Below are 57,671 nucleotides of genomic sequence, written 5' to 3'. Positions count from 1 at the left end.
CCTATTTGGTTTCCATATGAGCTATATCCATGTGCTGCTCCTAAAGTTATAGTTCTTTGAGGAAGTTTTCCTTTTAATGTTTCTTCTATATTAACAGTTGGATCTGCAGCTCCTGTAACCCTCATTGCTTGATATACATAAGTTCTTCCTGATAATGGATCCCTAATTGCTCCACCAAGACATGTAGCTGCTCCTCCAAAAGGTTCTATTTCAGTTGGATGGTTATGTGTTTCATTTTTAAACATTACTAAATATTCTTCTATTCCATTATTAGTTTCTATATTCACATTTATTGAACAAGCATTTATTTCATCAGATACATCTAAATCTTCTAATAGACCTTTCTTTCTCATTTCCTTCATTGTTATAACTGCAATATCCATTAATGTTTCATCTCTATCAGTTTCACCATAAACAAAATTTCTTGACTTTAAATATGCTTCATAAGATTTAATTATTGGTTTTGTATAAAGTCCTTCTTCAATAACAACATTTTCAATAGCTGTTGAAAATGTTGTATGTCTGCAATGATCTGACCAATATGTATCTATAACTTTTATCTCTGTAATGCTTGGATCTCTATTTTCTTCTTTAAAATAATCTCTTATAAGTTTTATATCATCTAGGCTCATAGCAAGTCCCATATTACTATGTAAAGCCTCTATTTCTTTATCATTTTTATCAGTAAATCCACTTAATACTTTCACATCTTTTGGCTCTGGAAGTTTTGATGATAATTCTAAGTTATCTATATTTACTTCCCTGGAATCAACTGGATTTATATAATAATTTTTAATTTTTTCTACCTCAATATTTGATAATGCACCTTTTAATACCACTATTTTTGTCCATTTAACTTCTATTTTTTCCCCTGAAGTCAATAATTGATAGCACTCTGAAGCCGAATCTGCTCTTTGATCATATTGACCTGGTAGATATTCAACGCCAAAGGCTAATTCATTATTTTTCACTTCAAAATTATTTTCATAAACATTATCTACAGTTCTTTCCGAAAATATTGTATAAAGAGCTTTTTTATAATCCTCTTCTTTCATTTCTCCTAGAGTATATTTATTTACAACTCTAACTTCCTCTAGAGAAGTAATTCCTAAATTATTTTTAAAATCTTCAAGCAAACTTTTTCCTTCAATATTAAAGTCATTTTTTTTCTCTACAAATATACACCTAACACTCAACCTTCATACCTCCCAAGCTAACTAATTCCAAATTATATGCGAATATTTATTTAATATTCCAAAAAATATTTCGTCTTTATATTAGCAGACTACCACTTTGTTACAATAATGTCAACTTTAAATGTTATATTTAAATTATAATTCGTAATATAACGAATTATATCGCATATTTCCCTTTTTATATTCCGCATATATTTATAAATTAGTTTATATCTGTTTTTTTCCAATTTATCTATTATTTATTTCTAATTATTTTTTAATATTTGTTATTTAAATATCATTTTTACACAAACTAATATGGATATAATTTAAGGTGGTGTTAATATGAAGCATAATGCAAAAGAAAATTTAATAATAGCTTTAGATGAGCTTTCCTCATGTCAAAATCATCTAAACACTGCTTATTTACATGCAGAAGAAAATCATAATAGAAATGAAATTCATACTGCCCTTGAAGCTATAGGTAGTGCTGTAGATTCTGCACAAACTGCTTTAAAAAATTATAAAGATTAGGAGGAGGTATTTAACATGGGACATAAGGCAAATGCAAAAGATGAATTAAAATGTGCTCTTTCTGATGTTACGCATGCTCAGCAATTATTGCATGATGCTATTAAATCTGTAGAACAAGATGATAATAAGCAACTTATCCAAGATACTTTAGCAAATGTTAATGAAGCATTACATGCAACAAGAACTTCAACTTATGGATTTAAAGATTAGCAAAATAAAAAGACTGTAGGGAAATCCTACAGTCTTCAGTTAACTATCTTCTGTTGTTTTGAGCTTTTCTTGCTCTTCTGCAATCGATGCATCTTACTGGTTCGTTATCGAATCCTTTTTCTTTGTAGAATTCTTGTTCTCCTACTGTGAATACGAATTCTTTACCGCAATCTTTACAAATTATTTTCTTATCTTCCATTTTAAATCCTCCATTCTAAAGACCAATATAATCAACAAATCTCTACAATGGAGAAAGCTAATTTCTATTCAATCTTTAAACAAATATTTCGAAGTCTTATGACCTACTATGATATTTTATCATATATATATATTTTTTGCTAGTAGTTTTTAATATATTAATTAATAATTTAATATTTATATGTTAATATATATTAACATTTGTCAACATAATATGTCTATTTTGTATAGTTTAAAAATCAAAGCAAAAATAAAAGCTATAGGAAACCTATAGCTTAAATTAGTCATAACTATCTTCTGTTGTTTTGAGCTTTTCTTGCTCTTCTACAATCAGCACATCTTACTGGTTCGTTGTCAAATCCTTTTTCTTTGTAGAATTCTTGTTCTCCTACTGTGAATACGAATTCTGAACCACAATCTTTACATACTAATTTCTTATCTTCCATTTTAAATCCTCCATTCTAAAGACTATTCAAGTAACTACTAATCTCTATAACGGAGAATATCATTATCTTTCAAAATCTTTAAACAAAATATTATTAGTCTTATCGACTACTCATTAATAATAACATACTTAAATATAAAAAGCTACTACTTTTTTATTTATTTTACAAAAAAATACCGGTAGCTTTAACTACCGGCAAAGAAACCTACGTAACCCTATCGGGTCATTTTTTATTCTTATCATATTTATATATTTATATTCTTTGTTTTATAAGAATTTTATTTTACATATAAATATCTTTTATTTTCGATATATACTATTTTTTACTATAACCCTTGTCTGTCACATAATCTTTCTAATAGTTCTTTTGGAGTTTTATCTCTAGAATTTATATAAAACTCTACTTCTTCTATTCTACTTTCCATTTTTTTAATAAATTCATCTGTTTCTTTGCTATTATTTTCTTCATTATCAAATCTAGTATCTTCTAAGCTTAACTTAATTATATCTATGGCTTCAATTAATTCTTTTCTATAATCTTCATCTGTTTGATTATCTTTTATGGTGTCTGTACTATCATAATTTAATTCAATTGATGTTCTTCCACTATCATCTTTTATCTTATATACATAAAAGTTATAATCATTTGGCTTTCCCATCAAATAGTATCTAAGGTTTCCATTCCTTCTAAAGTTCTCCATAGAATTAGAATGTTGACAAAAATATATAGTTTGATTTTTATCTATTAAATCAGTAATTGCTTGTGAATGAAACGTAATATTATTAGGTCTAGAATACTGAACTATGTCTCCTGGTAATAAACTTAGATAAATTTCATTCCAATTTACTAATGCATCTATTATTTTATATTCTTTATATGAATGAGCTCTTTTATATTCTTTTCCAAAATGTAAATGAAATGGCTGTGCTGCTGTCCATGTTGAACTTCTATTAGGTAAATTAGGCGAATAGTAAAACCACGATTTTATACTTGTTGCAGTTGATTTAGATCCAACAAATTCTATTCCTCCAGCTCTTAAAACTTGAGATACAAAATTAGTGCAATCTCCCCCTTCATTAACATAATTATAATACTTACTATTTGATGATGTTGCCCATTTTATTGCATATTCTCGTGCTAGCTCTCTATTATAATGATTATTTTTAATTTCATTTGATAATGACTTTACACGTATGCTAAAACTAAAAACACTTAAAAATGAAATAACACCTAAAAATAAACCTAGTTTTCTTTTGATTATTTTCTTCATATTTATTTCTCCATACTAATTTAAACTTCATTATATAGTCTTAGAAATAAATTAAATTTTATTACAAAATGATTATTTAATAAAAAACAAAAAGAGTTGAGGTTTTTTTCCTCAACTCTTTTCACTTTTTCATTTTTTATTTTTCATTACTTTACTTAACAAGATGCTAATTATTCTTTGCTTCCTTTAAGCATTTCACCTATAGCTGCAATACTTCCAAGTGAAGATAAAGTTTCATTTGGTAATATAAGCTTATTAGCTGGATTATTAGCCATTTCTTTAAGAGCTTCAACTTGTTTTAAAGCTATAACTGTTTCATTAGTACCTGATTCTATAATTGCTTGGTTCACCTTTCTTATAGCTTCTGCTTCTGCTATAGCTATTTCTTCTATAGCCTTAGCTTTACCTTCTGCTTCAAGTAATTGAGATTCTTTTAGACCTTCAGCTCTTCTGATATTTGCTTCTTTTTCAGCTTCTGCTGCAAGTATCTTACCTCTCTTTTCCCCTTCTGCTTTTTCTATTTGAGATTGTCTTTGACCTTCTGCTTCAAGAATCATAGCTCTCTTATTTCTTTCTGCTTTCATTTGCTTTTCCATAGCTTCTTGAATTTCTGTTGGAGGGATTATATTTTTAATTTCAACAGAAAGTATTTTTATACCATATGCATCTGTAACTTCATCTATAATACTTAAAAGATCTTGGTTAATCTTATCTCTTCCTGATAATATTTCATCTAAACTCATATTACCTAAAATATTTCTCATATTAGTTGTTGCTGAATATACTATACCTGATCTATAATCTTCAATGTTATAAACAGCATCTTTAGCATTTAATAGTTTATAGAATATAACGTTATCTACAGATATTTTAACATTATCTTTCGTAATAACTGATTGTGGTGGTACATCTAAAATTTGTTGTTTTGTTGAAACTTTTTTTCTAACAAAATCTGCAAAAGGAATTAAGAAGTGCCATCCTGGTTCTAAAGTTTTGTGGTATTGACCAAACCTTTCTACAACATATAAGTATCCTGTGTTTACGATTTTAATTGATGATAAGATTACTATTAATACAAAAAGTACTACTACCCCTGTAATTATTAATCCTATTAAATTATCCATCTAAACTTCCTCCTCTTTTTTAATTATTAATTTAATACCTTCTATACCTGTGATTTTAAAACTTTCGTCTTTCTTTATCACTTCTCCTAAATTTTGTACAGTCCAGTATATCCCGTCCACTTTTATTTTAGCTCTATCTACTATGTCTTCTTCTGCTTTCATAACTCTTCCTATATAATTTTCTTCCATTAAAGGTGTTCGTTTAACACCTTCTTTAAACTTACGTTTAGCCCATGGATAACCTACTGAAACAGTTATTAGATTTACGACTAAGAAAAGTACTACTTGAACTCCAAATGTTACGCCTAGTAAATCAGCTATCATTGCAACAAATGCTCCTACAGCAAACCATGCAAATAAGAAATTACTTGTTACCATATCTATAGCAATTACCACTGCTGCAACTATAATCCAAAAAATTACCGCACTCATTATTTCCCCCTCCTTTATTCTTTAAGAATATTATATCATTTTTTAGTAAAAATTTGAATTCGATTAACTTATGAAATTATTATAATATACTTTTTACTATATTACAATATCTTTTTTATCTTTTTATATAGTATTTTATAACCTTTAATTACTTTTTAGTACATCTTTCTTCTATTATCATTGATTTTCTAGAGTTTTCCTTTTATTATTTAAATATATATTTTAATTAGCAAGTTATATAATTAACCTTAATAATATATTAAATGGTTAATATACTTATTTAAATAAATATTAAATTTATATCTTATGTAACTTTTGCTATAAGTTCTAAAATATTAACTTAATTCATGATAAATTCTTATAGCTTGGTTGTAATTTGGTTGAATATTAAACTTTTATGATAAATTACATAGTTATAATTGTTATTTACAATATTATCATTTTAAAAGTTACTAATTACTTTTATTATTAACTTTTATTTATTAAAAAATCATTTAGTTTAAATCTAATTATCACTGTGAATTTTAAATAAAAAAAGAGTTACACTATTTATATATTAGTAGTATTTAATTTAATATGGATTGGAGAGATTTTATGGATTTTATAAAAGTTGCAGCTGCATGTCCTATGACTCGTGTAGCCGACATAGACTATAATTTAGAAAATATACTTATTTGTTTAGATGAAGCATATAAAAACGGAGCTAAATCAATAGTTTTTCCTGAATTAGCAATTACCTCATATACTTGTAGTGATTTATTTATGCAATATAGCTTATTAGAAAAAGCTAACTTGGCGATAGAAAAATTAATTAAAAAGAGTGCTGGTCTAGATATGCTAATTGCTATAGGTGCTCCTTTAAGCTTTAAAAATGTATTATTTAATTGTGCTTACATAATTTTTGATGGAAAACTTCTTGGAATAGTTCCAAAATCATATATTCCAAACTATAGTGAATTCTATGAAAAACGCTGGTTTAGTGAAGGTCTTGGAATAATAGATGAAAAAGTAGATTTTGCTTTTCAAAAGGATGTTCCATTTGGAACTAATTTAATTTTCACCTCTGGAAGATATAGTTTTGGATTTGAAATTTGTGAAGACCTTTGGGTTACAATTCCTCCAAGTTCGTATCTTTCACTTCTTGGTGCAAATATAATAGGAAATCTTTCAGCTTCTAATGAACTTGTAAGTAAAAAAGATTATAGGGAAGCTCTTATATCTAATCAAAGTGCTAGATGTATGTCTGCTTATATTTATTCTTCTGCTGGAGTTCACGAATCCACAACAGATCTTTTATTTAGTGGACATATGTTAATTGCCGAAAATGGTACTATGCTTAAAGAAAATGAAAGATTCCAAAGAAATAATGAAGTTATCTATTCTTGTATAGATGTATTTAGATTAAATAGTGAAAGGCTTAAAAATATAAGCTTTAGAGATGCTTCAAGAATAGTTCCATTCGAAGCTGAAGTAATAAACTTTAATTATATGAATACTACAATAAATAACTTCGATAGATTTATAGATAAGCATCCTTTCGTTCCTTCTAATGCTAAATTGCGTGAAGAAAGATGTAAGGAAATATTTAATATTCAAGCTGCTGCTTTAGCTAAAAGAATGGAGCATACTAACTTAAAGAAAGCTGTTATAGGCATTTCAGGAGGACTTGATTCTACTTTAGCTTTACTTGTAGTAGTTAAAACTTTTGAATTACTAGGTTTAGATAATAAAAATATTGTTACTATAACAATGCCTGGTTTTGGAACTACTGATAGAACTTATAATAATGCTTTAACATTATGTAAGGAATTAGGTTGCGATTTAAGAGAAATTAATATAGTAAAAGCTGCTCTTCAACACTTTGAAGATATTGGTCATGATAAAGACATTCATGATGTTACATATGAAAATGTTCAAGCTAGAGAAAGAACTCAAATTCTTATGGATTTAGCTAATAAAGAAGGTGGACTATTAATTGGAACAGGAGATCTTTCTGAATTAGCTCTTGGATGGTGTACTTATAATGGAGATCATATGAGTATGTATTCTGTTAATCCATCAATACCAAAAACTCTAGTTAGATACTTAGTTAGATATGTAGCAGAAAAAGAATCTTCTACTGAAGTTTCAGATACACTTTTAGATATATTAGATACTCCAGTTAGTCCTGAACTTTTACCTAAGAGTGATAAAGGTGAAATTACACAAAAAACTGAGGATATAGTTGGTCCTTATGAACTGCATGACTTCTTCTTATATCACTTTATTAAAAATGGTTCTTCAAAAGAAAGAATAAAGCTTCTTGCAGAAAAAGCATTTAAAGATGATTATAGCAAAGAAGAAATTGCTAAATGGCTTGATAAATTTATTTATAGATTCTTTACACAACAATTTAAGAGAAGTGCTTTACCAGATGGACCTAAAGTTGGAAGTATATCATTGAGTCCACGTGGTGATTGGAGAATGCCTTCTGATGCTTCCTTTAACTCTTTTAAGTAAATTATAAAAGAATCACATTATGCTTCGGCAATGCTAATATTACTTCGGTAAGAGTTTTTATAATTGATCTTATTTAAATTTTCTAAATTTCCATAACTCGCATTCGCTCAAACAATGGAAATTCTTAACGAAAATTTAAAACAATCAATTATAAAACTCTAATACCTTGTAATAATGCAGACCTCCACATAATGTGATTTTTTATAAACATAAATTGAGTTAATTAGTCAGTAAATTATATAAATTAATGCTTAGTTTTAGAACAGTAATTCTTAATGGTATTAATAAACTTAAATTATCTTTAGAGAAAAAAGTACAGTGTCTATATAGAATCTTAAAATTCTAAACTCTTATACTTTTCGATTCATAAAAAAAGATATAGATTTTTTTTTACAATTCTATATCTCTACTAATATATTTATAAATTTAATCAACTTACTAGCTTTGATTTTTTGTTTATAACTCTAAGTAATGTTAAAACAGCTCCAACTAAACAAATACAACCTATTCCAACAAATACAAATCTCATACCATATATAAAAGCATCTGCTCTTCCTTCTATGTATCCTGTTACTTTATATCCAATTTTACTGCTCATTCTACTATATAAAAGACTTGTAGAAAGAGCTATTCCAGTTGTTGTACCTAAATTTCTTACTAATCCATTTATACTTCCTGCAATTCCAAGCTTAGTTTTGTCTACTGTTGACATTATCAATGAATTATTTGGTGATTGGAATATTCCACTTCCGAAAGATAATAATCCTACAAATATTGCAACAACTATAAGTGATGTATATTCTGTAAATATAGTTAAGCAAAATACACCTATGGTTAAAATACTTAATCCTATCGCAGATATTTTTTCACTTCCCATTTTATCTGAAAGATGCCCACTTATAGGTGCAACAATAGCTAATATTATTGGCGAAACTGTCATCATAAATCCTGCTGCACTTGGACTAAGCTTTAATACATCTTGATAATAGAATGGTAATATTATGTTTATTGCACCTATAGCTACAAATGATGTAAATCCACAAAATATGCTTAGCGAAAATAGTTTATTTCTAAATATACTTATATCTAGCATAGGACTTAATATTTTTTGCTCTATCTTTATAAATATAAATAATAATACTAAAGAAAGTATAAATGCTCCTATAATTATAGGATTTGTATATCCCAAACTTTGACCAAAATTTATAGATGTAAATAATAATATTATTGAAAGCATAAATAAAATAGTTCCTTTTATATCAAATGGAACTTTTTCTTTAACCTTTTTAAAGTTCAATACTTTCACTACTCCAATATAAACTAAAATCCCTATAGGTATATTTATTAAAAATATGTATTCCCAAGGAGCTACTGATACTATCAAGCCTCCTAATGTTGGTCCTACCATAGTTCCTAAAGCTACAGCTGTTCCTGTCATCCCAAGAGCTCTTCCTCTTTCTGTAGTAGGAAATGTTTCTGTAATTATCCCTTGATTAGTTGCCATTGCTGCCGCTGCCCCTATTGCTTGAATTATTCTAGATATAATAAGCATTAGAAGGCTATTGGATAATCCACAAAGAAGTGAACCTAAAGTAAAAACTCCTATTCCAATCTTAAATACCTTACTTTTCCCAATTATATCTCCAAATCTACCAAACAAAAGAATAGTCGCGCATATAGTTATTAAATAACTTGTAACCACCCATTCAATTCCAGCCATTGTTGTCCCAAGATCTTTGGCCATTGTTGGTAGAGCTACATTTACTATACTACTATCAAGGGTAGTCATAAAAGTCATAGGCAATACAGTAAGTAGTATAGACCACTCTTTTTTCATCTTCATATCGTTCATCTCCAAATCTATCTATTTAATTTAATCCTTACATAATACTCCTCTTTTTTGAAAATGAAAATCTATAAAAAAAAACGTAGGATTCAACCTACGTCAATATTTTGAAATTGTCTTTAAAATATTAATCTTTTCATAAAATTTCTAATTTAATATTATTTTATTATAATAACCTCTGAAATCCTCTTCTTTTTTTAGAATTTCTTGTGCTTCTATGTAAGGTTTCATTATTACTTCTTTACTTTCTTCTAAATAGAATTTAGCATATCCACCTTCACCATACTTTTCTACTAAATGTGAATAAACTCTTCTATATGTCTCCTCTTCATTTAAATCACTATAATTCTTTCTTGAAAAGTTATAACATCTTTCTATCATATCGTATATATCTGTTGTTCTATCAGCATCAGAAATTATATATCCATATACACTTCGTGGTTCATTAGCATTTGATGCTCTATGGTCCTCACATGCTTCTCCCATTAATGTAAGCTCTTCTTTAGTAAACCAATTCTTTAGATTAATATCATTTATAAGCATATCTCTCGAATGTATTTGATGAGTTTTTCTATCTATACTCATTCCTAAATCGTGATATATTGCAATAGTTAATACCATATTTTTATTTACCGGGAAATATTTTGACAATTTAATTGATGAATCTATTACTGTTGCTATATGTTTTATACCATGTCCCTTATCGAAAGTTTTATAATTCTCCAAAATACTCTCTATTAAGTATTTTAGTAAAGATTTATCTATTTTATTGTCTAATACATCATTGCTTTCTTTACTTATTCTCTCTTTTATTTCATTTAGATTTCTCATAAACACTTTAGTAATAAATTATATATAATTTATTACTACTTCCTCCTCACTAAGCATATTTTTACTTCTATTAAAAACTAATCTCTTCAAATAATCACAAATTGCTATAATTATAACATAAAAAAGAGAAATCACAGAAAAACATTTACTAAAAAAGTTAATAGCTTATTTTTATAAAGGGCGTCGCGTAACGCGACGCCCTTTACACTTTCCTATTATTTTTTCAAGAGTATCACGAAACGTGATACCCTTCTAAGTTATTGATTTTAGTTACTTTAAAGTGCTTTTTTGTAAAACTTTTGTCTATTATTTATATATGCATAAAACTAAATATTTTAATATTTTCATGAAATTTTCTCCATTTTAAATCTCTATTAAAAAGAAAAAGATAGAGCAATTCATTTCCTCTATCTTTCTAAAACTAAATATTATGCAATTTCTTCAATAGCTCTAACTTCTCTAAGTTTTTCTTCTACTAGCTCTATAAGCTTTTCTTTATCAGCTTCGTTATTTACTACATCCATATTATCCATATCTATTATTAAAACTTCTGATGCTTTGTAACAATTTTCTACCCAAGCATCATAATCTTTCCATAGGAAGTGATAATATTCCTTTAAGCTTTCATCAATTTCAAATTCTCTTCCTCTTAATGCTATTCTACTTAAAACTGTCTCGAAAGAACCTTTTAAATATACCATTACATCTGGAGCCTTCTTAGGAAGTTCTTCTAATTCTTCTAGCATGTTATGTAGAAGATCTTCGTATATTTTCATTTCTAAGTCGTTAATTCTGCCAAGTTCCATATTTTTCTTAGCAAAGTACCAATCTTCATAAATCGATCTATCTAAAACGTTATTATTATGTACTAATGCTTCTTTTATACTTTTAAATCTAGTGTTTAAGAAATAAAGTTGTAATAAAAATGGATATCTCTTCTTTTGGATTTCTTCTTCACTTTCACTATAAAACAAAGGCAAAATAGGGTTATCATCTACACTTTCATAAAATACATCCGATTTAAAGTGCTCCCCTAAAATTTCCGCTACAGAACTTTTTCCAAGACCTATCATCCCACCAACAACTATCAACATGCTTCACCTATCCTTTACTTTTTGTCTTTCTCTATATTACATAATTTAAAATTTACTTTCAAGTCTTGACTTTTATTTTTATACCATATATAGTATTTATTCTTTCTATAAACCACCTTATATAGTAGTTATACTATTCTTAAAATCTATATATTCATATTTATTTGAATTATCAGTGATTTCATCAATATATTGATAATCTAAAATAAAAAGAACTTGTAAACTAGGTCATTTATAACCTAATTCACAAGTTCTTTTGTATATATTTTATTTACATAAGCTCTAATACTTCTTTTTTTATAGCCACAAATTTATCACTAGTAACTATATCTTCATTTCTTTCTTTAGGCAAATTAACTTTTATTTCACCTTTTATTATTGCAGGTTTTTCTGATATTATATATATCCTGTTAGAAAGTAGTATTGCCTCCTCTATATCATGAGTTATTAATAATATAGTTGAATTAATTTCTTTAGTTAAATCTAAAAGCCATTTTTGCATCTTTCTTCTTGTTATTGAATCTAATGCTCCAAAGGGTTCATCTAAAAGCATTATATCATTAGATGTTAAATAAGTTTTCAAAAAGTTTGCTCTTTGCTTCATTCCACCAGATAATTGTGATGGGTATTTATATTCAAATCCATTAAGACCAAATTCATCTATATGCTTTTTTACTTTTTCCCTTGCATTCTTTTTACTATTCCCCTTAAATATAATCGGAATTCCTATATTATCTATAACTTTTTTCCAAGGAACCATCATATCCTTTTGATACATGTAGCTTAAGTCTCCATTTACTTCTACTTCTCCCCTATCGCTATTTATGAGATTAGTTAAAATATTAAATATTGTACTTTTACCACTACCTGATGGCCCTAGAATAGATACAAGTTCCCCTTCTTTAACTTCTATATTAATATCTCTTAATATTTCCATATCATCGAAAAATTTAGATATATTTTTTAACACAATTTTATTTTGATAAGAACTCATTTGTATAAGCCTCGCTTGCTTTCATTTCCTTATTTATTAATTTATTATCATATAAGAATTTTGTATAGTTATCCCAAACGCTATCTTTCATTTCTCCCCATACATTAGTATCTTCCTTATATTTCTCTGCAAGATACTTTTGACTTTCTATTGCAAGCTCTTCACTAATCTCAGGTACTTTACTTACCAATAATTTAGCACTTTCTTCTGGATTTGCTATAGCTTCTTCATATCCCTTAGTAGTTGCTTCCATAAACTTCTTAGCTAAATCTTTTTTATTATTAACAGTATCTTCAGTTGCTGCAATAATTGGTGTATAATAATCTAAAGCTGGATCTAAATCTCTAACTGGTATATAGTTTATATCAAAGCCTCTTAACTTAGCTTCAATATTAGTCCACGCTTCAAATGTCCACTCAAAATCCAAATTATTCTTAGTCGCTATAAAGAAATCTTCTGTCCCTGCATCTACAATTTTTAACTTACTAAAGTCAGCTGCATTTTTCTCCATAACAGCTTTTAATATAGCTTGTTCCGATGGACTTCCCCATCCACCATAAACTTTATTTTCAAAATCCTTAACTGTTTCAATTCCCTTTTCTTTTGGAGACGCAAAGCCTGATGTATTATGTTGAATTATTGCTGCTATTGCTTTAACTGGAAGTGGACTATCTGATGTTCTTGCATATGTTAAATCTTCTTGATAGCTTACTGCAAAATCTCCTTTACCAGCAGCTAAAAGTTGAAGTGATGAACCTTCTGATGGTTGTATAATTTCAACATCTAATCCAAGATCTTTATAATATCCTTTTTCCTTTGCAACATATAATCCTGTATGATTAGTATTAGGTGTCCAATCTAAAATTACAGTTACCTTTTGTAAGTCTTCTGAATTTTTTACTTCATCATTTTTACTACATCCAGCAAATAATGTAAGTGCTGTTACTGATGCTAATACTACTGATATAATTTTCTTTTTTAACATTATTCTTTCACCTCTAAATTCATTGTTCTTAATTTTATTTCTTCATACTTAGTTTTTTATTATTCCAAGGGGTAAATAACTTTTCCATTAAAGAAACTAAAAGGAATATCCCCATACTTATAACTACTATAATTACTATTGATGCAAACATCTTGTCTAATGCATATGCACTTCTTGCTCTTGTCATATATACTCCAAGACCTTTATCTCCTCCAAGCCACTCTCCAATTACAGCTCCCATAATACTATATGTTGCTGCAATTCTCATACCTGAAAAGAAATTTATCATTCCATAAGGTAACTTTAAATGTAAAAATACATTAAGTTTAGATGCTCCCATTAGCTTAAAATGATTTATTAAATCCTTATCTACACCTTCAAGCCCATCAACTATACTAATTACTATAGGGAAAAAGCATACTATAACTACAACTATTATTTTAGGTAATGCTCCAAAACCAAACCAGATTATAAATAATGGTGCAAGAGCAACTGTTGGTATAGTTTGAGAAATAACAAGCACTGGATATAAAGCTCTTTTTATTAATGGAACCATATCCATAATCACTGCTAATATAATTGATAATGCTATTGCAATTAAAAATCCTACCATTCCTTCATATAATGTTGCTAAAATATGTGGTATCATAGTTTTAAAATCTTTAATTAATACTTCTATAACATCCGTTGGAGCAGGTAAGATATACTTTTCTATTCCTCCAACATTCACTATAATTTCCCATATAATTAATAAAATTAAAATAAAGACTATAGGTGCTATTTTATTTCCTATACTTCTTAATCTTTTCATCCATCGTCACGCCTTCTTTTTTATAGTCTATTTTAACCATAGATACTACTCTTGATGCACCTTCTTCAGTACAAATTTCTTGAGCTCTCTTTACTATTTCTAATAATTCTTCAAGTTCACCCTCCATTGTTGTTTCCATAGCTCCTACTTCATACTTAACACCAGTAGATTCTATATACTCAATAACCTTGTCCACAACAGGATAAATTCTATCCTCCATTACTGTTGGTATAACTTGAAGACTTACATTACAAAGTGACATAACCTTTTCCTCCTCTTAATATATTTAAAAGTAAATAAATCCTATTTTGTCCATAGCGTAAAAAAATACAGTATCTCTGATTAGAAATACTGTTTTATAGTTCAATTTGTATATTTATATTCAATAACAAATAATCTCCCTACGTTGGCATTATCCAAATCAGGTTCATGGGTCAAAATAGTATCAATTTTATCTCAGGCAGTTCACTGCCCCCCCAGATTTCTATTTACTTTTTATAATTCCATTTTATGCATATTCACTCTAAATGTCAAGTCAATCAATAATCCTTATCAATTAAAGAAACTTATTATCAAATAAATTTAAGAAGTCTATTACTTATTGCATACTTATTCTAAGTATCTCTTTTATTTGCTCCATATAACACAATTATAAGTCCTAAAATTCCTACTATTATTTTTATAGTTGCCATTGAAATTAAAATAGAAAATAATATCACTGAAATTCCAATAATCATAATTTTTAAAGGTGACGTTTGATTTTGAACAACTTTATACACATATATACCTAATAAAATTAAAACTGCTATCATAATTAGCATTGGTATACCAACAAACATAAGATTCATCATTTAACTTCTCACCTTTCCAAATTTAATGTATATCTCAACACAAGACTTTATTTTACTTTATTTATACATAGGAGCTATCACACAATTTAAAATTAATAAGCTTCGCGACATCTACTATAATTAAATTATTCTAATTAATGATTTTTGAATAATTTTTCTCTATACTCTTCAGTAATTCATTAAGCTCTATCTTCTTATAATCTGAAACCTTTTTAGCTACATCTATTATAGCACTTGGATAACCATATTCTCCATTTACCCATTCTAATGCTGTTGGTCCATCAGTTTCTATAAGTAATTTATCTAATGGTATTTTATCTAAAATTTCATTAGTTTTATCTGAATAACCTATATCTACACTTATTGTAAAATAACAACCAAGTTCAATATATTTTTCTAAAGTACTTATTTCTCCACTATACCAATGTATAATTGCCTTATTATAATTATTCTTTTTAAGAATACTATAAATTTCCTCTTCTGCCCCTTTTGTATGAATACTTACAAACTTATTTCCTTTAATACTTTCGTTTAATATAAAATTAAAAATTCTTCTTTGTGCTTCATAAGTACTTGTATCTTCTACCCAGACATAATCTAAGCCTATTTCACCTATTATTTCACTTTCATTTATGTATGGTATAAGATTTTCTAAGTTTCCTTTATATTCTGCTGCTTTCCACGGATGAATACCAAAGCATGGTTTAATAAATTCACTTTGTTTACTGTATTCTTTATTTTTCATATAGCTTTCTATATCCATACTATTAGCTAAGGTTAATATTTCATTCTTATTTATATCTTCAATTGCTTTTTCTATATTTTTTTCAAAAAAATCTAAATGTGTGTGTGCATCTATATACATATTTCCTCCATGAATTCTAATTGATTTGTTCAGTTTCTAATAAATTTTTTGTCTTTAAAATCAACCCCTGATTCATCAGCAATATATCGTTCTACTTTCATATGCAAATCATATTTTTCTCTAAGCCTAGTAATTTTTGCCATCATTGATGAAGCATGATGTACATCAAGAGATTGCTGGTCTTTCCACCTATCAATTAAAAGTACAGTTTCCTCGTCATCCATAGGAAAAAAATATTCGTATTGTATATTTCCATTTTCGGCACGAATATCATTTACAACTCCACTTGAGATCATCTCTTCTGCAAATTTTTTAGCATTCCCATTTTTACCTGTATAATAAATGTTTACAGTAATCGCCATTTTGATTTACCTCCTCAAATTCTAATTTAAGTAGCACACTTAACTCTTTCAAATTTACATTCTATAGTAATAATTTCTTAATTATGTCCTTTTAATGTTACTGATATAATTTCTGGTCTATTAAATACTCTTACTGGAAATAAACTATTCCCTAACCCCCTACTAACAAACATTGTAATTTTATCACTACTATAACTTCCACTAGTATATTTAGGGAAAAATCCTTGATTTGGAGCTATAATTCCTCCTATAAATGGAATTCTAATTTGCCCTCCGTGAGCATGTCCTGAAAAAACTAAATTTATATTATTTTTAGTATATATATCAAATAACTCTGGTCTATGTGAAAGTAAAATCTTAAATCCTTCAATACTTGACCAATTATTTAAATATTCCTCAATATTACTTATATCAGTTCCTTCTATATAATTTGATGTAATAAAAGATGGGTCAGATACCCCCAAAAGATATATGGTACTATTTTCTCTTTTAAGCTCTAATTTAGTATCATCTATGATATTAACTCCTGCTTCAATTAATCTATTCTTTATTTCAGGATATTTTCCTGACCATGCTTCATGATTTCCTGAAACATAATAAATTGGAGCAATTTCTATTGCACCATTAATAAATTCCATTGCTTTATCTAAGTTATATCTATGCCTATCTATTAAATCACCTGTAACTACAATGATATCTGGTGATAATTTTTCTATTTTTTCTAATATATTTGATTGCTCTTTCCCAAACATTTTATTGTGCAAATCAGAAATATGTACAATTGTAAAGTTATTAAAATTAGATGGCACATCATAGCTTGAGTAATTAAAACTAGAAATTTCAATACTATTATTTTGCCAAACGCCAAACACATATAATGCTATAATTAATAAACCTACTAATATCAACATCTTCATCCTTTTACATAAACCTCTCATTTCCCCACCATAATTATATACCGTTCCTTCATAATTAATAAGATTATTGTTTTTAAATAATATTATATTTACTATCTCTTTTATAATCTCATTTTTACATCCTTTAATTTTTTATTTAAATTTAGTTGCAAAATCATAACTCCTATTCCACTGATTAAAACCATTAAATAAAAACTTATCCCTCTACTAAGCAGCATAGCAGAACTTATCAGATTAATTGGGAATAAAGTCTTAAAAAATATTAAAAAACCTTTTTCTCCTATTCCTACAGCCCCTGGCAATGGTAATGCTGCTCCTGTAATATATAAGGTAGACTGAATCAAAATAAATTGAATTAAAGGTACAGATGACATTCCAATAGATTTATATATCCAAAACGGGATGCTATGCAATGCTAAAATTTGAACCGTGGTAGTAAGAATAGTTTTTGTTATAAAAACTTTATCATTTTTAATATAGTCTGCACCCTTTTTATACTTTTCTATCTCTATTAAGGCTTTTTCATTAAATATTATAGATTTCTGATAGTTAATATGTTTTAAAACTTTAACACATAAATTCACGACTTTAAAAATAAGCTTTTTTGAAAAAATAGATATCAATATTAATACTAATAAAAACACATTTAACAAAAGCCCTAAAAATAGTAATATACTAAACTTTCCAAGAGTTCCTTTTAAAAATTCAAATTTTATTATTACTCCCATAACAGCCATTGCTACAGTAACAATTTGATATGTTGCAAGACATATCAGTAACGCAAGCATACCATTAGAAATATCTATCTTTTTTTTATGCATATAATAAAGCTGCATTGGCTGACCTCCAGTTGCTGAAGGTGTTATAGAACTGAAAAAAATTCCTGTCAATGAATACTGTACACATTGAAGTAGCGTTGTCCTTTCTTTAAAGATATTTAAACTACGCTTTATATTTATAGCTTCACAAAGAACCATAAGAAACATAGCTGCTATTCCAGCAGCAATATATAACAAATTTACACCTGACACTATTTCTATAATCTCTTTAAAGTCAGCATTGAAAAAAATCATTTTAAATGTTATTACAACAATTATTATAAATAATCCACCATTTTTCAGTAAATTTATTAGTTTTTTATATTTATTCATAAAGTTCCTCCAAAGTTCCAAAAGTAATTCCTTGTGATTTCCAAATTGGAAGAACTATCTTTAATGCTTCAACAGTTCTTTTAGGAGCATCATTTTTCCCTCGTCCATCATGAAGACAGATAATATCTCCTTTTTCTGTTTCACGAAGCAATCTATCTGCTATCGTTGTTGATTCTATATTTGCCTTCCAATCTCCTACAATTACATTCCAAAGAACAATCTTTAGATCTAATTTTTTTATTTCCTTTATAGCCGCCAAACTAAAATGCCCCCAAGGCGGCCTAAAAAACTTTGGTTTAATACCAAGTTCTTTTAATATATCCATACTTTTTGTGAAATCTTTTTTTATATTCCATGGTGCCTGAAAAATTTCATTTTTATGTTGTAATGAATGTAGGCCTATTGCATGTCCATCTTCTTTAATTGCCTTAATTATTTTAGGATTATTTTTAGCAAATTCTGCTACAACAAAGAATGTTGCTTGAACCTGGTAAGACTTTAAGACTTTAAGAACTTCTATAGTATATTTATTATCAACGCCGTCATCAAATGTCAAATATATATTTTCTATTTCTTTTTCTATTCTATTCTTTTTCTGTTTTCTATTCCATATTCTATAAAATAATGTAGGAATTATTCCATATACTATTAAATATAATATTATTACAATTATCCACATCTTTTTTCATATTCCTTTCGTAAACTTTCTTTAGTTTAGATTCAGAAACTTCATTCTTCAAAAGTTGCATATTATATTTCATTTCCTCCAAAAGCCTCTCATTACTTATTAAAGATATAATATCTTCAGATATGTTGGAGTTATCTTCCCAAGCAATTTTTCCTATAAGCATTCTTTCAATAAATTCAGCATTTCCAATCTCTTGAGATAAAAATGGTTTAATAATATATAAAGGTGTGGTAGTATAAATAGCTTCAAAAGTTGAAATTCCTCCAGGCTTAGTGATTAGTAAATCTGACCTTTCCATATATTTATATACTTGATCTGTATAACCAACTACATCTATTTTAGGGTAATCTTTTTTAATCTTTTTTAATAGTTTTTTATTTTTACCAGTTATAATTGTAATATGAACCCCTCTTGATTCATATAATTGATCTAATATATTATCAAGGTTTCTTATTAACCCAAGCCCTCCTCCCATTATTAGGATTTTCTTTTTATTATCAATATATTGTACTTTCATTTCCTTTTTAAAATACTTCCTTACAGGTATTCCATTTATAATAATTTTCTCAGCATCAACTCCTTTTGATAAAAGGAGTTCCATTGTGCTTCTCGCTGCTACAAAATACATATTAGTTCCATTAGCAATCCATCCATCATGAACTGTAATATCCGTAATATATGTATATAGTTGAATATCATCTTCATACTCCTGCTTATAAGTTGAAATAAATCGAGAACATGCAGACCACGTAGATATTATTAAATCTGGATTATATTTTTCGATTAAAGAATTTATCTTATTTAAATTTCGTCTCTTTAAGCAAGTTTTTTCATGTTTCATAGCAAAACTATTTATAAAATTGTATACACATGAAAATCTACAGATAAAAAGGGTAAAAAATCTATAAACTAATTTATGCATAATAGGAAACAATACCTTTACAATATCTACAATCTCAATAATATCATCAGTATTAGATTCAAGTAATTCTTCCTTAATAGCCTCTGCAGCACAATAATGCCCCATTCCAAAATGGCTAGTTAAAATTAATATTTTCATGTAATTCTTTCCTTTCTTTTGTTTATGATGAATGTATAATAACGATAATTAAAACTTTACTTAAATAATAACACTCAATTATTAATTTCAACTTTATAAAGTCTTAAGATTTCCTAAAAATTCTCTTCTCTTAAAATTTGTGTATATCCTGATATATTAGTTAATGATGTCTTTAATTCATGATTAATCTTTCTAAATACATTTTTTTCTTGCTCATCTTTTAATTTCAGTTTTTCACTCATATTGTCTAATATATTTATAATTACCCTATTTCATCTTTTGATGTTTTATTTATCTTTTGTGAATAATTTCCTATAGATACTTAAGAAATCTTATCTTTTAAAATTATGATTGGTTTTATAATACCAGCTGATAAAAGGTATATTGAAATAAATATTAATAAAAAACAATGTTAATATACTAGTTTTAACATTGTTTTTTATATCCCTATTTCTTCCCTTGACAATTTACTCTTTCAACAATAAATTTCATAACTTTATTATTAAAATCCTCTTTTAACATCTTCTCTTTTTCTAAATTATTTATTATTATATAATCTCCTAAATTTTCAGCTAATACTTTATAAATATTATACATATCTTTTGATATATGATCTTTAAAATTTTTATTAAAAAACTTGTCCATAATTAAATTAAATTCTAATATTGATAAAATGAAAATAAACCCTAAAACTATCCCAACTTTACACCCTATTGTTAATATCTTTCTCCTTTAGCATGTAACCTACTCCAAAAATAGTTTCTATATTAAAGTTGTCTTTTAATTTTTTACGTAATCTTGTTATATGTACATCAACAGTTCTTGTATCACCTAAAAAATCATATCCCCAAATTAAATCTAATAATTGATTTCTTGAATGAACCTTGTTTGTATTTTTACAAAGAAATGTTAATAATTCAAATTCCTTAGGCTTTAATTGAATCTCTTCATTATTTACATGAACACTTCTGCAAGCTTCATTAATTACTATATTATCTACAAGTATTTCTTCTTGTTCTTTAGAAGTAATCAACTTTTTCATTTCTTCTCTTCTTCTTATAGCAACTCTAACTCTTGTTATAACTTCTCTTATATCAAATGGTTTCGTTATATAATCATCTGCTCCAAGCTCTAATCCCAATATCTTATCCATTATGTCAACTCTTGCTATAAGCATAATTATCGGAATATTATAGCCTGAAATATTTCTACAAACACTAAATCCATCTGTATCATTTAACATTATGTCTAGTAATATTAGGTCTGGATTAAAATTCTTTATTTCATCTTTTACCTCTAATCCATTTGGATTTACTTTTACCTTATATCCTTCCTTTATTAAAGCAAATCTCAGTATTTCACTTATATCTCTGTCATCTTCTATAATCAATATACTCTCTCTCATATTTATCTCCCAAGCCTATTATTTAATTTTTATTATAAACTATATTTGTTAATAATATTCGCTAAATTATTCCAAATTGTAACCATTAAAAAATTGTTTAAAACTTCATCTTTAGTAAGTTCATATATTAGTAAAATCTATTTAATACACCACTTATATACTATTAAGCCTATAACTATTGACCAAACAATAATTATAGGTATTCCATATCTCCAATTTTTTGGTTTTCCACTTTTCCATAGATATTCTGACTTTTCTTCGCATTCCTTCATAATATCCTTTGGTATAAGCTTTATTGATAAGTATATAAGTAGAGGTAAAATTATTAAATCATCTAAATATCCTAAAATAGGAATAAAATCTGGTATTAAATCAATTGGTGATAAAGCATATCCTACAGTAATTCCTGCAAATATTTTTGCAACTATTGGAGTATCCTTATGCTTATAAGCTAAATAAACAGCCTTTATTTTTAATTTTATCTTTCTAGAAAACTCTCTTAATTTCATTTTCCCCTCACTATTTATTAATACATATATTATACAATTAATTCCAAGTAGAATAAAGAAAAAAGACGATTTCTTCATAATGTAGAAATCATCTTCTAATATATTTTTATACACTTATATTATTAAATCAAATTTAGCTTTAATATATTTTTATAATACTATATTAATAAAATTCGCTAGCTAAATATCATTTATATCTAAAGAAATATTTATATTCTTATTTTTAGGCTCTAATATTCTCATCTTAACTCCTGATGCACTCAATAGTCTTTTAGAAGCTTTAACATTATCTGAGTCAGAGTATTTATCTGAAAGGTATACAACTTCTTTTATTCCAGCTTGTATTATTGCTTTTGCACATTCATTACATGGAAATAAAGCAACATAAATTTTAGCTCCATAAAGATTAGTTCCTCTACTATTTAAAATAGCATTTAATTCAGCATGTACTACATATGGATATTTTGTTTCTAATACATGACCTTCCCTATCCCATGGAAATTCATCATCTGAGCATCCCCTTGGAAGTCCATTATACCCTTGGCTTAAAATTTTATTATCATTATCAACTATACAAGCTCCAACTTGAGTACTAGGATCCTTACTTCTCTTTCCAGCTAATATTGCAACCCCCATAAAATATTCATCCCAAGATATGTAATCATTTCTTTTCATTTGAATCCCCCCTAAGATAACTAGAATTAAAAACAAAAGTTTAAGTTGTTTTATTCTATTAAATTTAGAATTTAAATAATAAAAAACATATTTTATTTAAAAATCCTCTAATACTTTTCATTCATTTAAATTCTAGATTTTTAATTACTTTATGATATATATTTTAATTATAACATTAATTTTGAAATATTCTATATTATTTAATAAATACAAATCATGTAAGATTTAATATATTAAAGCAATTTATATCCTAAATCAACTTGCAAATATATGGATAATATTAATATTAATGTTATAATAAAATTATGCCATTTATTAGAACTATTATATAAATTAAAACCATATCCTAATACTAAATAAATTTTCAAAATGAAAAACTAATTTTTATAGATTATTATTAAAATTAGAAAATATAATTAAAGATAAAGCAAAAGGAGATTATTAATGAAAGCTAAAAATATTTTATTTTTTATTATCATAACATTATCATTAATTACCTTGGTATCATGTTCAAAAGACAGTAAAAAAAGTGAAAGTTCTATAAATAAAATAGAAGAAAAAAATCAACAAATAAAGCCTGATGTAAATGATGTTAATAATGAGGATAATATAACTGCTACAGATTCATCTTCTTCACCAAATAAGGAAAACATAAATTACAATACTCAAGAATCTAATCCAAGAAATCCAGTAACTAAAATAGAAGGAAGAAGAAAAGAATTTATAGAAAAATTAGATAATATCCAAAAAGAACTTGATTCCTTACCTGAAAAGAAGGATTCAGATGCTGGAATAACAAATGCTATGAGAAGTTTTTATGGAATTTCTTATGATATGTATGACAAAGCATTAAATGAGATTTATGCTTTACTAAAAGAGCAGTTATCACCAGAAACAATGCAAAACTTACAAAGTGAACAAATTAAATGGATAGAGAAAAAGGAAGCTACAGCAACTAATGAAGCTGAAAAATATAAAGGTGGATCATTTGAATTTGTTGCATATAATTCATCTTTATACGGAACAACTAAAAATAGATGTTATGAGTTAGTTAATAATTATATGACAGATTAAATTCATAAATCAATGAGATGTGGTAGCTAAATTCATTAATTAAAACTTTCTGAATTTGGCTACTACATCTCCTTATATATTAAAAATACATTATAGTCATTTTATTAATATTAAATTGTTTTATTTAAACTTTCTAAATCTTAAATATCGTTCCTCTAATAATACCTCTTTAGATTTATTATTTAATATTTTAAATTCATTTATTAGTTCTTCTTTTATAGAATTTGCAACTAACTCTATATTCTTATGAGCTCCCCCTCTTGGTTCCTTTATTATCTTTTCAATTATACCTCTTTCTAAAAGCTCATATGATGTTATCCCCATAATTTCTGCAACATCCTTTGATTTTGAAGGATCTTTTAAAAGTATTGATGCAAATCCTTCTGGAGAAAGTATAGAATAAACAGAGTTTTCAAGCATCCAAACTCTATCTCCACAAGCTAAAGCTAAAGCTCCACCACTTCCACCTTCACCTATTATTATTGAAATTATAGGTACTTTGATTTGTGCTATTTCTATTAAATTTCTTGCTATTGCTTCTCCTTGACCTCTTTCTTCTGCACCAACACCACAGTATGCCCCTGATGTATTTATAAAACAAACAATAGGTCTGTTAAATTTTTCAGCTTGCTTCATCAATCTTAGAGCTTTTCTATATCCTTCTGGATGAGGGGATCCGAAATTTCTTTCCATATTTTCTTTTAAATCTTTTCCTTTTTGGATTCCTATTATAGTAATTGGATTACCATTTAAAAGTCCAATTCCTCCTACTATAGATTTATCATCTTTAAAACATCTATCTCCATGTAATTCAAAAAAATTAGTAAATATTTTATCTATATAATCAAGTGTAGTTGGTCTTTCCACCATTCTTGCTATCACTAATCTGTCATATGCTTTGATTTTTTTATTCACAACTACACCTCCTTTTTCCTATGAAATTTTAGAAGAGTTGAAAGAGCTTTTTTTAAATCTTCTCTTTTTATAATATTATCTATAAATCCATTATCCAATAAAAATTCTGCACTTTGGAAATTTTCAGGCAATTTTTCTTTTATAGTTCCTTCTATTACTCTTCTTCCTGCAAAGCCTATTAATACCTTAGGCTCCGACAGTATAATATCTCCAAGCATAGCAAAACTTGCTGTAACTCCACCTGTTGTTGGATCTGTTAAAACCGTTATATAAAGAAGTCCTTCTTCACTATGTTTTGCAAGTGCACTACTTATCTTAGCCATTTGCATTAAAGAAAATATTCCTTCTTGCATTCTCGCTCCTCCAGAAGCTGTAAAAATTATAATAGGTAATTTTCTTTTCGTAGCTTCCTCTATTGCTAAAGTTATTTTTTCTCCTACTACAGTTCCCATACTTCCCATTAGAAAGTTTGAATCCATAACTGCAATAATTGTTCTATTTCCACCAATTTCGCATTCCCCTGTTACTACTGCTTCAAAGTTACCACTCTTTTCTTCATTAACCTTCAATTTTTCTTCGTAGTTTGGAAAATCCATTGGATTTTTTGATTTCATATATTTATTAAATTCTCTAAAAGTATCTTTATCACAAATATATGATAATCTTTCATAACTACCTAATCTAAAATAATGATTACAGTTTGAACATATATTAAGATTTTCTTCTAAGGACTTTTTATATAAAATTTTTCCACATTTACTGCATTTTATCCAAGTTCCATCAGGAACTATAGGTATATCTTTTTCATCTTCTTGTGGAGTTATGTTAATAACTCCGTATTGTCTCTTTTTAAAAATCCCCATAATTTTCACCAACTATAAATTATATTCTTTGCTTATAAAACTAGTATCAAAGTCCCCTAAGCGAAATTTCTCATTATTTAAAATATCTATTTGAAAATCTATATTATTATCAATACCTTCTATCACAAACTCATCTAGTGCTCTAAGCATTTTATTAATTGCTTCTTCTCTACTCTTACCATAAGCTATAAGCTTAGCTATCATTGAATCGTATGTTGGCGGAATAGTATATCCTGAATAAACTGCTGTATCTACTCTGATTCCATTACCTCCAGGTAAATTTAAAAATTCAATTTTCCCTGGTGAAGGTATAAACCCTTTTCTAGGATTTTCAGCATTTATTCTGCACTCAATAGCATGCCCTTTTATTTCAACTTCATCTTGAGAAAAGCTTAAACATTCTCCACTTGCAATTTTTATTTGTTCTTTTACAATATCAATTGATGTTATCATTTCTGTTATTGGATGCTCTACTTGAATTCTTGTATTCATCTCCATAAAATAAAAATTACTATATTTATCTACTAAAAATTCTATTGTTCCTGCATTAAAATAATTTACTGCTTTAGCTGCATTAATTGCTGCTCTTCCCATTTCTATTCTTAAATCATCACTTAATATTGATGATGGTGCTTCTTCTAATACCTTTTGATTTCTTCTTTGTATAGTACAATCTCTTTCCCCTAGATGAATAATATTTCCATGTTCGTCACCTAAGATTTGAAATTCTATATGCCTAGGATTTTCAATAAACTTTTCAATATATATTGTATCATCGCCAAAATTAACTTTAGCTTCTGATTTTGCAGTAAAGTAAGCATTTTCAAGTTCATCTTCTTTATGAACTATTCTAATTCCTTTACCGCCTCCCCCTAAAGCTGCTTTTATCATTACTGGATACCCTATTTCTTTAGCCTCTATATATGCCTCTTCAATACTTTTAACTATTCCATTGCTTCCAGGTATTACAGGAACATCGGCATTTTTCATAATTTCTCTAGCTCTAGCCTTATCTCCCATAATGCTTATAGTTTTACTACTTGGTCCTATAAATTTTATGTTACATTCTTCACAAATAGATGCAAATTCTGCATTTTCTGATAAGAATCCAAACCCTGGATGAATTGCATTGCATTTGGTTATTACTGCTGCACTAATAATATTGCTTTCATTTAAATATGAGTCCTTTGATTTAGGCTTTCCAACACAAATAGCTTCATCTGCAAGCTGAGTATGCATAGCATCTTTATCAGCTTCTGAGTAAATAGCTACTGTTTGTATTCCAAGCTCCTTGCAAGCTCTTATTATCCTTACCGCTATTTCTCCTCTGTTAGCTATTAATACCTTTCTAATCATAAAAACACCTCTTTACTATCCTACCATAAAGGTTAATTCTGCTTCACAAACCTTTTTATCATTTACATATGCAATTCCTTTACCTATTCCTGCTGCTCCTCTTATTTTAGTAAGCTCTACCTCTAACCTTAATGTATCTCCAGGAACAACCTTTTTTCTAAACTTTGCATTATTTATTCCACCAAAGTACGCTATTTTACCTTTAAACTCATCTCTTTTTAAAAGTGCAACTGCTCCTGCTTGTGCAAGTGCTTCAACTATTAGCACTCCCGGCATAACTGGTTCTACTGGAAAGTGGCCTTGAAAAAAGTATTCATTCATTGTTACATTTTTTATTGCAACTATTTTATTATCCTCTAAACTCTCAACTCTATCTAATAATAGAAATGGGTATCTATGAGGGATTATTTCCATAATTTCTTTTATATCCAAATATTTCACCTACTTTATCTTAAATAATTCCATTCCAAACTCTACAATATCTTCATCACTTCTTAAAACTTCTACTATTTCACAATCTTCTTCTGCTGTTATTTCATTCATTATTTTCATTGCTTCAACTATACAAAGAACTTCACCTTTTTTTACTTTAGAACCTATTTCTACATAAGGTTTTCCACCAGGTGTTCCAGATGAATAAAATGTTCCAACTAAAGGTGATTTAACTGATTTGAAACTATTATTTTTTATATCTTCTATATCAATAGATTCTTCTTTTATTTCAGCTTTATTATTTATTACTATTGCATTATTTTCAGCCTGACCTATTACCCCACCATTACTATTACTATCTTTTGATATTTCTTTGAAGCTTTCTTCATTTTTACTAAGCTTTAATTTAATACCATCACTTTCTAATTCAAATATTCTAAGAGAAGATGAATCTATTGACTTTATCAATTCTTTTATTTGTTCATAAGTTAACATTTCTATCTTCCCCTCCACTTTTTAAATATAACTGTTCCATTATGGCCACCAAACCCCAATGAATTTGATAATGCATAATTTATTTCTTCATTTTTTCCAACATTAGCAACTAAATTCAAATCACATTCTTCATCTGGATTTAAATAATTAATATTTGCTGGTATAAATCCATCTTCTAAAGCTTTTATTGAAATTATTGCTTCAACTGCTCCAGCAGCTCCAAGTAAATGTCCTGTCATAGACTTTGTTGAACTTACATAAACATCTTTTGCTAAATCTTTAAAGGCTTTCTTTATTGCTAAAGTTTCTACCTTATCATTTATCTCTGTGGATGTACCATGAGCATTTATATATCCAATTTCATTTGCTAATATATTGGCATCATTCATTGCATCTCTCATTGATCTATAAGCTCCATCTCCATCGAGAGTTGGTGAAGTTATGTGATAAGCATCACAAGTTGTTCCATATCCTACAACTTCTCCATAAATCTTTGCTCCTCTTTTAAGAGCACTTTCTAATTCCTCTAAAATTAATGCTCCTGCTCCTTCTCCCATTACAAAACCATTTCTATCTTTATCGAATGGTATAGAAGCTCTGTTTGGATCCTCACTTTTACTAAGCGCAGTCAAAGCTTGAAATCCTGCAATACCAAACTCATTAATTGATGCCTCTGCACCACCAACTATTGCTCTATCTAAATATCCATCTTTTATACTTCTATAAGCTTCACCAATGCAATGAGTTGAAGTTGCACATGCTGTAGTAACACTTAAACATGATCCTAAAAGTCCAAACTCTATTGCTATACTTCCAGCTGCAATATTAGATATTGATGTTGGAATTGTTAATGGTGAAACTCTATTTGGTCCCTTTTCTACTAAAGTTCTTATTTGATTTTCTATAGTAATAAGTCCACCAATACCTGAACCAAATATTACTCCAAATCTTTCTCTATCTACTTTATCTAAATCTATGTTACTATCTTTCATACACTCTTTTGATGCAACTAATGCTAATTGTGTATATCTATCTAGTCTTTTAGCATCTTTTTTTCCTAAATAATCCTCTGCTTTAAAGTCTTTTACTTCTGCTGCTACCTTAACTTTAAAATCTGTTGTATCAAAAAATGTTATTTTATCTATCCCATTTTTTCCTTCTTTAACAGCATTCCAAAAACTATCTATTGAATTTCCAATTGGTGTTATAGCTCCTAATCCTGTAACTACTACTCTTCTCTTCATAAACTACTCTCCTTTTAAAGCATAACCATTCCACCATCTACATTTATTACTTGACCAGTAATATAGTTTGATAAATTAGATGATAAGAATAAAACTAAATTAGCTATTTCTTTAGGCTCTCCTATTTTTTTCATAGGAATTGTCTTTATTACTTCTTCTTTTACTCTATCTGGTAAAACACTTGTCATATCTGTATTTATATATCCAGGAGCAATAACATTAACATTTATATTTCTAGCTGCAAGCTCTCTTGCTACTGATTTTGAAAATCCTATTACACCAGCTTTAGATGCAGCATAATTGCATTGACCTGCATTCCCAGCTACTCCAACAACAGAAGATATATTTATTATCTTTCCGTATCTTTGCTTAACCATAATAGATGAAACTGCTTTAGTTGTATTGAAAGTCCCTTTCAAATTTACATCTATAACATCATCAAAATCTTTTTCACTCATTCTTATAATTAATCCATCTTTAGTAATTCCCGCATTGTTAACTAAGATATCTATACTTTCAAATTTATCCTTTACTTCTTTTATAAAGTTAATTACTTCTTCTTCATTGCTTACATCACATTTGCATGCTACTACTTTAACGCCAAAGCTCTTTAATTCTTCTATTAAACTTTCTACTTCTTCATTATATTTTCTATAGTTTATAGCAATATTAGCTCCATTTTGTGCTAATGTCCTTGCTATTTCTCTACCTATACCTCTAGTTCCACCTGTAACTATTGCATTTTTATCCTTAACCATTTAAAATTCCTATCCCTTCTAATGTTTTATTTAAAGATTTCATATCTTCAACATTATAAATATTTACTTTTAAGCCTTTCTCTCTACTTATTTCCTTGATAAAGCTACTTAACACTCTACCTGGTCCAAATTCAATAAATGTATCAACACCCATATTAAGCATTTTTTCTATACTTTTACTCCATTTAACAGATGATTTTATTTGACTAAAAAGTAATTCTTCTATATCAGATTTATTATCTATAAACTCCGCTGTAACATTAGATATTATTTTTGTACTAGGTTTATTAAATTCTATGTTTTTAAGTTCTTCTTTGAGCTTTATTGATGCTTTTTCTAACAAGGATGTATGAAAAGGTCCAGATACTTTTAATTCAATAGCTCTTTTGGCTCCATATTCCAAACATAGTTCTTTAGCTTTTTCTACTGCTTCTTTTTCTCCACCAATTACAATTTGATTATTAGTGTTATAATTAGCAATTTCTACTATTCCCTTATCTCTAGAATTTTCTATAGCTATCTTTATTTTTTCTATAGGTAATCCTATTATGGCAGCCATAGATCCAACTCCAATAGGAACTGCTTCTTGCATATATCTTCCTCTTTTTTTCACTAAAGCAACTGCTTCTTCAAAACTTAAAGCATTTGCACATACTAAAGCTGAATACTCCCCAAGACTTAGTCCTGCAACAACATCCGCTTTAATACCTCTTTCTTCAAGTGCTTCTTTTGCTGCAATTGAAGTTATCAAAATAGCTGGTTGCGTATTTTCTGTAATATCTAAGTCTTCTTTATTTCCATTAAATATTAGTTCTTTTATATCAAAACTCAATATATCATTTGCTTTATCAAAAATCTCTTTACATCTTAGAATATGTTCATATAAATCTTTTCCCATTCCTATATATTGAGATCCTTGACCTGCAAAAACAAAAGCTGTTTTCATACTTCCTCCTCTTTAAAGGCTCTTTCTTATATTTTCATATTCATTAAACATTTCTTCTATAATTTCCTTAGCACTTTGCTTTTTTGTAATCATCCCTGAAATTTGACCTGCCATAAGAGATCCATTTTCTATATCTCCATCTTTTACAGCTTTTCTCAGTGCTCCTCTACCTAATTCCTCTAACTCTTCTATAGAAGCATTTTTACCTTCTAGATTTAAATACTCCCTTGCAAGCTTATTCTTTATAACTTGAACTGGATGACCTGTAACTCTACCAGTTACAACAGTATCTATATCTTTTGACTTAACTACAGCATCCTTATAATTCTCGTGAATACTACATTCGTTAGCAACTAGAAACCTTGTTCCAACTTGAACTCCACTTGCCCCTAATATAAAGGCTGCTCCTATGCCTCTTCCATCTCCTATTCCACCTGCTGCTATAACTGGAATATTTACTGCATCTACAACTTGAGGAAGTAAAACCATAGTAGTTAACTTACCAATATGTCCCCCTGCTTCACACCCTTCTGCTATAACAGCATCTGCTCCAGCTCTTTCCATTCTCTTTGCTAATGCAACTGATGCAACAACAGGAATAACCCGAACTCCAGCTTCCTTCCATCTTGCAATATACTTTCCTGGATTTCCAGCTCCAGTTGTAACAACTTTTACCCCTTCTTCAATTACAATTTTTGCTATCTCATCTGCATTTTCAGAAAGTAACATTATATTAATACCAAAAGGTTTATCAGTTAGTTCTTTTGTCTTTCTAATTTCTTCTCTTATAAAACTTGCAGGAGCATTTGCTCCTGCTATTATTCCAAGTCCACCTGCATTAGAAACTGCAGCTGCTAAAGAACTATCTGAAACCCATGCCATCCCCCCTTGAAAAATAGGGTATTTAATATTTAACAATTTGCAAATATTATTGTTCATGAGATTTCCTCCACTCTATTTTTCTATAACATTTTCTATATATCTTACTGCATCTCCCACAGTTTTAATATTTTCAACATTATCAACTTTTACGTTAAATGCATCTTCAAGATCCATTACAACTTGAAATAAATCAAGTGAATCTGCACCTAAATCTTCAATGAAGTTAGTTTCTAATTTTACCTCATCTTCATTAACACCTAATTGTTCTACTACTATGTCCTTAATCTTTTCAAATATCATTTTAAAATCCTCCTAAAATTTAATTAATGTTCCTGCCCAGGTTAATCCTCCACCAAAGGCAGCTAAAATTATTTTATCTCCTCTTTTTATAAGACCTTTTTCAAACATTTCACTTAAAGCCACTGGAATACTCGCTGACGAAGTATTTCCATACTTATCTAGATTAATATAAAACTTATCCTTATCTACTTTTAATCTTCTTGCAGCATCATCAATTATTCTTGAATTAGCTTGATGAGGAACTATATATTTTATATTTTTTATATCCTCATTTGATTTTTCTAACAATTCATTAACTATTTGAGGTATTATTGATACTGCAAATTTATAAACCTCGGCACCTTTCATTTCTATATATCTTTTTTCTAACTTTTTATCTTTTGCAAAAGGTGTATTTAACTCTAATTCACCTGCAACTAAACTCTTTTCCCCAAGGCTTCCATCAGATGAAAAACATGTACTTATAATTCCTTCTTCATCATTTGATATTTCAATCACCGCTGCTCCAGCTCCATCTCCAAATAATACACAAGTACTTCTATCGCTCCAATCTATTATTCTAGATAAAACTTCCGATCCAATTACTAATGCCCGTTTTTTATCAGTGCCTCTAATTAAACTAGATGCAACTATCAAAGAATAAACAAACCCAGAGCATGCTGCTGATATATCAAATGCAGCTGCATTATTACATCCTAATAGTCCTTGAACACTGCAAGCTGTAGATGGCATAATTTTATCTGGTGAAGTAGTAGCTACAACAATTAAATCTATATCATCTTTATCACAATTACTATTTTTCAAAGCGGATAACGCTGCTTTATATGCTAGTTCAACTGTGCCTTCTCCACTAGATATTCTTCTTTCTTTTATTCCGGTTCTTTTTACTATCCATTCGTCTGTAGTTTCAACTATGCTTTCTAAATCCTTATTACTTACTATATTATCTGGACAATAATGACCAAATCCAACTACTTTTACCCCTTTCATTTAACGCCTCTTTCTAAAAATTCTACTTTCAAGTTATATTTAACTCAAACATCAAATATTTTTATTATCAAAATATTATTTTATATTAAGTTATTATTGAATATGTGTAACTTTAACTTCTACATATTCAATCAATTACTTCAATGTCATATCTATTCTATAAATAAATAAAAATACAGAAATATCGACAAAATTCCTACTCTCAAATATTTTGACTATCAAAGTAATATCATCATGATAATACCATTTTTTTAATTTGTCAACATTCGTAATATTTTTTTAATTATAAATTTAAAATATAATAAGATTTTCTTATATTTAATTTTATATTTTCCATATCAAAGCATAATAAATTTCTTCATTTCGTGATTTTCACATTTTCTTATTTTATTTTCCAAAATATAATTAGTATCTATTAACATAAATTATTATTTAAACTATCTATTGTTTTTTCCAAAATTCTGAACTATACTATTAATAATATTTTGATTATCAAAGTATTATTCTTAAAATTTAAAGGAGTAAAATTATGAATATTAAACCATTAAAAATTGGTGATTTAATAGCTAAAGTCCCTATAATTCAAGGGGGAATGGGTGTTGGAGTATCTCTATCAAATCTTGCAGGTAATGTTGCAAAGAATGGTGCTATTGGTGTTATTTCTGCTGCTCATGCAGGTTATATGGAAGAAGATTTTGAAGCTAATACATTAAAAGCTAATCTAAGAGGGTTAGCTAATCATATAAAAAAAGCTAAAGAAATAAGTTCAAATGGACTAATAGGTGTTAATGTAATGGTCGCAATGAACAATTATGTTGAACATGTAAAGGCAGCAATTGAAGCTGGTGCTGATTTAATTATATCTGGTGCTGGACTTCCATTGAACTTACCTGAAATTACAAAAGGAAGCTCAATAAAGATAGCTCCTATAGTTTCATCTTCAAAAGCTGTAAAAGTAATACTAGGATATTGGAAAAAACATTTCAATAGAACTGCTGATGCAGTAATTGTTGAAGGTCCAATGGCAGGTGGCCATCTTGGCTTTAAGGCAAATAACCTAAATGATGAAATTAAAAATTTCGATAATAACGTTATAAACATAATTAAAGAAGTTAGAAACTTCGAAAATGAATTTAATACCGAAATCCCTGTGGTAGTAGCTGGTGGCGTATTTACTAATGATGATATGGTTAAATACCTAAATCTTGGAGCTAATGGCGTACAAGTTGCAACAAGATTTGTAGCAACTCATGAATGTGATGCTCATATTAATTTTAAAAATGCTTATGTTAATTGCAATAAAGAAGATATTGAATTAACTATAAGTCCTGTAGGGATGCCAGGAAGAGCTATAAAAAACAAATTAACAGAAACATTAAAAAATCAAAAAGTAAAAATAACTAAATGTTATAATTGCTTGATTCCTTGTACCCCAGCAACAACACCATATTGTATAAGCTCAGCTTTAATCAACGCTGTAAAAGGCGATGTCGAAAATGGATTAGTTTTCTGTGGTGCAAATGCTCATCGAATAAATAAAATAATTTCTGTAAAAGAACTTATAGATGAATTAATGGGAAAGAACTAGTAATTTATATAAAAATAATAAATGAAAAATTCAAATGAATTTTTCATTTATTATTTTCACTTTTGTTTCATTAAATTATTTCTGACTATTTAAAGTTCTTTCCATTCTATTTAAGGCCTCTAATAAAATTTCTCTTTGAGTACCTATATTTAATCTAACCCAGCCTTCTCCATCTTTAACAAAATAACTTCCCACAACCATTGATATATTTGATTTTTTAAAAAATTCCTTTAATTCATCTTCGTTTTTAAATATATCTTTAATATTAATCCAAGCTAAAAAACTTGAGTCTGCTTTCATTACCTTTGCCATAGGCATATTTCTTTCAATCCACTTGTAAAGTATCATAAAGTTTTCTTCTATATATTTAGTTACTTCATCAAGCCATTCTTCACTTTCATTATAAGCTGCAACAACTGCTGGAATTGCAAAAACATGTGGACTTGTAACATAGACTTTCTTTAGGTAATTTAGCATCTTATTCCTAATATTGGGGTTTTTAATAATTATATATGATGATTTTAATCCACCTAAATTAAATCCCTTATTAGGTGATATACACATAATACTATTATTATCTATATTTTCATTTGCATTCCATAGGGTAGTAAATGACTCTCTATTAAAAACTATATCCCTATGTATTTCATCACATACTAAAAGCACATCATGCTTAATACATATTTCACTTAATCTATTTAGTTCTTCCTTTGACCACACGCGTCCACTAGGATTTTGTGGGCTACAGAAAATATATAGTTTAACATTGTTCTCTATAATCTGTTCTTCCATTTTTTCAAAGTCTAAATAATATCTCATACCAACTAACTTTAATGTATTGCAAACTAATTTACATCCACCACGCTCTACAGCTTCAGCAAATGGATCATAAGCAGGAGTATTAATCATTACTGAATCTCCTTCATTACAAAAACACTGAACTATATAATGTAATGTGGAGCAAGTACCAAACACTAACTTTATCCAATCTCTCTCTATATTCACATTAAACCTACGTTTATTCCAGTTTATAATAGCGTCATAATATTCATCATAATCATATGTATACCCATAATCACCTAAGCTAGCTCTCTTTATCAATGCTTCTTTAATTGAAGGAGAACATTCGAAATCTAGCTCAGCTATATCCATTGGTATAGCATCTTCGTTAACACCAAACTTTTCTTTCAAAATTTTATTATCCCATTTACGACAGTGGCTAAGCTTTCTATTAATCTTTTTATCTAAATTATATTTCATTTATTTTCCCTCCAGGATTATTAAATCTTTACTTGTATTATTTAGTACAACTCCTACCCCATTTTCAATTAATACATCATCCTCTATTCTTACTCCACATGTATTAGGTATATAAATTCCTGGTTCGCAAGACATTACCATACCTTCCTCCAAAATAGTATTACTTTTACTATTTAATATAGGTAACTCTCCATCCCCTATTCCAATTCCATGTCCTAATCCATGTGTAAAATATTTTCCAAAACCGTAACCACTTATTATATCCCTTACATGCTTATCTACATCTTTGCATGCAACTCCTGCTTTTATATAATTCACTCCTGCCATTTGTGCTTCTAAAACTATGTCATATATTTTCTTTAACTTAGGATCTGGCTCATCTATGCATATGGTTCTCGTCATATCTGACTGATAACCTTCATATATAATTCCAAAATCTATTGTAATAAATTCATGTGCAGCGAATTCTTTATCTGTTGGTCTTCCATGCGGCATAGATCCTCTTTTACCACTTGCAACAATTGTATCAAAAGCCATCCCACTCGCTCCGTTGCTTATTGATAAATATTGAATAAGTGCTGATAATTCATATTCTTTCATGCCTATGCGTATATTATCTAAAATCTCTTTAAACACTTTATCTGTAATCTCACAGGCTTTTTTTATTGATTTAATTTCATAAATATCTTTACATCTTCTTATCCATTCTAATTCATCATCTAATAAATTTATTTCTAGATCAAAATCCTTTAAATTTAAATACTCTTTCAATAAAATTTGATTAGGCTCTACTCCAACTCTATTTCTACTTCCTAAAATTTCTTTTACTACTTTAATATAATTCTTACCCTGTTCATGCACTATATTTGTAAATCCTGAGGTTACTTCATTTGCTTCATTTATATATCTTCCATCCATAATTTGATAATCGTCATCTTTAGTTATTAATACTTTTACTCCACTTCCAGATAAAGCACCAATATATCTTTTATTTGACTTACTTTTAATTAATATAGCATCTATATCATTATCAATTAGAATCTTTCTAAACTTATCTCTTCTTTCTTTCATATTTCTCCCTTTCTATAATAAATGAGCAATATACACCTATAGTTCATATTGCTCATTTTTATCGATTATATTTTTGTTAGAAGTCTAAATCTAAATCAGATAGAATATCTTTATCTTCATTAGAGAATATATTACTTTCCTTATTAAGCTTTTCTTTCTCATTCTTAAGCTCTTGTTTTTCCATTATCTTGAAGAAAGGTAAATATATCAAGACAGCTAAAATTAATTGTAACCCGTTTGCAATTAATATTCTCCAATCTCCATTTGTTAAAAATGCTTCTAAAAATACTCCTACATATGGTGGATCAAAAAATGGTTTATTTAACAATCCCCAATGCATCATAAACATAGGTAAAGTTCCTATTATTGCTCCTCCAAATACAAATGGAATAAACATTATTGGATTTAATATAATTGGTGCTCCAAATAATATTGGCTCATTAACTCCAAACAATGATGGGAAAAGTGAAATTTGTCCAATCTTTCGATAACGCTTAGATTTAGATAATAAGCAAGCAATTACGCATCCAATAGTTATTCCAGCTCCTGTAAATCCAAAAAACGCACTTGATGTTCCTGCTGTATAGAAATGTGGTAATGGTTGTCCAGCTTGCATTGCTTGAATGTTTTCTGCAATAAATGTAGCCATTATAGGTCTTGTTACTGGTCCAAATACTGATGAGTGTATTCCAAAGAAGAATATTGTACATATTGCAAAGTGTAATCCAAGAACTGCCCAAGGATTATCCATTGATCCAACTAATGGTGAAATAAACTTAGTTAAAATTTGTGGTGGCAATGTTCCAAATATCTTTAATGATAAGAATCTAATTAATATAAATGTTCCAGCAACTATTATTGTTATTGGAATAAGCTCAAAGGACTTTGATACAAAATCTGGAACTCCTTCTGGCATACGAATTGTAATATTTTTCTCTTTACAAAAACGGTACAATTCAACTGCTATTATACCAACTAGCATTGCACAAAATAATCCTTTTGACCCTAAATAACTAATAGATACACCACCATCTACAGTTTCAATTGCTGTAAACAAAAAGGCAAAAGTAGCTAAAGTTATACACCCTGGAATATATAATTTATAATGATTACCTAAGTTATATGCAATACACATAACTACATATAAACTCATTAATCCTATTGATAAAGTAACAGGTAAATCTAATAGTTCACTATTATTTAAAATAAATTGGCTAACAGCATTTTCAGTTCCAATCATATTAGGAAGTGCTGGAATTATAGCAAAAAAGCTTCCCAATATAGTAAACGGTGTCATAGCAACCATAGCAGCTTTTATTGCACTTAGATGCCTCTGCTTATCAACTTTATGCGCAATTGGCATAAGATACTTATTCATTAGTTCTTCAAACTTTTTAAACATCTTATCTCATTCCCCCTTTACTATTTGTTATTATCTTTTATTTGCTAATTGATGCTTTTTATAAGTTACTAAAGCTAGTTTTAATACTGTTGCTCCATCCATTTGACCATATACATCTTTATCTATTACAACAAACGGTATATTTCTAGGCTTACATATAGCTTCTATGAAATCAGTTTTATGTGATACTTGAGGCCCAACTAATACTATATCCCAATTATCAATTTCCCCTTCTAATGAATCTGCTGGAATAGCTATAAATTTAAAATCTTCTTCATTTAATTTAGCGCTCTCTTTTACAACCTTTTTCATATTTTGCATTAACATATTTGTTGAAAATCCGCCTGCACAACATAATAAAATTTTCATATTATTTACCTCCTTGATATTTAAAAACTTCTACTAGTGTTTCAACTAAATCTCTAGCTAATTGACTTGTCATATAATGATCTTGAGCATGTACCATTAACAATGATATAGGGGTATTTTCTTTTTCAGGATCCATTTCATTTGTTATTAATTTTGTTTGAATCTTATGTGCCTCTAAATCTAATTTTCTTGATTCTTCAAGCAAAGATTTAGCTCCTTCAAAATCCATATCCTTTACTTTCTTTAATGCTTCAAATGCCTTTCCTTTGCTATCTCCTGCTATGGAAATAATGTTCATAATATCTTTTTCTAACTCCGTCATACTATTTTCCTCCTAAAATTTTATAGTTTCTTCATATGCTTTTTCATCAAAATTTTTGATTATTTCTACAAAAATATCTATAGCATCTTGAATGTCATTTTTATTTGCAATGGAATATCCACAATGTCCATATCTAACAGGTATACATGATACAGCTACTGGCTTTCCTGAATATACCTTATGTGCTTCTCCCCCATCAGTTCCTCCAGTCGTAAACATATCTAACTGAAGTTCCTTATTTAAATTTCTTGCTGATTTTTTTATAAAATTTATTAATTTTCTATTTGGAACTAAAGTCCTATCAAAATTTGTAAGCATCATTCCCTTTGATATTTGTCTGTTATTTGTATGATCTCTTATAAATTCATCTGAAAAACAAGCCACATCTATTGGAAATATTATATCTGGATTTATTTTATATGTTGCTGTTTTTGCACCTCTTATTCCTACCTCTTCACTACTTGTCCCAACAAAATATACTGTATTAGGATGAACCTCATTCTTTAGCTTTTTTAATACTTCTCCAATAATAAAACACCCTAACCTATCGTCAAACGCTTTTCCGCAAATAGTATTATCTATATCTAATTCCTCAAATTCAGTAGTAAATGTCACCATATCCCCAACTTCTATTCCAAGCTTCAATACCTCTTCATAACTAGTTGCACCAATATCAACATATACTTTAGTTGCTACTCCATTATCATAATTAGCATTTAATATTCCATTGACTTTACGTCCCTCATTAGTTGTTATTCTTACTTTCTGCATAAATTTTGATAATTGCTTAACCCCCCCTACTTCCATCAACATAATTTGTCCTTGGCTAGAAATACTCCTTACCATGAAACCAACTTCATCAATATGTGAACATATCATTATCTTTGGCCCATTAATATTTCCTTCTTTTTTAAAAATAATACTGCCTAAATTATCATAAGATATTTCATCTGCATAATCTTTTAGTTCTTCTAACATTACATTTCTTACTTCAGCTTCATTTGATGCAATACTATCTGAATTACTTAATTTTTTTAAATATGCGATATTCATAAACTCCTCCTAAATATTTATTTCATTTAGATTTATTAAAAAATCTTCAAAGGTTTCTGAACCTCTTAACTTTTCAACTAAATATTCATCTTTCATTATTTCAAATAATATTTGGGTTACCATTCCAAGGTAATCCATATTCCCTTTTTCTAAAGCAACCATAAAAATTATTTTTACTGGTTTTTTATTGTGAGTAAAATTATTATTCTTTATTATTGCAACACTTAACAAATTATCTTTGCCACAGATATTTATAGGATGAGGAATAGCTACTCCATTATCATATATTGTTGACATATACTCTTCTCTTTCTATAATATATGAAGCATAATTTTCATCTACATATCCTAATGCTTCAACTCCCTTTGCCATCTCCTCTAATAGTTCCATATAATTATTATTTTTAGTTACTACCCGAAAGGTTTCTTTTTTAAACAAATTCATAAACTCTTTGTTTGTTTTAATAAAGCTATTACTAGTTCTTTTCATTTTAATTATATTTCTAATTCTCAATATATCTAAATCGTCAATTAGTTCATCAACGTATACAACTGGCATTTTAAACCCTCGGCTCAATTGCCAATTAGTAAATATTATATCTGGATTAAAGTTCTCCACTTCATCTTCATCTAATAAAGAATATGTTCTGATATCACTTGAAGAAAATAACATCTCTAATTTTAATTTCATTAATAGTGCACTGCCTTTTCCACTAGAACATATTATTGCTATCTTATTGTAGTTACGAATTTTATTATAAATTTCTTTTTCTAGATGTGCTGCAAAATGAGTTGCTATAAATCCTATTTCATCTTGGGAAATGCTTATTTTATATTTTCCTTCTATTTCATTTGAAAATTTAATTGCAATATCAAATATTGTAGGATATTTTATACTTATTTCCTTAACTAAAGGATTACTAAATGATGTTTCCTTTTGCAACCTATTTATTAATAAGGAAATATGATATAATAAATTTTTCTTAAATTCTTCATCTTCATAGAAATTAGTATCATATTCACAATCAATTTCCTGTACAAATCTTTCTATGTCTTTACGTAAATCTTCAATATATATTTCATTATAAGTAAATTTTTTGGTTTTCTTTATTAAATACTTTTTTAAATCTATTAACTCATTTTCATTTAATTTTATATCATATATTTCTTCTATAGTATTACTTAACTCATCAGCAACTCTAAAATATGTTGACTTTTCTTTTTCATAATTAAAATAATTATTATATACCTCATTATGAATACAAATTGTAATTTTAATAAAAGAATTTATTTGTTCTAATTCTATATAGTTAGTATTTAAACTATTTTCTTTTAATAGTTCTATTAATTTATTTTCTATAACTTTAAAATTTCTTTCCTTTAGTCCATTTTCTATATAATTATTTATAAACTCATTTCCATCTTCATAATACATTAAGATAAACTTTTTTCTCGTATAATCATCACATTGTATTTTTATACCATAATGAGCCTTCTTTTCTAATGTTATATTTCTACTATCTAACTCTAATTCTACTTTTCTCATATCTGATTTTATTATTGATTTACTTACACTAATTTTTTCAGCTAAATAATCCATAGTAATAAAGTCTCTATTCAATAAAAGTAAAACAATAATATAACTTGTCCTATATTCTGGTGAGAAAGTTTCATTAAATGATATTTTTTCAATATAAGAGTTGAATGCATCTTTATTATTTATTTCTATATAATAACCTCTAGCTCTTTTCAGCCTTATATCAAAACCATTATTTTTTCCATCCTTTATTAAATATTTCATATTATTACTAATGGTTTTTGTGGATACTTTAAAGAAGTCTGCAAAGTAATCTAAATTTAGATACGTATCACTATTAAACAATTGCTCTAATATTTTCCTGTTCCTCATATTATTCTCCTTTAATGAAATCAATTTCAACCTTATATTTATAATTTTATATAATCTACAACTTTTTTAAAAGGTCATAATTTTCTACTATAATTAGAAATTAAAATCATTTTCTCTCTCATTATTCCATATTCTTTTCAAATTAGCTGTTAAGTTGTATACCTTTTATATACTTTTATTATTCTATTACTCTTTGTAAATGTACTTTATTTATAATTAAAAATAAAGTTTAACTACTTGCACATGCTTTTCTATTATCTTACAATTATATTGTATTATATCTTAGGAGCTGAAGTTATGTCTTATATTGAAAAAAAGCCCATTAATCGAAGTAAATTAAGGTTATTTTTAGGAAAAACATACTATAGGATAAGAAAATATTTTTACTGGTGGCTCTCTAAAAATAAATATAGTAAAAATATTAATAAAGAAGAATTAGGGTATGTAATTTTCACTCACAGTACACCTCTTTATAGAAAGTTAAGAAATGTTGACATGTATTTGCAACGCAATAAAGTTGATAATTTAAGACTAGCAATAAAAAAGCTGGATGGTGTTACTATTATGCCTGGTGAATACTTTTCTTACTGGAAACTAATAGGCAAGCCTACTTATAGAAAAGGTTATAAAGATGGGGTAGTTCTTTGCCCTAATGGTGATTTTAAACCTGGTGTTGGTGGGGGATTATGCCAATTATCTAATTTAATTTATTGGATTACTTTACATACTCCTCTAGCTGTTACTGAACGATATAGGCATAGTCATGATGTTTTTCCTGATGTAAATAGGACACAACCTTTTGGCTCTGGTGCTACATGCTTTTTTAATTATTTGGACTTAGAGATTAAAAATACTACAAATAAGCCTTATCAGCTTAAATTATATCTTACAAATGAGAAGCTTGTAGGTGAGTGGCGTTCAATTGAAAAATGTAATTATAGATATGAAATTTATGAAAAAGAACATTCAATAGCTCCTGGATTTTATGGACATTACATTAGAAATAATGTAATACATAGAAAAGTTTTTAATATTGTTGGTGAAGAAATTAATGATGAGTATGTTGCTGAAAATCATGCATTTATGATGTACCAACCATACTTAGACAATGGAAAGGTAACAATTGATAATTGATAATGCATAATTGATAATTTGTGTGAAAACTCAGGGAATTTTATATTTAATGAAAGAATGAAAAAATGAAAGAATTGTGGAATAAACTCCTACGGAGTTTAGAAAAATTTTATTTTCTTATAATTTAGCTATGCTAAATTATTTCCTTAATTCTTTCACTTTATATTTAATACTGTAGTATTAAATTAAATTTTCATTCTTTCATTTTTTTCATTTTAGCTATATGATTTTTTTAATGCTTTTAATAAAATTTTTGGATCCTTCTTATAAGGTGTTACTGGAATTACTTTTTTATTTTTCACATTTAATAATGTATAAACCGCTATTCTTGCCGCACGTACTGAGTATTCTTCAGTAAATACCATGTCTTCTGGAATTTCAACAAATTGACTTATCATCGCGAAGTTAGTTGAACCTTCTGGTACTACATTAGGTCTATCAGTCATTTTACGTGGTTGGAATTGTGCATCAATGTATGGCATCATACATGGAATTACATTTACTACAGTTTCCATTATTTCATCTATTTTATCTTCAAAATGTAAGTGATGTAAAAGTTCAATTAATAATTCTTCACCAGTACATTCTCTCATAGGTTTCTTTACATAATCTCCAATTTTATCTGTGTAAAGTCCATATCCCCAGAATATTGTTGTATCCATTGGTTGATTTTTAAAATGTGGTTGCGCTGCTACAACTATGCTCATTAACCAATTAGAATCTTTAAATGTCATTAATGCTCCACTACCTGGTACATTACCTGAAAATTGTTCTATAAGTTTTAATAATTTATTCCCTTTACATGTTACGGTAAAACTTTCCCAATTAGTTTCATCTGGATGCCCAAAGAATGGTTCTGGATTTCCAAGTCCCGGCTTTTTATTAGCAATCTTTGACCAGAGTTCTCCTGAAATTGGTTTATCTGGGTTATATTCAGGAGCTGTTTTAAAATCTCCTAATGTTGCACTATCAGTCATGCAAGCATTAGTCATTATACAAATATCCCCATCATTTAATTCAATTGTTTTTTCTCCATCTTCATCTTCTATATGCATTGCTGTTACTGTTATACCTTCACCTGGTTTAAAATCTAAATCTGTAACAGTTGCATTTATACTGAAATCAACACCAAACCCATCTAAATAAGCTTTTAATGGAAGTATAACTGATTCATATTGATTATATTGAGTACGTGTTACACCTTCTAATGTTTCAATACGTGAAAATTCAAATATCATACGTTCCATATAGCGCTTAAACTCAAACAAGCTAGACCATTTTTGGAATGCAAATGTTGTTTGCCACATATACCAGAAGTTTGTTGTAAAGAAATGCGGTGTATCCTTAAACCAATCTTCAATTGTTAAATCATCTAATTTTTCTTCCGGAGTAATCATTAATTTTCCAAGTGCCATACGATCTGTATTATTAAATCCCATGCTTTCTACATCTTGTATAACGCCATATTTATCAATCAAACGTGCTTGTGCATGTGTTGGATGTAAATGGTCAAAGTTCAATATTTCTTCTGTAACACTCATACCTGGCATTTCTAATGATGGTACACTTCTTAATAGTTCCCAAAAGTTTTCATATGTTTCTTCATTTAACATTCTTCCACCACGGCATACAAATCCGTTTATAAGATCTCCAGCTCCATCATTGCTTCCACCTAATATATGCATTCCTTCTATTATATGAATGTTTTCACCTTTAAAATTACAATCCCTTACTAGATATGCAGCTCCTGCTAAAGATGCTAAACCACCACCAACAAAATATACTTGTCTTTCATTATTTTCATTAAAATTTTGAGTGAATGTTACAAATGATGCTTCTTTTTCTTCACCTTTCTTCATCTTCTTTGCTGCCAAAGTAGCAACTGCTGCTGCTCCTGCAATAGCTCCAACTGCTAATAATGGATTTATATTACCTTTTGACTTCTTACCCATAAATATCCCTCAACTTTCTTTATATATTATTTGTCTATCTAATTAGTATTATAGTTTACCCAAATAATAAAGTATTTAGACAATATTTATCATGTGTCTAATTTTATTTATTTTTTATAATTTATACATCTATTCTTAACATTTTGTTCACATATTTAAACATTATAATCTTTTTCCTAAAAGGCTAGTCTTTTATTTTTCTAAAGAGGCTCGCGTTTCGTTATCCCCTTTTAAACCATTGATTTTACTTGCTTAAAGATGTTTTAAAACTTAAACAGAAATTTTTATCTATTATATATATGCGCAAAAAAGGAAGCTCAAATTAGAACTTCCCTTTTTTATTAGCTAATGTCAAAACCTATTTTGATATAGCTTCACTTTAATTTACTTTTTAAATTTTATCTAAATATTGAACAGCACTAAGGGCAGCTATATTACCTTCCCCTGCAGATTTTATATATTGGTATGGCTTACCTACACAATCACCAGCTGCAAAGCATCCTGGTATATTTGTCTTCATAAGTCTATCAACAAAGATATGATTTTCTTCTATTTTTAAACCTGGAACTAGCTGTCCTGGTGATATTGAATCTTTTAATAGAAAAACTGCATCTGTTTCTATTTCAGTATTCTTTAGGATCAATTTATTTACCTTTAATTCACCAACTATTTCTTGCGGCTTATCTTCTACTACTTTTATATTATTTCTTAAATTATAATTACCTTTATACATAGGAACATAATATACTTCTCCAGCTAACTCTGAAACATAATTTGCTTCTTCCTCGGCTTCCTTGTTATGGCCTATTATGGTTACTACTTTACCTTTGTATAATGGTGCATCACAAGTTGCACAATATCCTACACCCTTACCTAAGTATTCCTCTTCACCCTTTATAGGTCTTGTATATTCTATTCCTGTTGCTAAAATAACAGATTTTGCTTCAAAAGTTTTATCATTTGCCATTAAAGCAAAATACTTCCCCATTGCATAAATACTATTAATTCTTTCTTCTGTTATTTCTATATCCATAGCCTGTAGATGCTCTTGAAACCTTTCCTTAACACCTTCTCCTGTTATTCCATAAAAGCCCAAATAGTTATTAATCTTAGGTGCTTTAACAAGCTTATTAGTTAGATTCTTATTTCCAAAGATAATGAATTTCTTATTCCTTATCTTTGCATTTAAGGCTGCTGATAAACCAGCTGGACCACTACCTACTATTGCAATATCATATCTTTCGCTCACTTTTCTACCTCTTTATTTTATAGATGTTTAACTACAGCTTCTTTTAAAGAATCCTTCGGCATAAAACCAACTAAAGTTTCTACTGGAGCACCATTCTTAAATATCATTAAAGTTGGAATACTTGCTATTTGATATTTATTAGCTATATTTGGATTTTCATCTACATCAATTTTTACAAATCTTGCATTATTTACTTCATTAGACACTTCCTCCAATACAGGAGCAATCATTTTACAAGGACCACACCAAGTTGCCCAAAAGTCTACTAATACAACTCCTTCATGTTTTAGTACTACTTCATTAAAGTCTGTTTCTGATACATGTTGAACCATATAAATTTACCTCCTAATATACCCCTTAGGGGTATCCTTTGTATTTATTTTACACAATTATTTATTTATAGTCAATAGATTATAGGGTTAATTTTACCTTTTTATTCTTCCCAATAAAAACTCTTTTATTTACTATTTTTTAAATGTAAAAATTGAGATTCATATAATTCTTTATATAATCCTTCTTTCTTTAATAAAACTTCATGACTTCCCTTTTCTTCAATTCCTTTATCAGTTAACACTAAAATTTCATCTGCATTTTTTATTGTTGACAATCTATGAGCTACAACTATAGTAGTCCTTCCTGCACACAATTCTTCTAAAGATTTTTGTATCATATATTCTGTTGTATTATCTAATGCTGATGTTGCTTCGTCTAAAATTAATATAGGTGGATTTTTTAAGAATACCCTTGCAATTGAAATTCTTTGTTTTTGACCACCTGAAAGTTTTACCCCTCTTTCTCCTATATAAGTATCATATCCTTCTGGTAATGACATAATAAATTCATGTATATTCGCGCTTTTAGCTGCTACTACCACTTCTTCATCAGTAGCATCATGCTTTCCATATAATATATTATCTTTTATTGTTCCAGTAAATAAGAATACATCTTGTTGCACTATTCCTATATTTCTTCTTAAAGACTCTAATGTAGCATCATATATACTTATATTATCAATAGTTATATCTCCTTCTGTTACATCATAAAATCTAGGAATTAAATTACAAAAAGTTGTTTTACCACCACCTGATGGTCCTACTAATGCAAGCATTTTTCCTTGTTCTATATCTAGATCTATTCCTTCTAAAATACTCTTTTCATCATAACTAAAATGAACATTTTCAAATTTTATATGACCTTTAATATTCTTTAATTCTAAACTTCCATCATCTTCAATCTTTTCATCTATTATAGATATAAATCTCTTAAATCCAGTCATTCCATTTTGATATTGCTCCATAAAGTTAACTAGCTTCTTAATTGGTTGTGTGAATAGCTTTATATATAGTAGATAAGCAAAGAAATCTCCTAAATTTATTATATCGAAATATGTGAATATACCACCTGCTATTAATACTACATAATCTAATATATCTATTCCAAAGCCAACTCCTGCAAAATATTCAGCCATAACCTTATAAGCTCTTGATCTAGCATTCTTAAATTTGTTATTACCTTTTTCAAACTTATCTATTTCATGATCATGAGATACAAAAGCCTTTGTTATTCTTATACCAGAAAGAGAGTTTTCTAAATTTGAATTTACTGCCGATGTCTCTATTCTAGTTTCCATAAAAGCATTCATCATTTTATTTTTTTGCTTCCAAGTAAATAACACAATAAAAGGTATAAAGGCAAATATAATAAGAGTTAATGGTATATTAATTGTACATAATACAGTAAATGAACCAATTAACATAACAAGAGAAATAAACAAGTCCTCAGGTCCATGGTGAGCAAGCTCTGATACTTCCATAAGGTCATTTATCATTCTGCTCATTAAGTCCCCAGTTCTATTATTATCAAAATATGAGTTAGGTAGTTTTTGTAGATGTAAAAACATGTCCTTTCTCATATCCCCTTGCATATGCACCCCCATAACATGTCCATAATATTGCATGAAATAACCACAAGCTGCTTTTATTAAATATATGATTAATAAAGTAACTCCAAATACTACTAGCATTCTTATATTTTTATTTGGAATGCTATCATTGACTAAAGTTCTTGTCATCATAGGATAAACAAGATCACATGCTGCTGCAATAAATGCTGCAAACATATCTAAAAAGAATAGTTTTTTGTATGACTTATAGTAACTAATAAATCTCTTTACCATAAATAACCTCCTTCTATTACTACATTATATTTTTGTTATTATTTAATAATAGCCTTATTGATAATAATTTTCAAGGAATCTTTATTATTTTGAAATAATTTACCTATTATTAAAGATGCTGATATATTCTATTTATAAATATAACCATTTTTAATAATCTATTTTATGTTATTCCTATCTATATATATCAACTATTAGTCCTTGAATTTCATCTATAGAAGCAGCTATATTTAAATTATCTCCTTCACCCTTTAAAAGAGATTTAGTAATCTCTTCAAGTTTTTGATCTATAGTATCTATTGTTATGAAGTATTGTGTTTGCCAAAAGCTTATATCTTTTTTAGTATCATACATAAACTTTAAAATAGACTCTAAATATTCTTTTATTAACTTCTTATAAGCTATGACATCACCATATGTTTTAGTAATTACTAATCTATTTCCCTTTTTATGTATTTCTTCAATCATTTGATTTAATTGTTCTTCAGATTTTCTTTCTTTAGCTTGATTAAAACTTTGTGAAAAATCTTTTTTCTCTGATACTACTCTTCTATCTTGCTTAACTGGACTTTTTCTATTTATTCTACCTATCTCCATAATCGTCACCCTTTCTCTATAAGATATTATATCATCAAAAAATATTTTTCTCTCACTTTTTTTTCCATGTATTAATATTAATAAAAGTAAATATGCTATACTTATATAAGAAATTTATTTTTACAAATTTTAGAAAGTTTGGAGGTATTTAAATGTGGTTTAATAAAAGCTCCGAGGAAATAATTAAAGAGTTGTCCTCAAATGTAATTAATGGACTTTCCTCAGCAGACGCGAAATTAATATTGGAAAAAAATGGCCCAAATAAACTTCAAGGAAAAAAGAAAAAATCTACTTTTCAACTTTTTTTATCCCAAATTAATGATGCAATGATTTATATTCTACTAGTTGCAGCAGTAATATCTGCAATTGTAGGAGAAATAAGTGATGCAATTATTATTTTGATCGTAATCTTTGTTAATGCAATAATTGGAGTTATTCAAGAATCCAAGGCTGAAAAAGCTTTAGAAGCATTAAAAAGTATGTCAACACCCAAAGCTCTTGTTAAGAGAGATGGCTCAATTATTGAAATACCATCAGAAGAAGTGGTGGTTGGTGATATTGTAATAATAGATGCGGGTAGATATATTCCAGCAGACTTAAGATTAATTGAATCTGCTAATTTAAAAATTGAGGAATCAGCTTTTACAGGTGAATCTGTTCCAGCTGAAAAAAATTCAGATATTATAAATGAAGAAAATGATGTTCCAATTGGAGATCAGCATAATATGGCATTTATGTCGACCCTAGCAACTTATGGTAGAGGAACTGGTATAGTAATAGCTACCGGTATGGATACTCAAATAGGCAAAATTGCTAAGATGTTAGATGCAGAAGATGAGAATACTACTCCTCTTCAAAAGAAATTGGCTCAGTTAGGTAAAACTCTAGGATTTGCTGCAGTCGGAATTTCAATTGTTATGTTTATAGTATCTATGTTCCAAGGTAGAGATTTTCTTGAAATGTTTATGACTTCTATAAGCTTAGCTGTAGCTGCTATCCCTGAAGGACTGCCTGCAATAGTTGCTATTGTTTTAGCTCTTGGAGTTCAAAGAATGATAAAGGAAAATGCTATTATTAGAAAACTTCCTTCTGTTGAAACATTAGGCTCTGTTAATATAATTTGCTCAGATAAAACTGGTACATTAACTATTAATAAAATGACAGTAAAAAAATTCTATATTAATGGAGAAACTAAGAACTTAGAAGAAATAGATATTAAAAATGATGAAAGTAAGTTATTAGTTGATGGTATGATTCTATGTAATGATGCTACTTCAAAAGATGGTGTTCAAACTGGTGATCCTACAGAAGTTGCATTAATTGATGTAGGTAATAAAATTAACATATTTAAAGAAGATTTAAATAAAGCACACAAGAGGGTAAATGAAATTCCATTTGATTCTGACAGAAAGCTTATGACCACTGTAAATACTTATGATAAAGGATTTAATGTATTTACTAAAGGAGCCATAGACAGTATTTTAAAAATCTCTAATAAAATATTAATTAATGGAGAAATTAAAGATTTTACAAAAGAAGAAAAAGAAAAGGTTCTAATGGCTTCAAATTTAATGTCTGACGATGCATTAAGAGTTTTAGCATTAGGATATAAAGTTATAGATACTGAACATGTTGCTATAGATGACCTTGAAAAAGATTTAATTTTTGTTGGTCTTATGGGAATGATAGATCCTCCGAGAGAAGAAGTAAAAGGTTCAATTCAAGTTAGTAAAAATGCTGGAATTAGAACAATAATGATAACTGGTGACCACAAAAATACAGCCGTAGCTATTGCTAAAGAACTCGGAATTGCTAATGATATTTCAGAAGCTATGTCTGGTAGTGAAATAGATACCTATTCAGATGAAGAGTTCACTAAGATAGTTAATAATTATAGAGTCTTTGCTCGTGTATCACCTGAGCATAAAGTTAAAATTGTTAAAGCATTTAAAGCTCATGGGAATATTGTTTCTATGACTGGTGACGGTGTAAATGATGCCCCATCCTTAAAGGCAGCTGATATAGGAGTTGCAATGGGTATAACAGGAACAGACGTTGCAAAAGGCGCTGCTGATATGGTATTAACTGATGATAACTTCACAACTATAGTTAGTGCTGTAGAAGAAGGAAGAAATATTTTTAATAATATAAAAAAATCCATTTTATTCTTATTAAGTTGTAACTTAGGAGAAGTAGTTGCATTATTCGTTGCTATATTATTAAATTGGGCTGCTCCACTATTACCAATACACATTCTTTGGGTAAATTTAATTACAGATAGTTTTCCTGCTCTTTCACTTGGTGTTGATCCTGGGGATAAAGGCGTTATGGAACTTCCACCTAGAAATCCAAAAGAAAGCTTATTTGCTGGAAGAATGGGTAAGCTACTAATTTTAAATGGTATTTTGATAGGTGCAAATACATTATTTGCTTTTGTACTTGGAGAATATTTATATTCAGATTCATTAAGACATGCACAAACTATGGCATTTGTTGTACTTAGCGTTTCACAATTATTCTACTCACTAGCTATGAGAAATGAAACTAAATCATTATTCCAAGTTGGAGTGTTTAAAAATAAATGGCTCATTGGTTCAGTTTTATTAGGCATTTTACTACAACTTGCTATAATAACAATACCATTTACAGCATCAGTCTTTAAAGTTTATCCATTAACACTTACAGATTGGGGAATAGTAATATTAATATCTTTAATTCCATTTGTTATAAATGAAATAATAAAGATATTCTTCAGAATGAAGGACAAAAAATAATAAAATAATTAAAGAATGAAAATTTAATTTAACACTTTAGTATTAAATATAAAATGAAAGAATTAAGGAAATAATTTAGCTTGCTAAATTAAGAAAAATAAATTTTCTAAACTTCTACGAAGTTTATTCCGTAATTCTTTCATTTTTTAATATTCTCATTAATTATATCTTATTCATTATCCATTAAAAAATGTTTCCATCTTTAAGCTTTCCATTATTCATAGAATAAATTTTATCTGCTACTTTTTCTGCAAATATCATATCATGAGTAATTATAAGCATACTCATACCATCTTTTGCAAGGCTTTTTATTAAACTTGCTACTTCACCTGTTAGACCTGGATCTAATGCAGAAGTAGGTTCATCAAAACACATTAACTTTGGATTTAATGCTAATGCTCTCCCTATTGCAACTCTTTGTTTTTGGCCACCTGATAGTTCGTATGGATAGCTGTTTAATTTATCTTTTAGTCCTAAAAACCCTAAAATTTCTGTTGCATTTTTCTTTGCTAATTCATCAGATTCTCCTAAAACTCTTTTAGGTGCTTCAATTAAATTTTCTAGTACACTCATATGTGGAAATAGATTAAAGTTTTGAAATACTAATCCAATTTCTCTTCGCGCTTCATTAAATTCTTGCTTTTCTTTATAGTCCCCTTCTTTACATAAAAATTTATTATCTATTTCTATTGTTCCTTCATCACAAAACTCTAATCCATTTACACACCTTAATAAAGTTGTTTTACCACTACCAGAAGGTCCAACTATAACTGCTATTTCTCCATTTTTCACTTCTAAGTCTATTCCTTTTAAAACTTCAGATTTACCAAAGTTCTTCTTTAATCCCTGAATTTTTAGCATAAGCCAGCCCTCCTATTGATAGTAACTAAATCTTTTTTCAATGCTTTCTAACACTTTTGTTATTAACCCGTTAAACAATAAATAAACAACACCTATCACTACAAATGGCATTATAGATGAAAGTCTATTGGAAGCTATCTTTGCTACTTTTAATAATTCATCTAACCCCACAACATAAACTAAAGCGGTATCTTTAACTAAAGTAATAATTTCATTTGCAACTGGTGGAAATATTCTTTTTAGTGCTTGCGGCATTATAATTCTAAAGAAAGTATCTTTTTTACTTAATCCTAATACCTCTGCCCCTTCAAATTGTCCTTTATCTATAGATAAAATTCCAGCCCTAAATATTTCTCCAAAATATGCCCCATAATTTAATACCATTGCTAATATAGCTGCTGGAAATCTTGGAATACTTATATTTATTAATGGTAGTCCAAAAAATATAAATAAAATTTGTAATAAAAGAGGTGTTCCTCTTAAAATTAATACATATACTCCTGTTATTGAATTTACTATCTTTACTTTAGATATTCTTCCAAGTGCAATTATGCCCCCTAATGGTATAGATAAAATCAAAGTAATTATAAATATTTCTATTGTAACTTTTAACCCTTCTAAGACTTGTGGAATAAAAGCTATTATTTCGTTTATTAATTCCAAATAAAACACCTCGTCTTAAATTAATTTAGTAATTTATAAGTTTATTTAGCTATTATATCTTCTCCAAACCATTTTTTTGATATCTCTCCTGCTTTGCCCTCATTTACTAGTTCATCAAAGGCATTATTAAAAGCTTCAACTAAATCTTTATCATCTTTTCTCATTCCTACTGCGTATGATTCTTTACCAAAATCCTCATCTAACACTTTATATTTTTCTGCTCCTCTTTGGTTTATATAATATTTAGCTAATATTTCATCTGCAACAACTGCATCTACTCTTCCTGCTTCTAAATCCATCAAAGCTTCATTATTAGTTTCAAATGTAACTATTTTTCCATCTTTAAAGCTATTAACTATATCCCCATCAGCTTCTATTGCATCTACTGCACTCGATTGATTTTGGGCAGCAACTACAGCATCTTTTAATTCTTTTTTTGAATTAATTTTTGAATTAGCTAATGTTATGATGACTTGTCTATTATTTAAATATTCCTTTGAAAATGCAACTTTTTCTTTTCTCTCTTTAGTTACACTATATCCATTCCAAATAAAATCTATATTGCCATTGTTAAGTTCTGTTTCTTTCATACTCCAGTCTATAGGTTGAAATATAATCTTTTTATTTAATTTTTCACCAATTCCTTTTGCAAGTTCTATATCAAACCCTGTATATTCACCATTTTTGTCCTTAAAACCCATTGGGACAAAAGTATCATCAAACCCCAATACTAATTCTTCTTTTTCCATAGAATTTTCAATTTTCTTTTCTCCACAAGATACTAATGCTAATGACATTAATCCTAATAATGAAGTAATTAATATTTTTTTTACTATTTTCATAATTAAATCCCCCTTGTTCTTCATACTCTTTACTTATTTATTACTTTATCACAGTAAAGTAATAAAGTCAATAAAAAAAAATACAATACTTTATTTTTATTATTGTATTTTTAACCTTTAATTACTTTTCTTAAGTTATATATAATAGTTGTTGTAATAGGAATTAATAATATCCAATAAAAAGTACTTAATTGCAATTCTTCTAATTTAACTAAATGCCTGTATAAAATTATGCTTGAATAAATAAAATCTATAAATATAATAAATACAATTGAACTTTCTATAGTTAAAAAATAAGTTATTAAAGAAGTTAAATATATCACTCCAAGCATAATAAAATTTTCATATTTAAAATTAGTACTAATAATATTTGAAAAAATAGCTAAAAAGCAATTATATATTATAAATATTGAAATTACTATATCTGCATTTTTATTTTTTTTAGTCATTAAAATCTAGCTCCTTTTTATATACATTACTATTATTAACACTTTAAAAACTCCCTATTCTTATTATTTTAACTTTATTATATATTTATATGATTTATCTAATTTTCTCACTTTTATAAATATTGATTTTATTCTAGGAATAAATAATTTATTCTATTAATATCTTTTTCATTTTCTATATATTTTTCTACTGATAATTTAATATGTAAAAAAGAGACAGTACAAACTGCCTCTTTTTAAAATTACTTTAATCTCGTTCCTTCTTCTTCTTGAACTATTTTTCCCCTCTTCATCAACCCACCTAAAGCCATCTTAAAATAGTTTTTACTAGTATTAAATGTAGCCTTAATATCTTCTGGATTTGATTTATCATTAAATGGCATGAAACCACCATTTTTATTTAAGTATTTTAGTATATCTTCTTGAATTTGTTCTCTTTCATTCAACCTTGTTTTTCTTGGAGTTAAACCTATAACTCCATCTTCGTATATTTTTTTTATTCTTAACTTCATTTCAGTTCCTGGATAAACTTCCATGTAATATTCATTTGGTAATACTATTCCTTTATACTTTGAATCTATAGCTACATGAATTGTTCCACCCTGGCTTTTTGAATAAACTTGAGCTATAACCTCTTCTCCAACTTTAAATTCCTTTTCTTCTTCTTGCGCATTTAATAAATAATTTTCTACATCTGTAGTTGCTGCTAATCTTCCCGTTTTATCTACATATATGTAAAATAAATATTTACTTCCTGTATGTAATTTAAATCTTTGCTCTTTTATTGGAACAAAAATATCTCTATCTAGCCCAAAATCAACAAATGCTCCAAACTCTGTTTGGAATACCACTTTTAAATATGCAACTTCTCCAACAGTAACTAAAGGTTTTTTAAAGGTAGCTATTGGTCTATCTTTTGAATCTCTATATACAAATACCTCTATTTTATCTCCTACTTGTATTTCTTTATCCTCTGTCATAGATTTAGGAAGTAATACATCTATTCTTCCTTCATCTCCTAAATAAAACCCAAATTCTTTTTCTCTTTTAACTTCTAAAACATTGTATTTTCCTATATTAATCATTTTTCCTCCTGATTTTATAAGTATTTTTTACTTAACTCAACATAATTATTAGCAGATTTTTTTATACTTTCAATTTCATCATCTGTAAGCTTTCTTATAACCTTTGCTGGACTTCCAAGAATAAGAACTCCTTCTTCATATTCTTTACCTTGAGGTACTAAAGAACCAGCTCCTATTATAGTATTCTTTCCTATTTTCGCTCCATTTAATATTATTGACCCCATTCCTACTAAAACATTCTCTGAAATTGTACATCCATGAATTATAGCTCCATGACCTACAGTCACATTTTTACCTATAATAGTTTCAAAATCAACATCAACATGAACAACTGAATTTTCTTGAATATTGGTATTTTCACCTATATATATTTTGCTCATATCACCTCTTAATCGTGATCCAAACCAAATATTCACATTCTTCTCAATAACAACTTCCCCTATTATATCAACACTCTCAGATATATAGCAAGTTTTATGTATTACTGGTTTTATTCCATTAAAATCTTTTATCAATTTTACTTCCTCCAATCTAGTAAGTAATCCTTAAAGTTATTTTATCATTACTGAATATTATTGTCATTATTTATAGTTATTCAATACTATATATAGATAAGTAATAATTTATTGAGGAGCTTATTTTGGGAAGAAAAAAACATAAACAATTAAAAGAATTTGATCAAAGTAACATAAAATTTTATTATGGTATTCCACACTCTCATACTGAATTTTCAACTGGTAAAGGTTCTCCCATCGAAGCTTATGAGTATGGGTATAGATCTGGATTAGATTTTATGTTTATAACAGATCATAACTCTTATTTATCTAGTGAAATATCTATTAAAGATGATAAATACTCTAAGTTCCAAGGAACTAAGGTTTATGCCTCAAAAATAAAAAAGAAATATGATAGTTTTCTACCACTAGTTGGTTTTGAATGTAAGACTTATCTCTATGGAGATTTAAATATAATGAATTCTTCAAACTTTTTTACTGGTAGCGTAAGAGATTTAAAAGTCCTAGCATTATGGATGTTAAATAATCCTGATGCCTTTATTTCTATAAATCATCCACACAAAAATATAAAAGCATTACCTTATAACCCAGTATTAAATAAATTAATCACATCTATAGAAGTTGGAAATGGAAATCCTGCTAGTAAATATACCAGGCATGATCGCTACTATTTTAGCTTATTAGATGATGGCTGGAAACTTGGTGCTATTAATGGTCAAGATAACCATAGAATTAATTTTGGTGATTCTGAAAACTTGACAGTTTGCATTTGTAATAGTTTTTCTACTAGTGATATTATATCTTCCTTTAGAGAAAAGCGAACATATTCAACTGAATCAAGATATTTAAAGTTATATTTTACTATCAATGATAACTTTATGGGTGAAGAAATTACTATTTCTGATGATAAGCTTAGATTTATGATATTTACAGAAGATATTAAATATAAAATAAAAGAAATTCAAATAATAACTAATAAAGGAACAGTAATACGAACAATTGAAAATATTAATTTGAGTAGTATTAAGTATCTATATGAGCATAAAAGGGAACCCCACGAAACTTGGTATATAATAAAAGTTATTGAGGAAAATAATAAAGTTGCTTTTAGCTCTCCTATTTTTATAAATAACCCTGAAAATATAGTGTTGTAAATCTAAAAATTAAATATAAAAATAAATATGGCATGCATTATGTTTACTTCATAATTGCAT

The 57,671-nt window shown here is 28.0% G+C and carries 62 protein-coding genes and 1 riboswitch (1 of these 63 running past the window's edge); of the genes, 8 read left to right on the top strand and 54 right to left on the bottom strand.

Features of this window, described 5'->3' with window-relative positions:
• Positions 1-1,196 carry the 5' end (the start) of a phosphoribosylformylglycinamidine synthase gene (locus CSBG_RS04760; protein WP_008677531.1) on the bottom strand. The gene continues 2,548 nt to the left of window position 1, outside the view, so only the first 1,196 of its 3,744 coding nucleotides appear in the window; it begins with the start codon at positions 1,194-1,196; its stop codon lies off the left edge, out of view.
• Positions 1,197-1,520: 324 nt separating this feature from the next.
• On the opposite strand from CSBG_RS04760, the gene CSBG_RS04755 reads away from it, so the two are divergent.
• Positions 1,521-1,709, top strand: coding sequence for a hypothetical protein (locus CSBG_RS04755; RefSeq protein WP_008677528.1), 189 nt, complete (start codon positions 1,521-1,523; stop codon positions 1,707-1,709).
• Between the two features lie 15 nt (positions 1,710-1,724).
• Positions 1,725-1,919, top strand: a complete 195-nt coding sequence (locus CSBG_RS04750; protein ID WP_008677525.1) for a hypothetical protein — start codon at positions 1,725-1,727, stop codon at positions 1,917-1,919.
• Positions 1,920-1,962: 43 nt separating this feature from the next.
• Here the strand turns inward: CSBG_RS04750 and CSBG_RS04745 are convergent, their stop codons facing one another.
• The 5 genes from CSBG_RS04745 to CSBG_RS04725 all read right to left on the bottom strand — a co-directional run bounded on the left by CSBG_RS04745 (position 1,963) and on the right by CSBG_RS04725 (position 5,389).
• On the bottom strand, positions 1,963-2,118 hold the full coding sequence (locus tag CSBG_RS04745; RefSeq protein WP_008677523.1) for a zinc-ribbon domain-containing protein: 156 nt from the start codon (positions 2,116-2,118) through the stop codon (positions 1,963-1,965).
• 289 nt (positions 2,119-2,407) lie between these two features.
• Positions 2,408-2,563 carry a zinc-ribbon domain-containing protein gene (locus CSBG_RS04740; protein WP_008677522.1) on the bottom strand — a complete coding sequence of 52 codons (156 nt, stop codon included), beginning with the start codon at positions 2,561-2,563 and terminating at the stop codon, positions 2,408-2,410.
• Positions 2,564-2,888: 325 nt separating this feature from the next.
• On the bottom strand, positions 2,889-3,833 hold the full coding sequence (locus tag CSBG_RS04735) for an amidase domain-containing protein (protein ID WP_008677520.1): 945 nt from the start codon (positions 3,831-3,833) through the stop codon (positions 2,889-2,891).
• Positions 3,834-4,003: 170 nt separating this feature from the next.
• Entirely contained in the window at positions 4,004-4,957 is a 954-nt protein-coding gene (locus CSBG_RS04730; protein ID WP_008677519.1) for an SPFH domain-containing protein, read from the bottom strand.
• Positions 4,958-5,389, bottom strand: coding sequence for an NfeD family protein (locus tag CSBG_RS04725; RefSeq protein WP_008677518.1), 432 nt, complete (start codon positions 5,387-5,389; stop codon positions 4,958-4,960).
• Between the two features lie 594 nt (positions 5,390-5,983).
• Here CSBG_RS04725 and CSBG_RS04720 point away from each other — a divergent pair.
• Positions 5,984-7,888, top strand: a complete 1,905-nt coding sequence (locus CSBG_RS04720; RefSeq protein WP_008677517.1) for an NAD(+) synthase — start codon at positions 5,984-5,986, stop codon at positions 7,886-7,888.
• A gap of 430 nt (positions 7,889-8,318) precedes the next feature.
• Here CSBG_RS04720 and CSBG_RS04715 read toward each other — a convergent pair whose 3' ends face one another.
• The 19 genes from CSBG_RS04715 to CSBG_RS04630 all read right to left on the bottom strand — a co-directional run bounded on the left by CSBG_RS04715 (position 8,319) and on the right by CSBG_RS04630 (position 22,932).
• Positions 8,319-9,731, bottom strand: a complete 1,413-nt coding sequence (locus CSBG_RS04715) for an MFS transporter (RefSeq protein ID WP_008677516.1) — start codon at positions 9,729-9,731, stop codon at positions 8,319-8,321.
• Between the two features lie 150 nt (positions 9,732-9,881).
• On the bottom strand, positions 9,882-10,565 hold the full coding sequence (locus CSBG_RS04710) for an HD domain-containing protein (protein WP_008677515.1): 684 nt from the start codon (positions 10,563-10,565) through the stop codon (positions 9,882-9,884).
• A gap of 428 nt (positions 10,566-10,993) precedes the next feature.
• Entirely contained in the window at positions 10,994-11,659 is a 666-nt protein-coding gene (locus CSBG_RS04705) for a deoxynucleoside kinase (protein WP_008677514.1), read from the bottom strand.
• A 271-nt stretch (positions 11,660-11,930) separates the two neighbouring features.
• Entirely contained in the window at positions 11,931-12,653 is a 723-nt protein-coding gene (locus CSBG_RS04700) for an ABC transporter ATP-binding protein (RefSeq protein ID WP_008677513.1), read from the bottom strand.
• Positions 12,634-13,638, bottom strand: a complete 1,005-nt coding sequence (locus tag CSBG_RS04695) for an ABC transporter substrate-binding protein (protein ID WP_008677512.1) — start codon at positions 13,636-13,638, stop codon at positions 12,634-12,636. Before CSBG_RS04695 ends, CSBG_RS04700 begins: the two co-directional genes overlap by 20 nt.
• A gap of 34 nt (positions 13,639-13,672) precedes the next feature.
• Positions 13,673-14,449, bottom strand: a complete 777-nt coding sequence (locus CSBG_RS04690; RefSeq protein WP_008677511.1) for an ABC transporter permease — start codon at positions 14,447-14,449, stop codon at positions 13,673-13,675.
• A complete protein-coding gene (locus CSBG_RS04685) occupies positions 14,421-14,711 on the bottom strand; it encodes a thiamine-binding protein (protein WP_008677510.1) in 291 nt (96 codons plus the stop codon). The genes CSBG_RS04690 and CSBG_RS04685 overlap by 29 nt, the downstream gene beginning before the upstream one ends.
• 119 nt (positions 14,712-14,830) lie before the next feature.
• Positions 14,831-14,938, bottom strand: a riboswitch (TPP riboswitch).
• Between the two features lie 125 nt (positions 14,939-15,063).
• Positions 15,064-15,300, bottom strand: a complete 237-nt coding sequence (locus tag CSBG_RS04680) for a hypothetical protein (protein WP_008677508.1) — start codon at positions 15,298-15,300, stop codon at positions 15,064-15,066.
• Between the two features lie 130 nt (positions 15,301-15,430).
• A complete protein-coding gene (locus tag CSBG_RS04675) occupies positions 15,431-16,165 on the bottom strand; it encodes a TatD family hydrolase (protein WP_008677506.1) in 735 nt (244 codons plus the stop codon).
• A 29-nt stretch (positions 16,166-16,194) separates the two neighbouring features.
• The gene (locus CSBG_RS04670; protein ID WP_008677504.1) at positions 16,195-16,527 is read right to left on the bottom strand and encodes an antibiotic biosynthesis monooxygenase; all 333 of its coding nucleotides are present in this window, start codon (positions 16,525-16,527) and stop codon (positions 16,195-16,197) included.
• A 77-nt stretch (positions 16,528-16,604) separates the two neighbouring features.
• Positions 16,605-17,465 carry a metallophosphoesterase gene (locus CSBG_RS04665; protein ID WP_008677502.1) on the bottom strand — a complete coding sequence of 287 codons (861 nt, stop codon included), beginning with the start codon at positions 17,463-17,465 and terminating at the stop codon, positions 16,605-16,607.
• Positions 17,466-17,545: 80 nt separating this feature from the next.
• Positions 17,546-18,595, bottom strand: a complete 1,050-nt coding sequence (locus CSBG_RS04660) for a lysylphosphatidylglycerol synthase transmembrane domain-containing protein (RefSeq protein ID WP_008677501.1) — start codon at positions 18,593-18,595, stop codon at positions 17,546-17,548.
• Positions 18,588-19,274 carry a polysaccharide deacetylase family protein gene (locus tag CSBG_RS04655; protein WP_008677499.1) on the bottom strand — a complete coding sequence of 229 codons (687 nt, stop codon included), beginning with the start codon at positions 19,272-19,274 and terminating at the stop codon, positions 18,588-18,590. Before CSBG_RS04655 ends, CSBG_RS04660 begins: the two co-directional genes overlap by 8 nt.
• Complete coding sequence (locus CSBG_RS04650) at positions 19,210-20,343, bottom strand: glycosyltransferase (RefSeq protein ID WP_008677497.1); 1,134 nt, start codon at positions 20,341-20,343, stop codon at positions 19,210-19,212. The genes CSBG_RS04655 and CSBG_RS04650 overlap by 65 nt, the downstream gene beginning before the upstream one ends.
• Before the next feature lie 113 nt (positions 20,344-20,456).
• Entirely contained in the window at positions 20,457-20,585 is a 129-nt protein-coding gene (locus tag CSBG_RS18465) for a HAMP domain-containing histidine kinase (protein ID WP_141396880.1), read from the bottom strand.
• Positions 20,586-20,790: 205 nt separating this feature from the next.
• Positions 20,791-20,988 carry a hypothetical protein gene (locus CSBG_RS04645; protein ID WP_008677495.1) on the bottom strand — a complete coding sequence of 66 codons (198 nt, stop codon included), beginning with the start codon at positions 20,986-20,988 and terminating at the stop codon, positions 20,791-20,793.
• A gap of 58 nt (positions 20,989-21,046) precedes the next feature.
• Entirely contained in the window at positions 21,047-21,748 is a 702-nt protein-coding gene (locus CSBG_RS04640; RefSeq protein ID WP_008677493.1) for a response regulator transcription factor, read from the bottom strand.
• 137 nt (positions 21,749-21,885) lie between these two features.
• The gene (locus CSBG_RS04635; protein ID WP_035285035.1) at positions 21,886-22,257 is read right to left on the bottom strand and encodes a DUF1232 domain-containing protein; all 372 of its coding nucleotides are present in this window, start codon (positions 22,255-22,257) and stop codon (positions 21,886-21,888) included.
• 180 nt (positions 22,258-22,437) lie between these two features.
• Positions 22,438-22,932 (bottom strand): dCMP deaminase family protein, encoded by a 495-nt coding sequence (locus CSBG_RS04630; RefSeq protein ID WP_008677488.1) that lies wholly within the window; start codon positions 22,930-22,932, stop codon positions 22,438-22,440.
• Positions 22,933-23,376: 444 nt separating this feature from the next.
• On the opposite strand from CSBG_RS04630, the gene CSBG_RS04625 reads away from it, so the two are divergent.
• Positions 23,377-24,006: a lysozyme inhibitor LprI family protein gene (locus tag CSBG_RS04625; protein ID WP_008677487.1), complete on the top strand. Its 630-nt coding sequence runs from the start codon at positions 23,377-23,379 to the stop codon at positions 24,004-24,006.
• A gap of 120 nt (positions 24,007-24,126) precedes the next feature.
• Here CSBG_RS04625 and CSBG_RS04620 read toward each other — a convergent pair whose 3' ends face one another.
• The 11 genes from CSBG_RS04620 to CSBG_RS04570 are packed head-to-tail and all read right to left on the bottom strand — an operon-like array spanning position 24,127 to position 33,187.
• Positions 24,127-24,921 carry an acetyl-CoA carboxylase carboxyltransferase subunit alpha gene (locus tag CSBG_RS04620; protein WP_035285032.1) on the bottom strand — a complete coding sequence of 265 codons (795 nt, stop codon included), beginning with the start codon at positions 24,919-24,921 and terminating at the stop codon, positions 24,127-24,129.
• 2 nt (positions 24,922-24,923) lie between these two features.
• Positions 24,924-25,784 (bottom strand): acetyl-CoA carboxylase, carboxyltransferase subunit beta, encoded by an 861-nt coding sequence (gene accD / locus CSBG_RS04615; RefSeq protein WP_035285030.1) that lies wholly within the window; start codon positions 25,782-25,784, stop codon positions 24,924-24,926.
• Between the two features lie 12 nt (positions 25,785-25,796).
• Entirely contained in the window at positions 25,797-27,140 is a 1,344-nt protein-coding gene (locus CSBG_RS04610) for an acetyl-CoA carboxylase biotin carboxylase subunit (RefSeq protein ID WP_008677486.1), read from the bottom strand.
• Between the two features lie 15 nt (positions 27,141-27,155).
• Positions 27,156-27,572 carry a 3-hydroxyacyl-ACP dehydratase FabZ gene (fabZ, locus tag CSBG_RS04605; protein WP_008677485.1) on the bottom strand — a complete coding sequence of 139 codons (417 nt, stop codon included), beginning with the start codon at positions 27,570-27,572 and terminating at the stop codon, positions 27,156-27,158.
• A gap of 9 nt (positions 27,573-27,581) precedes the next feature.
• Positions 27,582-28,067 carry an acetyl-CoA carboxylase biotin carboxyl carrier protein gene (gene accB / locus CSBG_RS04600; protein WP_008677484.1) on the bottom strand — a complete coding sequence of 162 codons (486 nt, stop codon included), beginning with the start codon at positions 28,065-28,067 and terminating at the stop codon, positions 27,582-27,584.
• Between the two features lie 2 nt (positions 28,068-28,069).
• Positions 28,070-29,311: a beta-ketoacyl-ACP synthase II gene (fabF, locus tag CSBG_RS04595; protein WP_008677483.1), complete on the bottom strand. Its 1,242-nt coding sequence runs from the start codon at positions 29,309-29,311 to the stop codon at positions 28,070-28,072.
• 14 nt (positions 29,312-29,325) lie between these two features.
• Entirely contained in the window at positions 29,326-30,069 is a 744-nt protein-coding gene (gene fabG, locus CSBG_RS04590) for a 3-oxoacyl-[acyl-carrier-protein] reductase (RefSeq protein ID WP_008677482.1), read from the bottom strand.
• Positions 30,062-31,015 carry an ACP S-malonyltransferase gene (gene fabD, locus CSBG_RS04585; RefSeq protein WP_008677481.1) on the bottom strand — a complete coding sequence of 318 codons (954 nt, stop codon included), beginning with the start codon at positions 31,013-31,015 and terminating at the stop codon, positions 30,062-30,064. The genes fabG and fabD overlap by 8 nt, the downstream gene beginning before the upstream one ends.
• A gap of 12 nt (positions 31,016-31,027) precedes the next feature.
• A complete protein-coding gene (fabK, locus tag CSBG_RS04580) occupies positions 31,028-31,954 on the bottom strand; it encodes an enoyl-[acyl-carrier-protein] reductase FabK (RefSeq protein ID WP_008677480.1) in 927 nt (308 codons plus the stop codon).
• Positions 31,955-31,969: 15 nt separating this feature from the next.
• Complete coding sequence (gene acpP / locus CSBG_RS04575; RefSeq protein WP_008677479.1) at positions 31,970-32,197, bottom strand: acyl carrier protein; 228 nt, start codon at positions 32,195-32,197, stop codon at positions 31,970-31,972.
• 12 nt (positions 32,198-32,209) lie between these two features.
• Positions 32,210-33,187 (bottom strand): beta-ketoacyl-ACP synthase III, encoded by a 978-nt coding sequence (locus CSBG_RS04570; RefSeq protein ID WP_008677478.1) that lies wholly within the window; start codon positions 33,185-33,187, stop codon positions 32,210-32,212.
• A gap of 529 nt (positions 33,188-33,716) precedes the next feature.
• Between CSBG_RS04570 and CSBG_RS04565 the strand changes: the two genes are divergently transcribed.
• Entirely contained in the window at positions 33,717-34,775 is a 1,059-nt protein-coding gene (locus tag CSBG_RS04565) for a nitronate monooxygenase family protein (protein ID WP_008677477.1), read from the top strand.
• Positions 34,776-34,850: 75 nt separating this feature from the next.
• Here the strand turns inward: CSBG_RS04565 and CSBG_RS04560 are convergent, their stop codons facing one another.
• The 7 genes from CSBG_RS04560 to CSBG_RS04530 all read right to left on the bottom strand — a co-directional run bounded on the left by CSBG_RS04560 (position 34,851) and on the right by CSBG_RS04530 (position 42,160).
• A complete protein-coding gene (locus CSBG_RS04560; protein WP_008677476.1) occupies positions 34,851-36,035 on the bottom strand; it encodes a PatB family C-S lyase in 1,185 nt (394 codons plus the stop codon).
• Positions 36,036-37,106, bottom strand: coding sequence for an aminopeptidase P family protein (locus CSBG_RS04555; RefSeq protein ID WP_008677475.1), 1,071 nt, complete (start codon positions 37,104-37,106; stop codon positions 36,036-36,038).
• A 76-nt stretch (positions 37,107-37,182) separates the two neighbouring features.
• A complete protein-coding gene (locus tag CSBG_RS04550; protein ID WP_008677473.1) occupies positions 37,183-38,508 on the bottom strand; it encodes a PTS transporter subunit EIIC in 1,326 nt (441 codons plus the stop codon).
• 30 nt (positions 38,509-38,538) lie between these two features.
• Positions 38,539-38,877, bottom strand: coding sequence for a PTS sugar transporter subunit IIB (locus CSBG_RS04545; protein ID WP_008677472.1), 339 nt, complete (start codon positions 38,875-38,877; stop codon positions 38,539-38,541).
• Position 38,878: 1 nt separating this feature from the next.
• Positions 38,879-39,199: a PTS lactose/cellobiose transporter subunit IIA gene (locus CSBG_RS04540; RefSeq protein WP_008677470.1), complete on the bottom strand. Its 321-nt coding sequence runs from the start codon at positions 39,197-39,199 to the stop codon at positions 38,879-38,881.
• Positions 39,200-39,211: 12 nt separating this feature from the next.
• Entirely contained in the window at positions 39,212-40,252 is a 1,041-nt protein-coding gene (ypdE, locus tag CSBG_RS04535) for an aminopeptidase (protein WP_008677468.1), read from the bottom strand.
• 9 nt (positions 40,253-40,261) lie between these two features.
• Entirely contained in the window at positions 40,262-42,160 is a 1,899-nt protein-coding gene (locus CSBG_RS04530; RefSeq protein ID WP_008677466.1) for a PTS sugar transporter subunit IIA, read from the bottom strand.
• Positions 42,161-42,457: 297 nt separating this feature from the next.
• Here CSBG_RS04530 and CSBG_RS04525 point away from each other — a divergent pair, with 297 nt between their 5' ends.
• Entirely contained in the window at positions 42,458-43,294 is an 837-nt protein-coding gene (locus CSBG_RS04525) for a VanW family protein (RefSeq protein ID WP_008677463.1), read from the top strand.
• 215 nt (positions 43,295-43,509) lie between these two features.
• Here the strand turns inward: CSBG_RS04525 and CSBG_RS04520 are convergent, their stop codons facing one another.
• From CSBG_RS04520 to CSBG_RS04500, 5 genes are all read right to left on the bottom strand, one after another.
• Complete coding sequence (locus CSBG_RS04520) at positions 43,510-45,246, bottom strand: oleate hydratase (RefSeq protein ID WP_008677461.1); 1,737 nt, start codon at positions 45,244-45,246, stop codon at positions 43,510-43,512.
• 391 nt (positions 45,247-45,637) lie between these two features.
• Complete coding sequence (locus CSBG_RS04515; RefSeq protein ID WP_008677458.1) at positions 45,638-46,495, bottom strand: NAD(P)/FAD-dependent oxidoreductase; 858 nt, start codon at positions 46,493-46,495, stop codon at positions 45,638-45,640.
• Positions 46,496-46,512: 17 nt separating this feature from the next.
• Positions 46,513-46,827, bottom strand: coding sequence for a thioredoxin (gene trxA / locus CSBG_RS04510; protein ID WP_008677456.1), 315 nt, complete (start codon positions 46,825-46,827; stop codon positions 46,513-46,515).
• Positions 46,828-46,952: 125 nt separating this feature from the next.
• Positions 46,953-48,671: an ABC transporter ATP-binding protein gene (locus CSBG_RS04505; RefSeq protein WP_008677454.1), complete on the bottom strand. Its 1,719-nt coding sequence runs from the start codon at positions 48,669-48,671 to the stop codon at positions 46,953-46,955.
• 174 nt (positions 48,672-48,845) lie between these two features.
• Positions 48,846-49,268, bottom strand: coding sequence for a YaaR family protein (locus tag CSBG_RS04500; RefSeq protein ID WP_008677453.1), 423 nt, complete (start codon positions 49,266-49,268; stop codon positions 48,846-48,848).
• Between the two features lie 152 nt (positions 49,269-49,420).
• Here CSBG_RS04500 and CSBG_RS04495 point away from each other — a divergent pair, with 152 nt between their 5' ends.
• Positions 49,421-52,042, top strand: coding sequence for a cation-translocating P-type ATPase (locus CSBG_RS04495; protein ID WP_008677451.1), 2,622 nt, complete (start codon positions 49,421-49,423; stop codon positions 52,040-52,042).
• A gap of 183 nt (positions 52,043-52,225) precedes the next feature.
• Here the strand turns inward: CSBG_RS04495 and CSBG_RS04490 are convergent, their stop codons facing one another.
• The 6 genes from CSBG_RS04490 to CSBG_RS04465 form a co-directional block, all read right to left on the bottom strand.
• Complete coding sequence (locus CSBG_RS04490; RefSeq protein WP_035285027.1) at positions 52,226-52,903, bottom strand: amino acid ABC transporter ATP-binding protein; 678 nt, start codon at positions 52,901-52,903, stop codon at positions 52,226-52,228.
• A 12-nt stretch (positions 52,904-52,915) separates the two neighbouring features.
• A complete protein-coding gene (locus tag CSBG_RS04485; RefSeq protein WP_035285646.1) occupies positions 52,916-53,557 on the bottom strand; it encodes an amino acid ABC transporter permease in 642 nt (213 codons plus the stop codon).
• A 50-nt stretch (positions 53,558-53,607) separates the two neighbouring features.
• Positions 53,608-54,408, bottom strand: a complete 801-nt coding sequence (locus CSBG_RS04480) for an amino acid ABC transporter substrate-binding protein (RefSeq protein ID WP_008677449.1) — start codon at positions 54,406-54,408, stop codon at positions 53,608-53,610.
• Positions 54,409-54,518: 110 nt separating this feature from the next.
• On the bottom strand, positions 54,519-54,857 hold the full coding sequence (locus tag CSBG_RS04475) for a hypothetical protein (RefSeq protein WP_008677447.1): 339 nt from the start codon (positions 54,855-54,857) through the stop codon (positions 54,519-54,521).
• Between the two features lie 242 nt (positions 54,858-55,099).
• A complete protein-coding gene (locus CSBG_RS04470; protein ID WP_008677445.1) occupies positions 55,100-55,942 on the bottom strand; it encodes a S1-like domain-containing RNA-binding protein in 843 nt (280 codons plus the stop codon).
• A 14-nt stretch (positions 55,943-55,956) separates the two neighbouring features.
• Positions 55,957-56,457, bottom strand: a complete 501-nt coding sequence (locus CSBG_RS04465; RefSeq protein WP_008677443.1) for a gamma carbonic anhydrase family protein — start codon at positions 56,455-56,457, stop codon at positions 55,957-55,959.
• A gap of 125 nt (positions 56,458-56,582) precedes the next feature.
• On the opposite strand from CSBG_RS04465, the gene CSBG_RS04460 reads away from it, so the two are divergent.
• The gene (locus tag CSBG_RS04460; RefSeq protein ID WP_008677442.1) at positions 56,583-57,611 is read left to right on the top strand and encodes a hypothetical protein; all 1,029 of its coding nucleotides are present in this window, start codon (positions 56,583-56,585) and stop codon (positions 57,609-57,611) included.
• Positions 57,612-57,671: the final 60 nt, after the last annotated feature.

Source organism: Clostridium sp. 7_2_43FAA, from assembly GCF_000158375.2.
Classification (GTDB): domain Bacteria; phylum Bacillota; class Clostridia; order Clostridiales; family Clostridiaceae; genus Clostridium; species Clostridium tertium.
This window is presented reverse-complemented; position numbering and strand designations above follow the sequence as displayed.

Bases quoted from the DNA above. Each gene is read 5' to 3' on its own strand.
- CSBG_RS04570 (WP_008677478.1), bottom strand. From the start codon at position 33,187: ATGAAAGGGGTAAAAGTAGTTGGATTTGGTCATTATTGTCCAGATAAT.
- CSBG_RS04545 (WP_008677472.1), bottom strand. From the start codon at position 38,877: ATGAAAATTTTATTATGTTGTGCAGGCGGATTTTCAACAAATATGTTA.
- CSBG_RS04685 (WP_008677510.1), bottom strand. From the start codon at position 14,711: ATGTCACTTTGTAATGTAAGTCTTCAAGTTATACCAACAGTAATGGAG.
- CSBG_RS04555 (WP_008677475.1), bottom strand. From the start codon at position 37,106: ATGAAAGAAAGAAGAGATAAGTTTAGAAAGATTCTAATTGATAATGAT.
- CSBG_RS04655 (WP_008677499.1), bottom strand. From the start codon at position 19,274: ATGTGGATAATTGTAATAATATTATATTTAATAGTATATGGAATAATT.
- CSBG_RS04700 (WP_008677513.1), bottom strand. From the start codon at position 12,653: ATGAGTTCTTATCAAAATAAAATTGTGTTAAAAAATATATCTAAATTT.
- CSBG_RS04690 (WP_008677511.1), bottom strand. From the start codon at position 14,449: ATGAAAAGATTAAGAAGTATAGGAAATAAAATAGCACCTATAGTCTTT.
- CSBG_RS04745 (WP_008677523.1), bottom strand. From the start codon at position 2,118: ATGGAAGATAAGAAAATAATTTGTAAAGATTGCGGTAAAGAATTCGTA.
- fabK (WP_008677480.1), bottom strand. From the start codon at position 31,954: ATGAACAATAATATTTGCAAATTGTTAAATATTAAATACCCTATTTTT.
- CSBG_RS04750 (WP_008677525.1), top strand. From the start codon at position 1,725: ATGGGACATAAGGCAAATGCAAAAGATGAATTAAAATGTGCTCTTTCT.
- CSBG_RS04695 (WP_008677512.1), bottom strand. From the start codon at position 13,638: ATGTTAAAAAAGAAAATTATATCAGTAGTATTAGCATCAGTAACAGCA.
- fabD (WP_008677481.1), bottom strand. From the start codon at position 31,015: ATGAAAACAGCTTTTGTTTTTGCAGGTCAAGGATCTCAATATATAGGA.
- fabG (WP_008677482.1), bottom strand. From the start codon at position 30,069: ATGGTTAAGGATAAAAATGCAATAGTTACAGGTGGAACTAGAGGTATA.
- CSBG_RS04625 (WP_008677487.1), top strand. From the start codon at position 23,377: ATGAAAGCTAAAAATATTTTATTTTTTATTATCATAACATTATCATTA.
- trxA (WP_008677456.1), bottom strand. From the start codon at position 46,827: ATGGTTCAACATGTATCAGAAACAGACTTTAATGAAGTAGTACTAAAA.
- CSBG_RS04725 (WP_008677518.1), bottom strand. From the start codon at position 5,389: ATGAGTGCGGTAATTTTTTGGATTATAGTTGCAGCAGTGGTAATTGCT.
- CSBG_RS04530 (WP_008677466.1), bottom strand. From the start codon at position 42,160: ATGAGGAACAGGAAAATATTAGAGCAATTGTTTAATAGTGATACGTAT.
- CSBG_RS04500 (WP_008677453.1), bottom strand. From the start codon at position 49,268: ATGGAGATAGGTAGAATAAATAGAAAAAGTCCAGTTAAGCAAGATAGA.
- CSBG_RS04505 (WP_008677454.1), bottom strand. From the start codon at position 48,671: ATGGTAAAGAGATTTATTAGTTACTATAAGTCATACAAAAAACTATTC.
- CSBG_RS04675 (WP_008677506.1), bottom strand. From the start codon at position 16,165: ATGTATATAGATGCACACACACATTTAGATTTTTTTGAAAAAAATATA.
- CSBG_RS04495 (WP_008677451.1), top strand. From the start codon at position 49,421: ATGTGGTTTAATAAAAGCTCCGAGGAAATAATTAAAGAGTTGTCCTCA.
- fabF (WP_008677483.1), bottom strand. From the start codon at position 29,311: ATGAAGAGAAGAGTAGTAGTTACAGGATTAGGAGCTATAACACCAATT.
- acpP (WP_008677479.1), bottom strand. From the start codon at position 32,197: ATGATATTTGAAAAGATTAAGGACATAGTAGTAGAACAATTAGGTGTT.
- CSBG_RS04520 (WP_008677461.1), bottom strand. From the start codon at position 45,246: ATGGGTAAGAAGTCAAAAGGTAATATAAATCCATTATTAGCAGTTGGA.
- CSBG_RS04630 (WP_008677488.1), bottom strand. From the start codon at position 22,932: ATGAAAAGAAATGATTACATATCTTGGGATGAATATTTTATGGGGGTT.
- accB (WP_008677484.1), bottom strand. From the start codon at position 28,067: ATGTTAACTTATGAACAAATAAAAGAATTGATAAAGTCAATAGATTCA.
- CSBG_RS18465 (WP_141396880.1), bottom strand. From the start codon at position 20,585: ATGAGTGAAAAACTGAAATTAAAAGATGAGCAAGAAAAAAATGTATTT.
- CSBG_RS04640 (WP_008677493.1), bottom strand. From the start codon at position 21,748: ATGAGAGAGAGTATATTGATTATAGAAGATGACAGAGATATAAGTGAA.
- CSBG_RS04705 (WP_008677514.1), bottom strand. From the start codon at position 11,659: ATGTTGATAGTTGTTGGTGGGATGATAGGTCTTGGAAAAAGTTCTGTA.
- CSBG_RS04470 (WP_008677445.1), bottom strand. From the start codon at position 55,942: ATGATTAATATAGGAAAATACAATGTTTTAGAAGTTAAAAGAGAAAAA.
- CSBG_RS04730 (WP_008677519.1), bottom strand. From the start codon at position 4,957: ATGGATAATTTAATAGGATTAATAATTACAGGGGTAGTAGTACTTTTT.
- CSBG_RS04715 (WP_008677516.1), bottom strand. From the start codon at position 9,731: ATGAAGATGAAAAAAGAGTGGTCTATACTACTTACTGTATTGCCTATG.
- CSBG_RS04720 (WP_008677517.1), top strand. From the start codon at position 5,984: ATGGATTTTATAAAAGTTGCAGCTGCATGTCCTATGACTCGTGTAGCC.
- CSBG_RS04610 (WP_008677486.1), bottom strand. From the start codon at position 27,140: ATGATTAGAAAGGTATTAATAGCTAACAGAGGAGAAATAGCGGTAAGG.
- ypdE (WP_008677468.1), bottom strand. From the start codon at position 40,252: ATGAATATCGCATATTTAAAAAAATTAAGTAATTCAGATAGTATTGCA.
- CSBG_RS04680 (WP_008677508.1), bottom strand. From the start codon at position 15,300: ATGATGAATCTTATGTTTGTTGGTATACCAATGCTAATTATGATAGCA.
- CSBG_RS04665 (WP_008677502.1), bottom strand. From the start codon at position 17,465: ATGAGAGGTTTATGTAAAAGGATGAAGATGTTGATATTAGTAGGTTTA.
- CSBG_RS04645 (WP_008677495.1), bottom strand. From the start codon at position 20,988: ATGGACAAGTTTTTTAATAAAAATTTTAAAGATCATATATCAAAAGAT.
- CSBG_RS04710 (WP_008677515.1), bottom strand. From the start codon at position 10,565: ATGAGAAATCTAAATGAAATAAAAGAGAGAATAAGTAAAGAAAGCAAT.
- CSBG_RS04740 (WP_008677522.1), bottom strand. From the start codon at position 2,563: ATGGAAGATAAGAAATTAGTATGTAAAGATTGTGGTTCAGAATTCGTA.
- CSBG_RS04670 (WP_008677504.1), bottom strand. From the start codon at position 16,527: ATGGCGATTACTGTAAACATTTATTATACAGGTAAAAATGGGAATGCT.
- CSBG_RS04565 (WP_008677477.1), top strand. From the start codon at position 33,717: ATGAATATTAAACCATTAAAAATTGGTGATTTAATAGCTAAAGTCCCT.
- CSBG_RS04650 (WP_008677497.1), bottom strand. From the start codon at position 20,343: ATGAAAATATTAATTTTAACTAGCCATTTTGGAATGGGGCATTATTGT.
- CSBG_RS04660 (WP_008677501.1), bottom strand. From the start codon at position 18,595: ATGAATAAATATAAAAAACTAATAAATTTACTGAAAAATGGTGGATTA.
- CSBG_RS04525 (WP_008677463.1), top strand. From the start codon at position 42,458: ATGTCTTATATTGAAAAAAAGCCCATTAATCGAAGTAAATTAAGGTTA.
- CSBG_RS04635 (WP_035285035.1), bottom strand. From the start codon at position 22,257: ATGAAATTAAGAGAGTTTTCTAGAAAGATAAAATTAAAAATAAAGGCT.
- CSBG_RS04755 (WP_008677528.1), top strand. From the start codon at position 1,521: ATGAAGCATAATGCAAAAGAAAATTTAATAATAGCTTTAGATGAGCTT.
- CSBG_RS04475 (WP_008677447.1), bottom strand. From the start codon at position 54,857: ATGACTAAAAAAAATAAAAATGCAGATATAGTAATTTCAATATTTATA.
- CSBG_RS04560 (WP_008677476.1), bottom strand. From the start codon at position 36,035: ATGAAATATAATTTAGATAAAAAGATTAATAGAAAGCTTAGCCACTGT.
- CSBG_RS04735 (WP_008677520.1), bottom strand. From the start codon at position 3,833: ATGAAGAAAATAATCAAAAGAAAACTAGGTTTATTTTTAGGTGTTATT.
- CSBG_RS04540 (WP_008677470.1), bottom strand. From the start codon at position 39,199: ATGACGGAGTTAGAAAAAGATATTATGAACATTATTTCCATAGCAGGA.
- CSBG_RS04480 (WP_008677449.1), bottom strand. From the start codon at position 54,408: ATGAAAATAGTAAAAAAAATATTAATTACTTCATTATTAGGATTAATG.
- accD (WP_035285030.1), bottom strand. From the start codon at position 25,784: ATGGGGATTTTTAAAAAGAGACAATACGGAGTTATTAACATAACTCCA.
- CSBG_RS04490 (WP_035285027.1), bottom strand. From the start codon at position 52,903: ATGCTAAAAATTCAGGGATTAAAGAAGAACTTTGGTAAATCTGAAGTT.
- CSBG_RS04550 (WP_008677473.1), bottom strand. From the start codon at position 38,508: ATGTTTAAAAAGTTTGAAGAACTAATGAATAAGTATCTTATGCCAATT.